Source organism: Xanthomonas sp. 3307, assembly GCF_014199735.1.
In the GTDB taxonomy this organism is placed as follows: domain Bacteria; phylum Pseudomonadota; class Gammaproteobacteria; order Xanthomonadales; family Xanthomonadaceae; genus Xanthomonas_A; species Xanthomonas_A rydalmerensis.
This window is the reverse complement of record NZ_JACHOG010000003.1, coordinates 171,285-228,955: the sequence shown is the minus strand read 5'-3', so window position 1 is coordinate 228,955 and position 57,671 is coordinate 171,285. Positions and strand designations below refer to the sequence as shown.

Sequence of the window (57,671 nt, the reverse complement as noted above, 5' to 3'; positions counted from 1 at the left end):
CGCCATCGCCGCGCACTGGTTGGGCATCGCCGCGCCGGCCCAGGACGGACGCCTGCAGCGGCTGCTGCAACGCACCCGCGAGCACCTGGCGCTGGTCGGGCTGTCGCTGGGCCTGGCCCTGCTGGTGGCGCTGCCGCTGGGTATTCTGGCGGCACGCCGACCACGGCTCGGCCAGGCGGTGCTGGCCCTGACCGGCGTGCTGCAGACGCTGCCGTCGCTGGCGGTGTTCGTGTTCATGATCCCGCTGTTCGGCATCGGCGCCAAACCGGCGATCGCCGCGCTGTTCCTGTACAGCCTGCTGCCGATCGTGCGCAACACCCATGCCGGCATCACCGGTATCGCCCGCGAACTGCGCGAGACCGCCGCCGCGCTCGGCCTGCCGCCGGGCACCCGGCTGTGGCGGATCGAACTGCCGCTGGCGCTGCGCACCATCCTCGCCGGCATCAAGACCGCGGCGGTGATCAACGTCGGTACCGCGACCCTGGGCGCGCTGATCGGCGCCGGTGGCTACGGCCAGCCGATCCTCACCGGCATCCGCCTGGACGATCTCGGCCTGATCCTGGAAGGCGCGGTGCCGGCCGCGCTGCTGGCGCTGCTGGTACAGGGCCTGTTCGAGCTGCTGGAGCGGGTGCTGACCCCGCGCGGGTTGCGCCTGGCGGCGCGGCGGTGAATTACGTGCCACGCCTTTAGAGTCGGATATGCGACCGGCCGTTGGCAGCCGGCATCCGCGCGAACGCATCACCCGGCAATGGGTCGCGGCTGAAGCCATGCAATCGACGTGATCGACGATCCGAACCGTCAGTCGGCAGCCTTCTCCATCGAAGAGCGATCGCACGCAATGCTTTCACCCACGCGCCGCAGCCACCATCTCCTGCGCCAGGCCACGCATCGCCTCCGGCGTCAGCTGCAGGTACGGCGCGATGCGCAGGGCACCATGGCGATGCGTGCAGATGACGTGCGCCTGCTGCAACCAGGGCAGCAGCGCCGGCAGCGCCGACGCCGGTGGACGCAGCGCGTACAGGTGCGGCGCGTGCCCAGGCACGGCCCAGTCGCCCGCGCCCAGCGCCTGCAATTCCGCGTCGAAGGCCCCACCAAGGTCGCCGAGCCGCTGCGCGATGCGCGCCGGCTGCCACTGCTGTACCTGCTGCAGCGCGGCACTGGCCATCGCCAGACGCAGCGGATCGGCGACCCCGCCGGCATCGAAGCGACGCGCGCCGCTGTGGTACGGCGGCGGCGCTTCGGCCGGAAACTGCCAGTCGCCGCCCGGATCGCGCGCCTGCCAGTGCTGCTCGAACGGAACGCCATGCGCGCGCCAGTGCGGCGAGGCCCACAGCCACGCCAGCCCCATCGGTCCGAGCAGCCATTTGTGCCCGACCGAGACCACGAAATCCGGCCGCCAGGCATCCAGCCGCACCGGCAGCACGCCCAGGCTCTGGCTCAGGTCCAGCACCAGCATCGCGCCGGCCGCATGCACACGCGGCGCGATCCGGTCCAGATCCAGCAGGCTGCCGTCGCGCCAGTAGGCGTTGGGCAGGGTCGCCACGCGGACGCGCGGCTGGGCGTCCAGCGTCGCCAGCACCGCTGCGGTCCAGTCCTGCCCAGGCGCGCGCCGCACCACCGCCAGGGATGCGCCGCTCTCGGCGCAGCGTTGCTGCCACGCCAGCAAATTCGATGGGAACTGGCCATCGAGCAGCAGTACCGCGTCGCCGGGCGCCAGCGGCACCTGTCGCGCCGCAATGGCCAGGCCGTACGCGGCCGACGGCACCATCGCCACGCCCTCGCTGTCGCCCGAGAACACCGTGGCCGCGGCCAGCGTGCGCAGGTCTTCGATCTGCGCGCGCCAGGCATCGAAGGACAGCGTCCACGGCGCAATCGAATCAGCCAGCGCCGCCTGCCCCGCGGCCAGCGCCCGGTGCAGCCGCGGTCCCTTGCTGGCGGTGTCCAGGTAGCGCACGCCGGCCGGCAGCGCGAACGCCTCCGCCGCGGCATCGAGGTCGACCAGCTCTTCCGCAGAAGCCGGACTGGCAGCAGGGCGCGAGGCGGTCGTAGACATGTGTCTAGGGTAACGCCGTGGTCCGCGACGCGTGACGGTCCGTTCACGCCGTAGCGCTAAGACTGCATCGATGCAAGCGATCTCTCCGGCGTCACCGCCCTCGTCCATCGCATCCGTCGCGACACTGGCGGACCGCCTGCGTCGCGTGCGTGCGCGCAGCCGTCAGCTCGCCGCGCCGTTGAGCGAAGAAGACGCGATGGTGCAGAGCATGGACGACGCCAGCCCGGCCAAATGGCATCTGGCGCACACCACCTGGTTCTTCGAGCGTTTCGTGCTCGGCGCCGATCCGGCGTACCGCGCGCACGATCCGCAGTGGGACTATCTGTTCAACAGCTACTATCAGAGCATCGGCCCGGCGCATGCGCGGCCGCATCGCGGCCTGCTGTCGCGGCCGTCGCTGGCGCAGGTGCTGGACTATCGCAGCGAGATCGATACCCGCGTGCTGGCGCAGTTGCAGGCCGGCACCCTGGCGCCGCAGACCCTGCAGATCCTGGAACTGGGCCTGCAGCACGAACAGCAACACCAGGAACTGCTGCTCACCGACATCAAGCACGCGTTCTGGCGCAATCCGCTGGGTCCGGCGTATCGCGCGGACCTGGCGACACAGCACGCGCCGGTGTCGCCGCTGCGCTGGCTGCAGCGCGACGAACAGATCAGCGAGATCGGGGCTGCCGCCTGGCCGGCGCAGACGACCTTCGCCTACGACAACGAATCGCCGCGGCATCGCGTGCTGGTGCCGGCACACGCGCTGGCCAGCCGCCCGGTGAGCAATGCCGAATACGCCGAGTTCATCGCCGATGGCGGCTATCGCACGGTCGGACTGTGGCTCAGCGACGGCTGGGCGCAGCGTTGCGCCGAGGACTGGCAGCGCCCGCTGTACTGGCATGCCGATGGCGTGCGCGAATTCACCCTCGGCGGCTGGCGCGAACGCGATCCGCATGCGCCGGTGTGCCATCTCAGCCTGTTCGAGGCCGACGCCTTCGCGCGCTGGGCCGGCGCGCGCCTGCCGACCGAGGCGGAGTGGGAACAGGCCGCCACCGGCGTCGCCATCGCCGGCAACTTCGTCGAGAGCGATGCGCTGCACCCGCAGCCGGCGGCGCCGGCCGATACCGGCCTGCAGCAGTTGTTCGGCGATGTCTGGGAATGGACCGGCAGCGCCTACCTACCCTACCCCGGCTTCCGTCCATGGTCGGGCACGCTGGGCGAATACAACGGCAAGTTCATGAACGCGCAGTGGGTGTTGCGCGGCGGCAGTTGTGCCACGCCGCACGATCACATCCGCGCCAGCTACCGCAACTTTTTCCCCTCCGATGCGCGGTGGCAGTTCGCCGGCGTGCGCCTGGCCAAGGATTCCGCATGAATGCCGCAACCGCCCGTGCCCTGACCGAAGCCGCCCTGACCGACCTGCATCCGCAAGCGGACGACATCACCGCCGATGCGATCGCCGGCCTGTCATGCAGTCCCAAGCAGCTGCCGTCCAAGTATTTCTACGACGCCGAGGGTTCGCGCCTGTTCGAGGCGATCACCCGCCAGCCCGAGTACTACCTGACCCGCACCGAGCTGGATCTGCTGGAAGCGCGGATGCCGTCGATCGCGCAGGCGGTGGGCACCGGCGCGCATGTGGTGGAGCTGGGCAGCGGCAGCGGCCGCAAGACCCAGTTGCTGCTGGACGGCCTGCGCATGCCGGTGGCCTACACGCCCATCGAAATTTCCCGCGACATGCTGATGTCCAGCACCACGCGGCTGGCCGAGCGCTTCCCGCACATCCAGATGCTGCCGGTGTGCGCCGACTTCACCGCGCCGGTGGCGCTGCCGGCGCCGCAGCGCGGGGCGCGCCGTACCCTGGTGTTCTTCCCCGGCTCGACCCTGGGCAACTTCACCCGCGAGAACGGCATCGCCCTGCTGCGCTCGATGCGCCAGACCATGGGCGCGGACGGCTGTGCGCTGATCGGCATCGACCTGGTCAAAGACACCGCATTGCTGGAGGCGGCCTACAACGATGCCGCCGGCGTCACCGCCACGTTCACCCTGAACCTGCTGCGCCGCCTCAACCGCGAGATCGGCAGCGACTTCGACCTGGCGCAGTTCCGCCATCGTGCTGTGTACTCGGAAGCGCGCGAACGTATCGAGACCTTCCTGGTCAGCCAGTGCGCACAGCAGGTGACCGTGGCCGGGCAGCGCTTCGATTTCGCCGAAGGCGAGGCGATGCAGGTCGAGTACAGCCACAAGTACACCGACCAGAGCTTCGCGGCGATGGCCGCCGATGCCGGCCTGCGCGTCAGCCACGGCTGGAATGCGCAGGACGATGCGTTTGGGTTGCGACTGCTGCAGGTGGTCTGAGGGTGGGGATTGGGGAGTCGGGATTGGGAAGTCGCAAAAGCGAGCGCGGCGCGCGCGGCGGCAGCCTCCTGTCAACGACATCCCTCGTAGGAGCGGCTTCAGCCGCGACGCTTTCCAATCGACTGCGTCGCGGCTGAAGCCGCTCCTACACTATCTGCCAGATCGAAAACCGCGTCAGGCCTGATACCCATTGCTGATCGGATAACGCCGCTCGCGTCCGAATGCGCGGCGCGACACCTTCGGCCCCGGCGCGGCCTGGTGCCGCTTCCACTCGCTGATGCGCACCAGCCGCACCACCCGGTCGACCACCTCGGCGGCGTAGCCGGCGGCGACGATCTCGTCGCGCGATTCCTCCTGGTCGACGTAGCGATACAGGATGCCGTCGAGCACGTCGTAGGGCGGAAGCGAATCCTGGTCGGTCTGGTTGGCGCGCAGCTCCGCCGAGGGCGGCCGCGTGATCACCGCCGGCGGGATCACCGGCGTGCCGCCGACCGTGTTGCGCCATTTCGCCAGGCCGAACACCTCGGTCTTGTACAGGTCCTTCAGCGGCGCGTAGCCGCCGCACATGTCGCCATAGATGGTGGCGTAGCCCACCGCGTACTCGCTCTTGTTGCCGGTGGTCAGCAGCAGGCCGCCGAACTTGTTGGCCAGCGCCATCAGGATTACGCCACGGCTGCGCGACTGCAGGTTCTCTTCGGTGACGTCGGGCTCGGTGCCGGCGAACAGCGGGCCGAGCGCGCTCAGCAGGCCCTCGAACGCCGGCTCGATCGCCACCGTCTCCAGCTTCACGCCGAGGACGCGGCACTGATCGGCGGCCAGGTCGTTGGACAGGTCGGCGGTGTAGCGCGACGGCAAGCGCACCGCGGTGACGTTGTCCGCGCCCAGCGCGTCCACCGCCATCGCCAGCACCAGCGCCGAATCGATGCCGCCGGACAGGCCAAGCCACACCTTGGAAAAGCGATTCTTGGCGCAATAGTCCTGCAACCCGCGCACCACCGCGCGCCAGGCCAGCGCATCCATGCTCTCGTCGCCGTCGTCGGTCCAGCGCAGCGGCGCGAAACGGCGCGCGGCGGTGTCGTATTCCACCACCAGCCACTGGTCGGTGAACGCGGCCGCGGCCGGATGCACGGTGCCGTCGCCGTCGGCCACCACCGAGGCGCCGTCGAACACCAGCGCATCCTGGCCGCCGACCACGTTGAGATAGGCCAGTGCCGCACCACTCTCGCGGCTGCGCTCGGCCAGCAAGGCATCGCGCTGCGCGTGCTTGCCGCGCTCGTAGGGCGAGGCATTGGGCACCAGCACCAGTTCCGCGCCCGCCCGCACGGTCGCCGCCAGCGGCTCCGGGAACCACAGGTCCTCGCAGATCACCAAACCAACCGGCGTGCCGTTGACCTCGAACACGCAGTTCTCGCCGTCCGGATCCACATCGAAGTAGCGGCGCTCGTCGAACACCGCGTAGTTGGGCAGTTCGCGCTTGCGGTAGGTGCGTTCGATGCGGCCGCCGCGCAGCACGCTGGCGGCGTTGTAGACCACGCTGCCGGCGCTCTGCGGCCAGCCGAGCACCGCGACGATGCCGCGCACCTGCGCGGCGATGCGCTGCACCGCGCGCTCGCAATCGGCCAGGAAGCCCGGCCGCAGCAGCAGGTCTTCCGGCGGGTAGCCGCTGACCGCCAGCTCCGGGAACAGCACCACGTCGGCACCGTACTCGTCGCGCGCCTCCTCGATCAACGCGATGATCCGGTCGGTGTTCTGGGCGACGGCGCCGACCGGGAAATCGAACTGGGCCATGGCGAGGCGAAGAGAAGAAGACATGGACAACCTTGCAGAAGCGGGAGGGGAAAAGCGCGGCGGTCGCGCCGCGGCCGCTCACAGCATGCTGCCAGCAGCAGCGTCACCGAGATGCGCGCGGCAGCAATGCGCAGTGTAGCGCCGCACCGGGGCCGGCGATTAGCCTGCCCACCTCATGCTGGGCCGGTCACCGGGCAGGTGCACTGTTGGAAGGACCCTCGGTCCCGACTGGCTCCGACGCCGGCCGCTGACAGACGCCGCGTCGCGACTGAAGCCGCTTCCACAAGGCGCAACATGTCGTGTGCTGACTGGGCGCACTGTGGGAGGGACTTCAGTCCCGACTGCATCGATCCCTGAGCGCCGGCCAGCCACGACCATGTGCTTCAGCGTGCGCCAGCGCCAGCGCGCGCGCGGCGCCGCCGGCGCCAACGCCGCACCAGCAACACCAAGCCCGCACACAGCCCGAGCGCGGCGAGGCCCAGCACCGCCATACGCACGCCGACGCCGTGCTGGAACACCACTTCCTTGCCCTCGCCGTCGAGCGTATAGGCGACCACGTAATCGCCCATCGTGCCCATGCCTTCGCGCCCGCCGGCGGCGATCACCACGTACTGCTTGCCGCCCACCGCATAGACCGAGGGCGTGGCCTGGCCACCGGCCGGCAGCTTGGCCTCCCACAGGGTCTTGCCGGTGGCGCTGTCGAGCGCGCGCAGGCGCGCATCGGCGGCCGCGGCGATGAAGGTCAGACCGCTGGCGGTGGTCACCGCGCCGCCGAGCAGCGGCGTGCCCACGTCCAGTGGCAGCCACGGCAGCCTTTCTTCCAGCGTGCCGAGCGGGCGTTCCCAGGCGATCTTGCGCGTACGCAGGTCCACCGCCACCAGCCGTCCCCACGGCGGCTTGACGCAGGGAACGCCGCGTGACGAGCCCAACATGCCGCGGCGCATGTAGTACGGCGTGCCTTCCATGTCGTTGAACTGCTGGTCCGGATGGCGCGCGCGCTCGGCCTCGCTGAACTGCTCGCGCGGGATCAGCGCCACCTGCATCGGCAGGTCCGACACCGGCATGATCGCCAGCTGCCGCTGCGGATCCACCGCGATGCCGCCCCAGTTCACGCCGCCGGCCCAGCCGGGCAGCGCGATCGTGCCGCGCACGCTGGGCGGGGTGAACAGGCCTTCCGAACGCAGCCCGGCGATCAGCGCTGCGCATTCGCGGCGCGCGCCCGGCGTCGCCCCCCAGGCATCGGCGGCGGTCAGCGGCGCATGCCGTGCCAGGCGCAGACCCGGTTCGGGCATCGGCTGGGTCGGCGAGGCACGTTCGCCCGGCACGTCGGAGGCCGGCACCGGCACCTCGCTGATCGGGAACAGCGGCGTGCCGTCGCGGCGGTCGAAGGCGAACAGGAAGCCTGTCTTGGTCGCCTGCAGCACCGCCGCGCGCGGCCCCTGCGCGGTCTGCACCGTGGTCAGCACCGGCTGCGAGGCCTGGTCGTAGTCCCACAGGTCGTGATGCACCAACTGCTGCGCCCATACCCGACGGCCGCTGTGCAAATCCAGCGCCACCAGCGAATCGGCATCGCGGTTGTCGCCGAGACGCTCGCCACCGTAGTAGTCGGGACTGGCCGAGCCGGTCGGCACGTAGACCAGGCCCAGCGCCGGGTCCACCGACAGCGGCGCCCAGGCATTGCCGCCGCCGACCGTGGCCGCCTGCTCCGGCTGCCAGCCGGCCGCGGCGGCCTTGCCCGGATCGCGCGGCACCGGATCCCAGCGCCACAGCTCACGGCCGCTGCGCGCGTCGTAGCCGCGCACCACGCCCTGCTCCAGCGCATGCCCGCGGTTGTCGCCGATCGAGCTACCGACCACCAGCACATCGCCGGCCACCACCGGCGGCGAGGTCACCGCATAGTTGGACCAGGCATCGCTGGCCGTATCGTGCACATCCACCCCGGCATGCAGGTCGATCGTGCCGTCCTTGCCGAACCCGGCGCAGGGCTTGCCGTCGGCGGCGTCCAGCGCGATCAGCCGCGCATCCAGGGTGCCGTATACGATGCGCTCGCGGCACGCACCTGCAGTGGCCTGGGTGTCGCGCCAGAAACTCACCCCGCGCGAGGCCGGGTCGCTGTAGTGCTTGTCGCGCGCGACCTTGGCGTCGAACGACCACAGTTCGCGGCCGCTGGTCGCATCCAGGGCGAAGGCGATGCCGGTGCCGGTGGTGAGGTACATGCGCCCGCCCAGCACCAGCGGATTGGCTTCGAAGCGCCGCCGTTCCGGATCGGGCAGGCCCGCGCCGAGTTCGCCGGTGCGGAACGACCAGGCGATGCGCAGCCGGCCGATGTTGTCCGGGGTGATCTGGGTCAGCGGCGAGTACTGCCCGCCGCCGGGCGCGCCGGCATAACTGGCCCAGTCGCCAGGCGCCGCCGCGCAGATGCCACCGATGCCCATCGCCATGCCCGCCCCGCATACCGCTGCCCGCCATCGCCTGATCACGCATCCACCCCTGTTGCTGCCGAGAAAGTGGGCCAGTGTCGGCCCTGCGCCGGGCCGCGTCTGCAGCGCAGGGATGGCCTGGACAGGCTCTGTGACCAATGGCGGGGCCGCAGGGACGAATGGCGAGCGTGGGGATGGCGCAAACGCTTGATTGCGCAGGGGCTGGCCTGCGTCGGCGCGCGCAGCCGTCCCACCCGCCCCGGTACAGCAGGGACGCCGCCGCGGTGGCGCGCAGCGGATCCTCGAAACGAAAAAGGCCTCGCTCGCGCGAGGCCCTTCCGGACAGCGGCGGCGACAACGACGCACCCGAAGGCGGATCGCTGCCGCGGCGCTGACGGCTTACTTCATCAGCGAAGCGATCGCCGCACCCAGGTCGCCCGGCGAACGCACGGTCTTGACCCCGGCCGCTTCCATCGCCGCGAACTTGCCTTCGGCCGTGCCCTTGCCGCCCGAGGCGATCGCACCGGCGTGGCCCATGCGCTTGCCGGCCGGCGCCGACGCACCGGCGATGAAGCCGACCACCGGCTTCTTGACGTGCTTGGCGATGTACTCGGCACCGGCTTCCTCGGCGTCGCCGCCGATTTCGCCGACCATGATGATGCCTTCGGTCTGCGGATCCTCGTTGAACAGCTTGAGGCAGTCGACGAAGTTCAGGCCGTTGATCGGGTCGCCGCCGATGCCGATGCAGGTGGACTGGCCCAGGCCGACTTCCGTGGTCTGCTTGACCGCTTCATAGGTCAGCGTGCCCGAACGCGAGACGATGCCGATCTTGCCCGGCTTGTGGATGTGGCCCGGCATGATGCCGATCTTGCACTCGCCCGGGGTGATCACGCCGGGGCAGTTCGGCCCGATCAGCACGGTCTCCGGGAAGGAGCGGGTCAGCACGTTCTTGACGCGCAGCATGTCCAGCACCGGGATGCCTTCGGTGATGCAGACGATGACCTTGATGCCGGCGGCGGCCGCTTCCAGGATCGCGTCGGCCGCGAACGGCGGCGGCACGTAGATCACCGAGGCGTCGGCGCCGGTGCTCTGCACGGCATCGGCCACGGTGTTGAACACCGGCAGGTCGATGTGGGTGGTGCCGCCCTTGCCCGGCGTGACACCGCCGACGACCTGGGTGCCGTACTCGATCATCTGGGTGGCGTGGAAGGTGCCCTGCTGGCCGGTGAAGCCCTGCACGATCACCTTGGTGTTCTTGTTAATCAAAACAGACATTGGAGTTCCTTGGTGTCGTGGATCAGGCGGCGTTCTTGACAGCTTCAACGACCTTCTTGGCGCCGTCGTTGATGTTGTCAGCCGGAATGATGGCCATGCCGCTGTCGCGCAGCAGCTGCTTGCCCTCTTCCACGTTGGTGCCTTCCAGGCGCACCACGACCGGAACCTTGACGCCCACTTCCTTGACTGCCGCGATGATGCCCTCGGCGATCATGTCGCAGCGGACGATGCCGCCGAAGATGTTGACGAAGATGCCTTCGACCTTGTCCGAGGACAGGATCAGCTTGAACGCCTCGATCACGCGCTGCTTGTTGGCACCGCCGCCCACGTCGAGGAAGTTCGCCGGCTCGCCGCCGTTGAGCTTGATCACGTCCATGGTGGCCATGGCCAGACCGGCGCCGTTGACCATGCAGCCGATGTTGCCGTCCATGGTGACGTAGTTGATGTCCAGCTCCGAAGCGGTCACTTCGGTCTCGTCTTCCTGGGACTTGTCGCGCATGGCGACCAGTTCCTTGTGGCGGAAGTTGGCGTTGTCGTCGCTGTTGAACTTGCCGTCCAGCGCGTAGAGGTTGCCGTCGTCCAGGATGGCCAGCGGATTGATCTCCACCAGCGCCAGGTCCTTCTCGTTGAAGATGCGGTACAGGTTGACCATGATGTTGGCGAACTGGCCGGCCTGCTTGGCGGTCAGGCCCATCTTGAAGCCGATGTCGCGGCCGTGGTAACCCTGCACGCCCTCGACGAAGTCGACGTTGAGCGTGTGGATTTTGTCCGGGGTCTCGGCGGCGACCTGTTCGATCTCCATGCCGCCCTCGGAGGAGGCGATGTAGCTGATGGTGCGGGTGCCGCGGTCGACCAGCACCGACAGGTACAGCTCTTTGACGATCTCGCCGGCGGTGGTCACCAGCACCAGGTTGATCGGCAGCTCGACGCCGGCGGTCTGGTAGGTGGCCATCTTGGTGCCGAGCAACTTCTCGGCAACGGCCTTCACATCGTCGGTGGTCTTGCAGAACTTGACGCCGCCGGCCTTGCCGCGGCCACCTGCGTGGATCTGCGCCTTGACCATCCAAGGGCCAGCGCCAAGCGACTTGGCGGCTTCAACCGCTTCTTCCGCAGTAGCCGCGACCTTGCCGGCCGGGACCGGGATGCCGTACTCGGCAAGCAGTTGTTTTGCCTGATATTCGTGGAAATTCATGCGTCACCGTGGGAAAAGGAACGGCCGTCCCGCAGCGATCCGGGCCCTGAGTGGCGGCCGGGAGCGGTACGGACGGGACGCCTATTGTCGCCGACCCAGGGCGGCGGCGCAAAAGCACCGGCGGTCTGGCCCGGCTGCGGCCTCCGGGAAGGTCCGCGGTGGCGTCGCCGGGTGGGTGGCGCCGGGCCGCGCGCGCCCTGCCGCGCTCATCCCACCGCCTTCCCCTGCCTGTCCAGACAGGCCGCCGGACCGCCGACGGCGGCCATCGCGGTTGCGCCGTCGTGACCGCGGTAACCGGCCCCAGGCTGGCCGCCGCCGGCCCGAGCGGCCATCCGCGTGGACGGCGCCACCCCTATACTCGCGCCGTCCGCTGTCCGCCCGGAGTCCGGCTTGCCCACCAGCGCCTCGCTCATCGATCGCATCGAGTCCATTCCGCGCCGCGAGCTGTACTTCTTCGCGTTGTACCGGGTGCTGGTGGCCGGGCTGATCGCCGCCCTGGTGTTCAGCCCGCTCAGCGTGCTGGTCGGCGAGCCGCGCTACCCGCAACTGGCCAGCACCCTGGCCACCGCCTACCTGGCAGTGGCGCTGGCGCTGCTGATGTGGGGGCGCAACGAGGCTCACCTGGCACCGATCGTCGGCTTCAGCGCCGTCGCCGACATCGTCGCCGCGACACTCGCCGCACATGCCCTGCCCGCGGCCAGCGCCGGCATCGCGATGATGCTGCTGTTCAACGTCGCCGCCGCGGCGATGCTGCTGCGCCTGCGCGGCGGCCTCGCCATTGCCCTGATCGCCTCGGCGGCGACGCTGGCCGAGTACGTGTGGAGCGTGCTGGATGGCGCCGACAACACCCGCAGCCTGGCCGAACTGGCGATGTTCGCCACCAGTTATCTGGCGGTGGCCTACATCTGCAACGGCCTGGGCCAGCGCGCGCGCACCAGCCAGCGCCTGGCCGAACGCCGCGGCGCCGAGGTCGCCAATCTCTACGAAATCAACGAACTGATCATCCGCCGCATGCGCACCGGCGTGCTGGTGGTGGACGCGCAGAACCGGGTGACCCTGGCCAACGAGGCCGCGTCGGCGCTGCTCGGCGACACCGACGGCAACAGCGGCAGCGGCCGGCTCGACCTGCTCAGCGCCGCGCCGGAACTGGCCCGGCGCCTGCAGCGCTGGCGCAACGGCTGGAACCAGGACGAAAGCCCGCTGCAGCTATCGCCGGACCAGCCGGAGGTACAGCCGCGCTTCGCCCGGTTGCTGGCCGAGGGCGACCTGACCCTGGTGTTTCTCGACGACGCCACGGTGGTCTCACGACGCGCCGAGTCGCTCACCCTGTCCGCGCTGGGCCGCTTCTCGGCCAGCCTGGCCCACGAGATCCGCAACCCGCTGGCCGCGATCAACTACGCCTCGCAGTTGCTGGAGGAATCGCCGGCGATCGGCGATGCCGACCGCCGGCTGCTGCAGATCATCCACCAGCAGTGCCAGCGCACCAACGGCATCGTCGAGAGCGTGCTCGGCCTGGCCCGGCGCGAACGTTCCAACCCGGAGAACCTGGACCTGGGCGCGTTCGTGCGGCGCTTCGTCCTGGAGTATCGGCAGACCCTGTCGATCGAGACCGACAGCCTCGAGGCGATCCTCGCCCCGCAGCCGGTGCACGCGCTGGTCGACCCCAAGCACCTGCACCAGATCCTCAGCGCGCTGGTGCACAACGCGCTCAAGTACGGGCGGGTGATGGAGGAGCCGGCGCGGGTGCGCCTGCGCGTGGCGATGCAGGAGCGCAACGCCGTCGTCGACGTGATGGACCGTGGCCCCGGCATCCCCGAGGTGGTGGCGGCGCAGTTGTTCCGGCCGTTCTTCACCACCTCCGAGCACGGCACCGGACTGGGCCTGTACATCGCCCGCGAGCTGTGCCGGGCCAACCAGGCGCGACTGGAATACGTGTCGGTGCCGGCCGGCGGCGCCTGCTTCCGGGTCGCCCTGCCCGGGCCGCACACCATGCTCAGCGGCGACAGGTGAGAATCGCTCCGCCAGCGCGCGGCCGGCGCCGGTAAATTGGCACATGCCCCGGTTCCTACGCTATCTTCTTTGCACATGAACGAAACCCGAAGCGCCCTGGTCGTCGACGACGAGCGCGACATCCGCGAGTTGCTGGTCCTGACCCTGGGCCGGATGGGGCTGCGCATCAGCACCGCCGCCAACCTCGCCGAAGCGCGCGAACTGCTGGCGAGCAATCCCTACGACCTGTGCATCACCGACATGCGCCTGCCCGACGGCAACGGCATCGAGCTGGTCAGCGAAATCGCCAAGCACTACCCGCGCACGCCGGTGGCGATGATCACCGCCTTCGGCAGCATGGACCTGGCGGTGGAAGCACTGAAGGCCGGCGCCTTCGACTTCGTCAGCAAGCCGGTGGACATCCACGTGCTGCGCGGCCTGGTCAAGCATGCGCTGGAACTCAACAACGAAAGCCGCGCCGCGCCGCCGCAGCCGGCCCCGGAACAGGCTAGCCGCCTGCTCGGCGCCTCGGCGGCGATGGACGCGCTGCGCAGCACCATCGCCAAGGTCGCGCGCAACCAGGCGCCGGTCTACATCCTCGGCGAATCCGGCGTGGGCAAGGAACTGGTCGCACGCACCATCCACGAACAGGGCGCCCGCGCGGCCGGCCCCTTCGTGCCGGTGAACTGCGGCGCGATCCCGGCCGAACTGATGGAAAGCGAATTCTTCGGCCACAAGAAGGGCAGCTTCACCGGCGCCCACGCCGACCAGGCCGGCCTGTTCCAGGCCGCGCACGGCGGCACCCTGTTCCTCGACGAGGTCGCCGAACTGCCGCTGCCGATGCAGGTCAAGCTGCTGCGCGCGATCCAGGAGAAATCGGTGCGTCCGGTGGGCGCCGCCACCGAAGTGCCGGTCGACGTGCGCATCCTCTCGGCCACGCACAAGGACCTGGCCGACCTGGTCGCCGAGGGCCGCTTCCGCCACGACCTGTACTACCGCATCAACGTCATCGAACTGCGCGTGCCGCCGCTGCGCGAGCGCGGCGGCGACCTGCCGCAACTGGCCGCGGCGATCCTGGCGCGGCTGGCCAAGAGCCACGGCCGGCCCACCCCGCTGCTGTCGCCCTCCGCGCTGGATGCCCTGAGCAGCTATGCCTTCCCCGGCAACGTGCGCGAACTGGAGAACATCCTCGAACGCGCCCTGGCGATGGCCGAGGACGACCAGATCAGCGCCGCCGACCTGCGCCTGCCGCAGCCCGGCAACCATGCCCGCAGCGCTGCCGAGGCCGCCCCGGCGCTACCGCGCGGCGTGGTCGACATCGACCCGACCTCCTCCGCGCTGCCGTCCTACATCGAACAGCTCGAACGCGCCGCCATCCAGAAGGCGCTGGAAGAGAACCGCTGGAACAAGACCCGCACCGCCGCGCAGCTGGGCATCACCTTTCGCGCGTTGCGCTACAAGCTGAAGAAGCTGGGGATGGAGTAGAAGGGCCGGGAATGGGGAGTCGGGATTGGGGAATGGGAAGAGCCGCTCTCCTGGCTGCTCTTGGTCCTTCGCCCGATTGAGTGGGGTGATTCCGTTGGGCGCAACCGGCATTGCCCGCCTGCGCTAAGCCCCGAGAATCCTGGGAACAAGGCTTGGACTACCGGAAGACCGACAGGGACGGACAGTCGCTTTTCCCATTCCCCACTCCCGATTCCCCAATCCCAGCTTCTCAGTCCTTCGTCACCCGATTGATCTCGGCCAGGCTGGTGACGCCGTTGCGGGCCTTGAGCAGGGCCGACTGGCGCAGGTCCTTGACCCCGATCTTCTGCGCGGCACTGGCGATGTCCATGGCGTTGCCGCCCTGCAGCACGATCGCGGCGATCTCGTCGTTCATCGGCATCACCTGATAGATGCCGGTGCGGCCCTTGTAGCCCTCGGTGCACTCGTCGCAGCCGACCGCCTCGTACAGCTGGACGCCGGCGGCGATCTCCGCCTCGGTGAAGCCCTCGGCCAATAGCGCCTTCTCCGGCAACTGGACCGGGCGCTTGCAGTTGTTGCACAGGCGGCGCGCCAGGCGCTGGGCGATGACCAGGGTCACGGAACTGGTGATGTTGTAGGGCGCGATGCCCATGTTCATCAGGCGCGCGATGGTCTGCGGCGCGTCGTTAGTGTGCAGGGTGGACAGCACCATGTGACCGGTCTGCGCAGCCTTGATCGCGATCTCGGCGGTCTCCAGGTCGCGGATTTCGCCGACCATGATGATGTCCGGATCCTGGCGCAGGAACGAGCGCAGCGCCGCGGCGAAAGTCATGCCGCGCTTGTTGTTCTGCTGCACCTGGTTGACCCCGGGCAGGCGGATTTCGACCGGGTCCTCGGCGGTGGAGATGTTGCGGGTGTCGTCGTTGAGGATGCCCAGCGCGGTGTACAGCGACACCGTCTTGCCCGAGCCGGTGGGGCCGGTGACCAGGACCATGCCGTACGGCTTGTGGATCGCATCCAGGAACAGCTTCTGCTGCTCCGGCTCGTAGCCGAGCTTGTCGATGCCCAGCTTTGCGGCGCTGCCGTCGAGGATACGCAGCACGATCTTCTCGCCGAAGAGCGTCGGCAGGGTGCTGACGCGGAAATCGATCTGCTTGTTCTTGGACAGGTTGAGCTTGATGCGACCGTCCTGCGGGACCCGCTTCTCGGCGATGTCCAGCTGCGCCATCACCTTCAGGCGCGCGGCGATGCGCTGGTTGAGCTTGACCGGCGCCTTGGCCACGCTCTTGAGCAGGCCATCGATGCGCAGGCGCACCCGGTAGTCGTCCTCGTAGGGCTCGAAGTGGATGTCGGACGCGCCGCGGCGGATCGCATCGACCAGCACCTTGTTCACGAACTTGACGACCGGGGTGTCCTCGCCCTTGGCGTCGATGCCGGTATCGCCACCGCTGCCCATGTCCTCGTCGCCGCCGCCGACATCGAGGTTGTCCATGCCCTCGTCGTCGCCCAAGGCGCTGCCGAGCGAGTCGTTGCTGGCCTGCCACTGCTCCAGGGTCCGGCGGATCTGGTCCTCGTCGACCAGGATCGGCTCCACCGTCAGATTGGTGTGGAACTTGATATCGTCCAGCGCCCGGGTCTGGGTCGGGTTGCTGATGCCGACGAACAGGCGGCTGCCGCGCTTGAACAGCGGCAGCACCTGGTACTTCTGCAGCAGTTCCTCGCTGACCAGCTTCATCGCATTCTGGCTGGCGTCGAAAACCGAGACATCCATCAACGGCATGCCGAACTCCACCGCATTGGCAGCGGCCAGCTGCGCGGCGGTGACCAGCTTCTTCTCGGAGAACCACTGCGGCAGCGGGACCTTAGCCTCGGCCGCCTGGGCCATCGCGGTCCGCGCCGCGGCTTCGTCCAGCGCGCCGTCTTGCACGAGGCGGCGGGCGATGCCGGTGATACCGACCAGATTTGCTGCAACTAAGGTATTCATCTCACCACCATCAATGGTACGGCGATTGCGCAGTCAATCGCACTCACTTGGTTTGTACCTAGCGTCGAACGCAGATGCATCACATCGCCAGATGCCAGCAACCGAGCGTTGTAGAGAGAGTGTCCTCCCATCAACAGAGCTACCGCCAATAACTCGGCAGCTGAGGGTGGAGCGCCCGTCGGGAGCAAGCGAAACGTTGATGAGCGCACAACGCTCAGTAGATACAGGCAAGCCAATATAGCCGACATCGACGAGTGAAGGATCCACCGCATCTGCAAATGCGGATTCAATCATGGAGCGCCCTGGTTCAATCTGCGCAAGTGCAGCGCTCAGTTGCGCCTTTGCAACAAAATTTCTGTAGATCGGGAGGGAAATCGCTGCCAGTAAAGCAACGACCACCAACACCGTCATCATCTCAATCAAGCTGAAACCCTTTGCGCGCACCCGCCCCCCTCTCACAAGAGCATGTGATCTCCCAGATCAAAAAAGCCCCGCATATGCGGGGCTTTTTGCCAACCTTACTTGCTAGCCACTTAGTTCTGGCAAGTAGAAGGAGCCCACTTCGGCTTGTCAGTCACAGTGGTGCTGCAGGTCCACTTACCGGTGGCGTCGCGCGTCCACTTCACAGCAGCGTCAGCGATCTTCGGGCTACCAATGAGCTTGGTGCACTCGATAGAGCCAGTCTGACCAGCGGTAATGGTCCAGCTGGTGCAACGAGTGGTCGGAGCTGCGGGAAGACCAAGGTTGTCGCTGGTGTAGTTAGCAGCGGGCGCACCATCATTCACCATCACCTCAAACTGGGTCTTGGCCGGAGTGATTTCTGCAAGAGCCGCGGTGACCTGAGACTTGGCGACGTAGTTCTGGTAGGCAGGCAGCGCAATAGCGGCCAGGATGGCGATGATCGCGATCACGATCATCAGTTCGATCAGGGTAAAGCCCTGCTGCTTCTTCATAACAAACCCCTAGAGATGGAATGTAAGTGGTGGGCACTCGCCCGCGGATCCTACTCCCCGAGCGCCGCGGCTGGGTGCCACGTGTGTGTAAGGAAGCAGACTGCGTGCCAACTTTCCGCACATGTCCAATCCCTTACTGAGGCGCATAATGCCTCAGCGATCGCGCCAAGGCGCAGGCAAAGCGGGAATTTGCGACAGAATGAACCATCCGCCCATGCGGGGCAGGAAGTGACACTCTGCGTCACCGCATGAAGCGCGACCTGGCTGAACGATGGCCGCTACGGATGCCAGACGTCCAGGAAACCGATACCATGCTTGATATGTCCGCCCGGGGATGGCCGGACGGGGGAGACGACCTGATGTCCGCAACGCGCAGCGCAGTCAAGAAAGAGCCAGTCGCACGCAGTACCAGCCAACAGGTGCCCTTCGTCTGGGAGGGTACGGACAAGCGCGGCATCAAGATGAAGGGCGAGCAGATCGCCAAGAATGCCAATCTGTTGCGCGCTGAGCTGCGCCGCCAGGGCATCACACCCTCTGTGGTCAAACCCAAGCCCAAGCCGCTATTCGGGGCGGCAGGCAGCAAGATCAGCACAAAGGACATCGCCTTCTTCAGCCGCCAAATGGCTACCATGATGAAATCGGGCGTCCCCATCGTGGGCTCGCTGGAAATCATCGCCAGCGGGCACAAGAACCCGCGCATGAAGAAGATGGTCGACCAGATCCGCACCGACATCGAGGGTGGCTCGTCACTGTATGAAGCGATCAGCAAGCATCCGGTGCAGTTCGACGAGCTTTACCGCAACCTGGTGAAGGCTGGCGAAGGCGCCGGCGTGCTTGAAACGGTATTGGAGACGGTTGCCACCTACAAGGAGAACATCGAGGCACTGAAGGGCAAGATCAAGAAGGCCTTGTTCTACCCAGCCATGGTGATGGCCGTCGCCATGATCGTCAGTTCTATTCTACTGGTTTGGGTCGTGCCCCAGTTCGAAGATGTGTTCAAGGGGTTTGGCGCGGAACTTCCCGCCTTCACTCAGATGATTGTCGCTGCCTCCCGCTTCATGGTGGCCTATTGGTGGTTGCTGCTGCTTGGGCTGATCGGCACCATCGGCGGCTTCATCTTCGCCTACAAGCGGTCGCCATCCATGCAGCACGGCATGGACCGATTGATCCTGAAGGTACCGATCATCGGCCAGATCATGCACAACAGTTCGGTGGCGCGTTTCGCGCGCACCCTGGCGGTGACCTTCCGCGCCGGCGTACCGCTGGTGGAGGCGCTGGATATCGTCGCCGGCGCCACCGGCAACAGCGTCTACGAAAAATCGGTGTTGCGCATGCGCGACGACGTGTCGGTCGGCTACCCGGTCAACATGGCGATGAAGCAGACCAATCTGTTCCCGCACATGGTGATCCAGATGACCGCGATTGGCGAGGAGGCAGGCGCGCTGGACGCGATGTTGTTCAAGGTGGCCGAGTATTTCGAGCAGGAAGTGAACAACGCGGTCGATGCACTGAGCAGCCTGCTGGAACCATTGATCATGGTGTTCATCGGCACCATCGTCGGTGGCATGGTCATCGGCATGTACCTGCCGATCTTCAAGCTGGCCTCCGTCGTTGGATAAGCATTAATGGCATTTCTCGATCAACACCCCGGCCTCGGCTTCCCGGCCGCGGCCGGCCTCGGCCTGCTGGTGGGCAGCTTCCTCAATGTGGTCATCCTGCGCATGCCCAAGCGCATGGAATGGCAGTGGAAGCGCGATTCGCGCGAGATCCTGGAGCTGCCGGACATCTATGATCCGCCGCCACCCGGCATCGTGGTGGAGCCGTCACACTGCCCGCACTGCAAGCACAAGTTGGCCTGGTTCGAGAACATCCCGCTGTTCAGCTGGCTGGCGCTGCGCGGCAAGTGCCGCTACTGCCATGCGCCGATTTCGCCACAGTATCCGCTGGTGGAATTGCTCACCAGCCTGCTGGTGGTCGCCAGTGTGTGGCGCTTCGGCTTCGGCTGGCAGGGCTTCGGCGCGATCGTGTTCAGCTGTTTCCTGGTGGCGCTGTCCGGCATCGACCTGCGCACGCGCCTGTTGCCGGACCAGTTGACCCTGCCGCTGATGTGGCTCGGCCTGATCGGCAGCATGGACAACCTGTACATGCCGGCCAAACCTGCCCTGCTCGGTGCCGCGGTCGGCTATTTTTCGCTGTGGTCGGTGTGGTGGCTGTTCAAGCAGATCACCGGCAAGGAAGGCATGGGCCATGGCGACTTCAAGCTGCTGGCCGCGATCGGCGCCTGGTGCGGTTTGAAGGGCATCCTGCCGACCATCCTGATCTCCTCCCTGGTCGGTGCGATCCTGGGTTCGCTGTGGCTGGCTGCTAAGGGCCGCGACCGCGCCACGCCGATCCCGTTCGGCCCCTATCTGGCCATCGCCGGCTGGATCACCTTCTTCTGGGGCACGGAGATCGTGGAGACCTACATGCGCTGGTCTGGACTGCGCTAACGGAGTCCCCGGCTTGACTGATTTCGTCGTCGGCCTGACCGGAGGTGTGGCCTCCGGCAAGAGCGAACTGAGTCGCCGCTTCGAGGCCAAGGGCATCGTCGTCGCCGATGCCGACCTCGCCGCACGCGCGGTCGTTGCGCCCGGCCATCCGGCCCTGGCGCAGATCGTGGCCCGCTTCGGACCGCAGATCCTGCAAGACGATGGACAGCTCGACCGCGCCGCCTTGCGCCAGCGCATCTTCGAGGACGTGACGGCACGCCGCGACCTCGAAGCGATCACCCACCCCGCCATCCGCCAGTTGCTGCAGAAACGCTGCCGTGAGGCCGCAGGACCCTATGCGATCGCGGCCATTCCGCTGTTGACCGAGGTCGGCGCACGCGCCGCCTATCCCTGGCTCGACCGGATCCTGGTGATCGACGCCCCCGAGGCGCTGCAACACGCACGCCTGATGCAGCGCGACGGCATCACCGCCGACCTGGCGCAGCGCATGCTGGCGGCGCAGGCCACCCGCGCCGCGCGCCTGGCCATTGCCGACGATGTGGTGGTCAACGACGGCGCCGCAGCAGAGCTCCAGGAAGCCGTGGAAACGCTGGATCGGCAGTACCGCGCGCTGGCGGCGGCCAAGCGTCTCCTTTAGGAGCGCGCTCAAGCGCGGTCCGTTGCGAAGATGTCGTGGCTGAAGCCGCTCCCACAAAAGCCGGGGCAGGAGATCGGGAATGTTTAGCGAGTGCAGTGCGGTTGCGACTGCACTGTGGGAGGGACATCAGTCCCGACTGGCTTGCCCGGAAAGCTTGGTCGCGGCTGAAGCCGATCCTACAAGGAAGTTTAGACGCACCGTCCCGCCAGCACCTCAAGCCGGCTTGAACCACAGCGTCGCCACCACGCCCTTGGTGGCACCCGGACGCACATTCACCTGCCAACCATAGAGATCGCAGAGCCGGCTGACGATCGACAGGCCGATGCCGCCGCCCTGCGAATGGCCTGCATGCGTGCCGCGATAGCCGCGCTGGAACAGCTTGGCCGCGTCCTCTTCGCTCAGGCCGGGACCGGAATCGATCACCTGCACCGCGTCGCTCAGCACCCGCACCACCACCTGCCCTTCCTGGGTGTACTTGACCGCATTGCCGATCAGATTGCCCAACGCAACCGACAGCGCCGCCTCCGGCGCATCGATGGTGAGGTTGCGCTCGCCTTCCAGCAGCAACTGCAGCGGCTTGCCGCCCAGTTGCGCGCGATGCGACTCGATCAACTGCTCGGCCACCTTGGCGACATTGCTGTGGCCCTGCCCGCGCTCGTTGCGCGACAGTAACAGCAGCGAGCCGATCAGGTCGCTGCACTGCTGTTCGGCGCGCTGGATGCGTTGCAGGCGCTGCAGCACCTTCTCGTCGAGATTGGGCCGGGTCAGCAGCAGCTCGGTGGCGCCGCGGATCACCGCCAGCGGGGTGCGCAGTTCATGGCTGACGTCGGCATTGAACTCGCGGTCGCGCTGCACCACTTCGGTCAGGCGCGCCGAGTAGTCGTCCAGCGCCTCGGCCAGCTGACCGACCTCGTCGTCGGGAAAATGCGGTGCCAGCGGTTTCGGATCGCTGCTGCCGCGATAGGCGCGCAGGCGCGCGGCCAGGTCCGACACCGGCCGCATCACCCGCGATGCCGACCACCAGCCGATCACCAGGGACAACGCGCTGAACACCAGCACCGACAAGATCAACGTGCGATTGAGCTGCACCTCGCCCTGCATGGTCTGGGTCATGTCGTAGGCGAGGAAGAACCAGACGTTCGGGGTCTTGCGCACCGCCACCTTGTAGGAGAACGGCTTGCCGGTTTCGTCGCGACCGGACACGTTGTGGATGCCGTCGGAAAAGTTGTACCACTCCGGCTGCTCGCGCCGCAGCGCCTCGAAACGGTCGCTCTTGACCACCCGGCCGACCATCTGCTGCACCGGCAGATCCGGATTCTTCGACGGATCGGAAAAGAACCGGTGCGAGTACTCGTCGATGTTGCGGTTCAGCACCACTTCGACCAGCTGGTTCTCCACGCGCGCCCGCGCCCAATTGGTGGCGAACGCGAACAGCGCGGTCAGGCCGAAGCCCAACAGCACGAACGAGAGGATGATGCGGCTGCGGAGGCGGCGGCGGTAACGCCCGCGCCGCCGCACGACCCGCGGCAACGCCGGTGCTTCAGGCATCGGGTGCGGCGATGCGGTAGCCGATGCCGTGACGGGTCTGGATCATCGGCACGTCGAACGGCTTGTCCACCACCGCGCGCAGGCCATGGATATGCACGCGCAGGGAGTCGGAATCGGGCAGTTCCTCGCCCCACACACGGGTTTCCAGTTCCTGCCGGGTCACCACCGCTGGCGCGGCTTCCATCAGCGCCTGCAGGATCTTCAGCGCGGTGGGATTGAGCTGCAGCAGCTTGCCCTGGCGACGCACCTCCAGCGTATCCAGGTTGTATTCCAGGTCGCCGGTCTCCAGCACCCGGGTGTGCACGCCCTTGCCGCGGCGCGACAGCGCGTTGAGGCGCACTTCCACTTCCTGCAGCGCGAACGGCTTGATCAGATAGTCGTCGGCACCGGAATCGAAGCCGGCGAGCTTGTTGTCCAGCGAATCGCGCGCGGTGAGCATCAGCACCGGGGTCTGCTTGCGCGCCTCGTTGCGCAGCTTGCGACAGACCTCGATGCCGTCCATGCCCGGCAGGTTGAGGTCGAGCACGATCGCGTCGAATTCATGCACTACCGCCAGGTGCAGGCCGGTGACGCCATCGGCGGCGAAATCGACGGTATGGCCGCGGTCCTCGAGGTAATCGCCCAGATTGGCGGCGATGTCGCTGTTGTCTTCGATCACTAGAATTCGCACCAACATGTACCCCGTCAGTCTTACTACTTGCCAGTGGAGGGCGCCACGTCAATGCCGCGCCTCCTCGTTGTCCACGACGGCAACCGCCATGGTCCTGCAATGCCATCCTGGTGAATGTTCAGCGACGCCTCGCTTGCGACCCACCTGGCAGGTCGCTGCATCAGACAGCGCCTCACCCTGATTAGTTCTTGCAGCAGCACGGCGGTCGCGACCTGCTCCGATCGCGAATGTCACGACCTGCCGTCGATTGCTTACGCCAAACCGTGATCGTCCGCTTTCGGGGACGTTCGTACCGCTCCGAGTGCTGCGAGATTGTACTGAGTTGCCGCGCGAACACTTTCTTCACGTTCATGGGCGCCTCACCTTGGCACATCGCCTCGCATTCCCGGCATCACAACAGCATTGCACTACGTCGCGAATGTAGCTTTCGCCGAAACATTGCCGCAAGCACGCGCACGCATCAGACCCATTCCAGCATCCCCAACAAAAAGACCCAGGCAGCGGGGCTGCCTGGGCCGAAAGGTTTTCTATCCCGATTACCGTTCCTGCTGAGGAGGGCAGAGCTGCGGTCCGATGAAGCTTACGCAGGGCCGAATTAAACCAGCGTTAAGCCAGAACGCACGACCAAAAACGCAGCTAAATCACTGATTTCTTTCGCTTCAGGCAGGCCTCGAGGTGCTCGATGACCTTGCCGGCGATATCCAGCCCACAGACCGTCTCGATGCCTTCCAGGCCCGGCGTGGAGTTGACCTCCAGCACCAGCGGCCCGCGCCGCGAGCGGATCAGGTCGACGCCGGCCACGCCCAGGCCCAGCGCCTTGGCCGAGCGCACCGCCACCTCCTGCTCGCCGCGGCTGGCCACGGTCCGCTCGGCGGTACCGCCGAGATGCAGGTTGGAGCGGAAGTCGCCCTCCGGCGCGGTGCGGCGCATCGCCGCCACCACCTGGTTGCCGACCACGAAGCAGCGCAGGTCGGCGCCCTCGGCCTCGCCGATGAACTCCTGCACCAGGAAATTGGCATACAGCCCGCGCAGCGCCTCGACCACGCCACGCGAGGCGCTGGCCTTCTCGGTCAGGATCACCCCGGTGCCTTGGGTGCCCTCGTTCAACTTCACCACGTGCGGCGGCGGGCCGAGCATGGACAGCAGATCGCCGGTGTCGTCCGGGTTGTCGCCGAACACGGTCATCGGCATGTCGATGCCCTTGGCCGCCAGCAGCTGGTGCGCGCGCAGCTTGTCGCGGGCGCGCAGGATCGCATCGGACGGGTTTGGCGTACACACGCCCATCATCTCCAACTGCCGCAGCACCGCGGTGCCGTAGCGGGTCACCGAATTGCCGATCCGCGGGATCACCGCGTCGTAGCCGGTGATCGGCTTGCCCTTGTAATGCATGGTGAAAGCGCCGGCGGCGATACGCATATAGCAGCGCAGCGGGTCCAGTACCCGCACCGTGTGCCCGCGTTCGCGGCCGGCCTCGACCAGGCGCCGGGTCGAGTACAGCTTGGTATTGCGGGACAGGATGGCGAGCTTCATCGAAGGCAGCGGCGGTGGCAGGCCCGGCATCATACGTCGCGCCGCTGGCGCTGCGATGCCGCGCGTCGCCGCAGGTGCCGACTGCGCCGCAAGGCCAGGATGCGCGGTGATCACCGTCACCCGCGGTCCGCGCTCTGTCCCACAGCCGACACCGGACCGCCCCGAAACGTTCACAAAACCGTTGCATCGTGGCGGGCGGGCCGCGTACCGGCCCGGTGCCGGCTGCCCGCGCCCCGCGCGGCAGGTCCGGAGCCTCTCTCCCTCATGATTGGTGACTTTCGATGACCCCCACTTCCAGATCCTTGCGCCCGCACGCGCTGGTGCTCGCCGTCGCGTCCGCCCTGCCGGCCTTCGCCGCGCTGGCCGAGACCGCGCCGGCCGCCGCCACCGCAACCGCCGATGCGGCGGCCAGCGCGAGCGGCAACGATGCCACGATGCTCGACGCGATCACCGTCGTGTCCAGCGGCACCACCCGCCAGGTGCAGCGCATCACCCGTGAGGACATCGGAATCGCCGCCCCCGGCACCAGCGCGCTGAAGGTGCTGGACAAGCTGCCCGGCGTGCAGTTCCAGTCGGCCGATCCGTTCGGCGCCTACGAATGGTCCACCGCGATCAGCCTGCACGGCTTCGACCAGAGCCGGCTCGGCTTCACCCTGGACGGCGTGCCGCTGGGCAACATGAGCTACGGCGTCACCGACGGCCTGCAGGTGACCCGCGCGATCATTTCCGAGAACGTGGCCTCGGTGGAACTGGCGCAGGGCGCCGGCGGCCTGGGCACGCCGTCGAGCAGCAACCTCGGCGGCACCGTGCGTTACTACTCCGCCGATCCGGATGCCGACGCCGGCATCCGCTTCAGCCAGACCCTCGGCTCCGACAGCACCCGCCGCACCTACCTGCGCGGCGACACCGGCGACATCCACGGCTTCTCGCTGTACACCTCGCTGGTGCACGGCGAAATGGACAAGTGGAAGGGCTACGGCAACAACGAGTACAACCAGGCCAATGCCAAGGCGCTGTACCAGTGGGGCGACGGCAACCGGGTCAGCCTGTACCTGGACAGTTCGCACCGCAAGGAATACGACATCATGGACCTGTCGTTGACCTCGCAGCGGGTCCTCGGCTGGGATTGGGACTACCTGATGCCGGACTGGAACAGCGCGGTGCAGATCGCCAACGCGCTCAACGGCAAGGGCAGCTACCCGGCCAGCCTCAACGGCCTGCCCGCCGACTACGGCAAGGCCGACGTGTCCTACTACTCCGGCGCCGGCCTGCGCCGCGACAACCTGGCCGCGCTCAGCGGCGTGTTCAACCTCGGCGGCAGCGCCACGCTGAACCTGACCGGCTACTACCATGACAACAACGGCGAAGGCCAGTGGACCACGCCGTACGCCGCGTCCTCGGCCAGCGTGCCGCTGTCGATGCGCACCACCGACTATCGCCTCAACCGCCACGGCGTCACCGGCTCGCTGAACTTCACCGTGGCCGGCAACGAGATCGAGATCGGCGGCTGGTACCAGAACGCCAAGACCGTGCAGGAACGCAACTACTTCCTGCTGGACGGCCCGTTCACCGATCTGTACTACTTCAACAAGAACGGCACCCTGTTCGCGCGCGGCTTCGCCCAGCACTACGACACCGACACCACCATGGTCTACGCGCAGGACACGCTGCGCCTGCTCGACGAGCGCCTGACCCTGAACTTCGGCGCCAAGAAGCTGATCGTCGACACCACCGCGCAGTCGCAGGTGCCGTCCGCGTCCAACGCCGCCGGCGAGATCAAGGCCGACTCGGACCTGCTGCCGCAGGTCGGCATCAACTACAAGATCGACGATCACCAGGAGGTCTACGCCTCCTACAACAAGAACATGGCCGGCTTCGGCTTCACCCCGTTCCAGGAATCGCAGGCCGCGTTCAACGCGATCAAGGGCTCGCTGGAGCCGGAGACCGCGCAGACCTACGAACTGGGCTACCGCGTGCGCGGCGGCGGTGTGGAAGCGTCATTGGCGCTGTACCACACCACCTTCGACGACCGCCTGCTGGTGACCTCGCCGTGCAGCGCGATCCAGACCTGCTCGGCCACGCTCAACAACGTCGGTTCGGTACGCAGCCAGGGTGCCGACCTGGCGGTGATCTGGCGTCCGATCGAACAGCTGCGCTGGCTGAACTCGCTGTCGTATGACGACTCGACCTACCAGGACGACTACCTCAATGGCGGCGTGGTGGCCACCTCGGGCAAGCGCGTGGTCGGCATCCCCGAGTGGATGTTCTCGAGCAGCCTGGCCTACGAGAACGCCGGCTGGCACGCTTCGCTGGACGGCAAGTACACCGGCCGCCGCTACATCAGCTACCTCAACGACTCGTCGGTGCCCAGCTACTGGCGCTTCGACCTGAGCGCCGGCTACGACTTCGGCCAGGTCGGCATGTTCCAGAACCTGGGACTAAGCGCGAACGTCACCAACCTGTTCGACAAGCGCTACTTCGCCACCGTCGGCACCAACGGCTACGTCGTCTCCGACCCCAACGGCTACAACCAGACGCTGATGGCCGGTGCGCCGCGCCAGTTCTTCGTCACCTTCAGCGGCAAGTTCTGAGCCGACGCGACACCGTCAGGGAAGACACCACGCGCCGCCGCTGCTCATGCAGCGGCGGCGTTCGCGTTTTGGGAATCTTGCAGACGCGCGGAGTGCCGTAGATGACCCGGCAGCATGAGCGGCGTTTCGGATCGCATGCGTTCGAAGCGGTCGCGGCTGAAGCCGCTCCTACCACAGCCGGATGGCCCGTAGGAGCGGCTTCAGCCGCGACCGGATACAACCAGAAATCGTGCACCCATGCCGGAACGCCGCGATTTCTACGCGTCGACCACGCGCCCGATCGCCGGATCGCTCATGCTCGGCCGGCCGGTCTCGATGTGCCCGGCCAGGCGCCGCCGCCACCGCGGGAACGTCACGCTGTCGATGGCCAGGTCGTACCAGTGGTGCTGCGCCTGCAACGGCAGACGCAGGACGGTGCGAGCTCCGGCAGCAAGCGTGATCGCCTGCTCGCCAGCATCGCCGCGATACCCGTCGCGCACGCGCAGCGCGCAGGGCTGCTCACCGGCATTGCCCAGCGTCAGCAGCAGGCATTGCGCGGCGGCATCGTAGTCGGCCTCGGCCAGCAGTCCGGCATCGCCGATCCCGTCGCCATGGAACTCGCGCAGGAACCCGTTGGGCCCGTGCACGCGCAGCGCATAGCCGGCGTCGGCGGCATCGCCGCGCCAGGCGCGCGCATCCTGCAGTTCGCTGCCGGCGGCCAGTGTGTAGAACCAGGGTCCGGCCACGCCATCGTCGGCATAGGCATTGAGCGCCACGCCGGCGGCGCCGCGGTTGCGCATGCGCAACACCTGCGCATCTCCCTGCACCTGCAGCCGCACGTCGAAGTCGTAGGGCAGCGCGCGCGCCGGACGCTGGCCGGGTTCCTGCACCGGCAGCGCCTGCTGTGCAGGGCGCTGTGGCGGCGGCAGGGTCGCAGTGGCATCGATGCGGGCGATGTAGTCGCGGGTATCCGGCAACGCCACCGGCGCCGGATCGTGGCCGACGAAATCCAGCGTGGAGGTCAGATCGCCGGCGACGGCGCGGCGCCAGGGATTGATGTTCGGCTCCATCACCCCGAAACGGCGCTCCAGGAAGCGCAGCACCGAGGTGTGGTCGAACACCTGCGAGTTCACCCAGCCGCCGCGGCTCCACGGCGACACCACCAGCATCGGTACCCGCGGCCCCAGGCCGACCGGCACGCCATGATAGTCCTCGCCATGCAGGTCCACGTTGCTGGCGCCCAACTCCGGCCGGATCGCCGGCAACGCCGGCGGCACGTGGTCGAAGAAGCCGTCGTTCTCGTCGTAGTTGATCAGGAACACGGTCTTCGACCAGACCTCCGGCGAGGCGGCCAGCACCTCGAGCAGACGCGCGCTCAAGGATTCGCCATAGGCCGGCGTCGCCTCGGGATGCTCGCTGAGCAGGTACGGCGCGACGATCCACGACACCTGCGGCAGCGTGCCGGCGCGCACGTCGCGCGCGAACGCCGCCACCAGATGCTCGCCGCGCGAGGCCTTGGCATTGTCGGCGGTGGAACCCGGCACGATGGCCCGGCCGCGGCGATACAACGGCGAGGCGCGGTCCAGCTTGCGGAAGTTGGCGAAGTACGGATGGCTGTTGTCGCCGTAGTTGTCGAACTCCTGATAGACCTGCCAGCTGATGCCGGCCTGCTGCAGGCGCTCGGAGTAGGTGCTCCAGGTGTAGCCGGAGAAGCGCGGATTGTCGCGCGCCATGTCCGCGGTCCAGTTGCCGTCGTCGCGGTTATTTACCGCCTGCTCGCCGTCATTGCCGACGCTCAGCCCGCTGGTGCCGGTGAACATGTACATGCGGTTGGGGTTGGTGGGGCCGAACAGCGAGGCGTGGTAGCCGTCGCAGAGGGTGAAGGCATCGGCCAACGCGTAATAGAACGGCAGGTCCTCGCGCTGGAAGTGGCCCATGCTCATCGCGCTCTTCTGCGCGATCCAGGCGTCGTGGTGCTTCCAGGTCTCGTGCGAGCCCTTCCAGTCGTGATTGAGATCCTTCATCCACTGCGCGCTGCTGGTCTGGCTGTTGAGCCGGAACGGCAGCACATAGCGATCGCTGCCCTTGCGCTCGGGCTGGTACCAGACCGGCTTGCCGCTGGGCAGCCGCAGCGGCCGCGGATCGCCATAGCCGCGCACCCCGCGCAGGCAACCGAAGTAGTGATCGAAGGAACGGTTCTCCTGCATCAGGATCACCACGTGCTGCACGTCTTGCAGCGTGCCGGTGACCCGCGCCGGCGGCACCGCCAGCGCACTGCGGATGACGCCCGGCAACAGCGGCATGGCCGCGCCGGCCCCCAGGGCCAGAGACGCGCGGGCGAGAAAACGACGACGACTGTGTTCGACCACGGCAAGCAGGACCGGCAACGAGCAGATGCTCAGGCGTCGGCCAGCCTAGCGGCGGCGGATGAAGCGGGTTTGACAGCCGCGTCGACCCGGCCTGCGCTTGCCCCCTAGCTCCACGGATCTTGCGACGCCGCAAGCCGTTCCCGTGCACCGTCCCCAGGCGACATCGCCGCACCGCGAATGTCATCGTTCGATGCAAGAATGCCGTCGGCCTGCGCGCAGCCGCGGCGGACCGGGGGAGCGAACGCGGATGCAGGTGCTGGGTCCGATCTATCTGGGTGCGCATTTCGGCAAATGCCTCATGTGGCATGCCAGCGTCGTGCTGTTCACGTTTTTCCTGACCGAAACCTGCCACCTGCCGCCAGCCACTGCCGGCGCGTTGCTGGCTTCCACGCTCGCCCTGAACGGAGTGTTGGACCTGCTGCTGGGCCGCTGGCAGCGCACACGCATCGCGTCGGCAACGGATGCCGCGCGTTTCCAGGCGATCGGCGCCGCGATCGCCGCCCTGTTCTTCTTGCTGTTCTGCGCGTCCTCGCTGGTAGCCGAGTGGGCACGGCCGGCCTGGGCATTGGCGACCCTGATCGGCTTTCGCTGCGTCTATCCGCTGGTGGACGTCGCCCAGAATGCCTTGATCGTGCTGGGGTCGGCGACGCTGCACGAGCGCCAGCACGTCACCGTGCGACGGACGTTCTTCTCTGCGTTGGCGCACCTGGCGGTATGCCTGTGCGTTGCACCGCTGCTGCTGCGCTTGTCGGCGCGCAGCGGCATCGAATTCGCCGGCGCCGGCGCGGCGATCGCGCTGATCACGGTGAGCTGCGCAGTGCCGCTGGCATGGTGCAGGAACACGATTGGCGAACCGCCAGCCGGCATGCATGCGGGTTGGCGCGCCGCACCGCCATTGCGGCTTTCGTCGATCATCTTACTGACCGTGCTCGTCGGCTTCCTGGTGTCCGGCTTTCGCAAGCTGGAGCCGTATGTCTCCGCCTATGCGCACGCGCCGGGGAAAGAATCGAACCTGTCGCTGGCGGTCGCGCTGGGCGTGCTGTTGGTGCAGCCGCTGTGGCGGTGCATGTTGGGCCAATGCAGCCACCGCGGGATCTTCCTGGTCTCGAGCGCGGCGCTGCTCGGCGCCGGCACGCTGCTGCACCAGGTCGGCGAGCGCGGGGCCTACGCCACCTACGCCGCCGGGCTCCTGTCGGGGATCGGCTTCAGCGGCATCGGCACGGCCTTGTGGCTGTGCGTGGCGGCCACGGCCAGCCAACGCACCGCCACCCGCGACTACGGCATGCTCACGTGCGCGTCGAAGATCGCCCAGGCGGCAGGTACCTTCGCCATCGCCCTGATGCTGCAGCAGTCCGATTACCGCACCGCGCTCGCCGTTGCAGGCTCGCCTGCGTCGCTGCTGGTGCAGGCGATTCCACTGACGGTCGGAATATTGAGCGCGGTGGCGGCGCTGATGCCCCGGCTAAGCGGACAAAAGATCGCCGAACAGCAACGCGGCCGCGCCGACCGGCGCGGTCGTCTCCGGCGGCAGCTGGGCAACGCATAGGCGCGGCGCGGGCAGCGGGCGCAGGCGGCGTGGCGCGACGGTCTGCTCGTGCCAGTGCACCGCGGCGATGACGCGCTCGGCCAATGCCGCCGGCAGCAGCCCCCCGAGCACGATCGCATCCACATCCAGCGTGTAGCGCAACGCCGAGAACAGGAACTGGAAACTGCGGGTATGCGCCTGCAGCCACGCGTCCACACCCTGCCACTGCGGATCGAACGCCTCCAGCATGTCCTTCAGCGATGCGAAGGCATGGCCATCATGCAGGTTCACCGCGTGCAGCAGTCCTGCCAGATGCGGCACCGGCAGGTCGGCCGCGTTGAGCGTGCCTGCCAGTTCGCCGGCATTGCCGAAGCGGCCACGCATGAGCCGGCCGTCGATGACGATGCCGCCGCCGAAACCCATCGCGAAATTGAGGTAGCAGAAGCTGGCGTGCGTCGCCCCCGTGCCGAGCAGGTATTCGCCCATGGCCGCGGCGTTGGCGACATTCTCGATCTTGACCGGCACGCCGAAGCGTTGCGCGATCTCCGGACCGAAGTCGACCAGCGCCCAGTCCTCCAGCTCCGGACTGGGGTTGACCGTGCCGTCATCGACGAAGTAACCAGCGATGGCCACGCCAACGCCGATCAGCCGCGGCGCCATTGCGGCGCGCCCGCCCAACGCCTCCACGGCGAGGGCGTGGCAGCGCGCCAAGACGTCTGCACGTCTCAATCCCAGCGTGGCGACGTCGGCGCGCGCGCGGATCCGGCCTGACAGATCCACCAGCACCGCCTCGGCGCGATCCGCCATCACCGACAGTCCCAGGCTGAACGCGGCATCGGGCTGCAGATGGATCGTGGCGCTGGGCTGGCCACGGCCTTCGGCGATCGTCTCGCCGACCCGGATCAATCCCGCCTTCTCCAGCTCGTCGGTGCTACGGAACACCGCCGTCCCTGAGAGTCCGGTATCGCGGATCAGCGCGGAGCGTGAGACAGCACCGTGTCGCCGGACCAGACCCAGCACCAGCCTCGCCCGGGGCGTGAGCGTCTTCTTGATCATCCTGCAGCGCCTCGCCATGCCTCGTTCCGGAGCGGCGGCATGCTCCGCTACCCGGCTGGTCTTGTCAAATTAATTTCATACTGTTCGTAATATATTTAGCCACCATCCATCTTTGATCACGGTCATGCCTCAACGCCACGCCGCGTTTCACCTTCGCCTCAGCCGCCTCGCCTCCGCCCTGCTCCCCGCGCTCGCCGCGGCGAGCCAGGGCCATGCCGCGCCGCTCCCACCTGTCGCCACCACGGCAGACGCCGCTGCCGCTCAAACGGGTGCGCCCGCGACCGTCGATCTGGACCAGATTCAGGTCACCGGCTTTCGCGCTGCCGCCACCGCCGCGGTCGACGCCAAACGCGAGAGCCAGGTGGTGCTGGACGCCGTGAGCGACGACGACATCGGCAGCCTCCCCGACCTGAGCATCGTCGAATCGGCGCGGCGCATCGTCGGCCTGTCCACCGTCGCCGGCATGGACCCGACCCGCAACCGCGACCTGTACGAACGGGTGACCATTCGTGGCCTGGACCCGAAGTACAACCTCATCACCATCGACGGCGTGCCGATGGCCAGCAGCGAGATCGACGTGCGCGGCGCGCGCCTGGACCAGTTGCCCTCGCCGATGGTCTCGCGCATCGAGGCGATCAAAACCCTGACCCCGCAGTACGACCCGCACGGCCTCGGCGGCCAGGTGAACCTGGTCACCCGCAGCGCCTTCGACAAACCCGACGGCTTCGTCGTGGTCAATGCGGGGCTGGGCCACAGCTCCAGCGCCGGTGCCTTTGTGCAGGACGATCGTCCGCTGCAGAAGGCCAACGCCACCGCGTCGAAGGTGTTCGGCGAACGCGGCCAGTGGGGCGTGGTGGTCTCGCTGGACTGGCAGAAGCTCTGGTCGACCTCGCACAGCCAGTTGCCGGGCGACAGCGCCGGTGCCGGCTGGGTGTACTACACCCCCTCGGGGACGGCGACGCCGTTCGCCAACCTGTCGCGCGACGGCGTGCTGTACCCGGTGCGCCCGCAGGGCTACTGGTTCGACGATGCGCGCAGCCGCAAGGGCATCAATGCCAAGCTGGAGTACCTGTTCGCCAATGGCGGGGAGATCTCGCTGTTCGGCGGCCATTACCAGGCCGTCGATGCGGAACTGCGCGCAGAGCAACTGGCCATCCCCAGCACCCCGCCGCGCTACGTGGATGCGCAGCACGGCAGCTACGGGGCCGCGCAGTTCCAGCAAGGCATCGTCTGGCAGCCGCAGACCCGCGACACCGACATCGTCACCCTCAAGGGCGCCTTCCGCCCCACCGAAGACGTGAGTTGGGACGCCACCGCGTCGTGGTCGCGCGCCACTAGCGCACTGCAGCGGGACATGTACAAGTGGGCGTCGGACGTGCGCCCCGGTTCCACCACGACGCTGAACGCCACCGACTACCGGTTCGACTACGCCCTCGACGGCGGCAAGGTGCTGGCCACCTTCCCCGACCCGCGCCGCGCCACCGACCCGTCGTCCTACGATCTGCTGTACCTGCGCAACATCACCCGGGATTCGGCATCGACCGTCCGCTACGTCGCCGCCAACGTGGCGCTCAACGCCGACCCCGAAGACCAGGGCTTCGGCGCGCGCGCCGGCGCCTCGTACACCGACAGCAAGGTCGGCAACGACCAGTCCTACCAGGAATGGTTCGCCACGAACGCCGCGGCGCAGACCGCGATCGGCGGCCTTCCCGGCTACACCTATCCCACCACCTGGCCCAGCGACTTCATCGGTGGCGTGCCGTTCTACGTCGTCGACCCGGCCAAGGGCACGGCGCTGATCGCCAACCACCCCGAGTGGCTGGCCCAATCCAATCGGGTCGCGGACAACTACACCAGCGACTTCGACGACAAGGAAGCGGTGACCGGCGTGTATGCCGAAAGCGTATTCCGCTCGGAGCGCTTCTACGCCCTCGCCGGCGTGCGCTACGACGACACCAGGGTGGACGTCACCACCTGGCAGATCCCCAACCCGGCGGCGCCTTCCGCGTATGCGCCGGCGCTGCGCAAGGGCGGCTATGCGTACCTGCTGCCTTCGGCACTGGCGACCTGGAAGATCGACGACGACGCGCGCCTGACTGCCGCCGTCAGCAAGACCATCGGCCGTCCCGACTACGCCCAGTACGCGGCCACCACCTCGTTCGCCGTCACCAGCAGCGGCGGCCTGGCGATCAGCCGCGGCAATCCCGCGCTCGAGCCGCGCCAGTCCGTCAACCTGGATCTGTCCTACGAGTGGTTCATGGACGATGGCGGACTGTTCTCGGCGGCGGTGTTCCAGAAGCGGATCCGCAACGAGATCTTCACCGCGGTGCGCAGCCTGGGCCCGACGGCCTACAACGGCGTGGTGTACGACGATGTCAGCGAGAGCACGCCGCTGAATTCCGGTCGCGGCAAGGTGCGCGGTCTCGAACTGAACTACGTCTCCGGCGAACTCGCCTTTCTGCCGGACGCGCTGCGCGGACTGGGCGTGAGCAGCAACCTGACCCTGCTCGACGGCAGCTTCGACATTCCCGCCAGTTCGGCAGCAGTCGCGGCCGGCGCTCCCGCCAGCCGACGCAGCAGCGGACTGGTGCAGCAACCGGACTACATCGCCAACGCCACCGTGTTCTACCGACGCGGCGGCTTCGAGGCGCGCGCCTCCTGGAACCGCATCGGCGAAGCCTTGCAACTGGTCAGCAGCGACACGCCGGAGCGCGATCTCTACGCCCAGCCGCGCAGCCAGCTCGACCTGCAGCTCAGCTACGCGATCAACCCGGCCTGGGACGTGATGCTGCAGGCGCAGAACATCACCCGCGCGCCCTTTGTCGTGCGCCAGGGACCGGGGCAGGCGCTGGTCAACAACTACTTCCCGGTCGGCTCGACGCTCTGGCTGAGCTTCAGCTGGCATCCCAATGGAGGCAGCAAGTGATGCGACCGATGCAGTTGCAGGGCCATCGCCGCGACAGTCGGCCGCAACACCTCTGGCGTCGCCCGCTCATCGCCGCAGTGTGCGCCGGACTGGCGCTGGGGTCCGCGCACGCAGCGAACGCGGACGATGTCGCCGTCGTACTGAAGCTGGTCAAGGCCGACGGGCATGCATCTGCAAAGATCGCCTTCGACGCAACGTCATGCCGTCCCTGCACGCCGATCCACATCGACGGCTACAACGCCGACAACGCCAAGGAAACGGTGGTCGCCCTCCGGGTTCCGCGCATGCGCACGCTGGAACTGACGTTCTCCGGCGACCCCGACGCGATCGAACGTGTGCGGGTGGAGGACGGCGACGTGCCGTTCCATTACGCGCAAGGCCGCTGGGTGGTGCAACTGGCACCTCTGGACCGCGACGCGATCACCGCGGCCGAATACTCGATGCACATCGTCGAGCCGGGCATGGTGCTGCGACTCGAACATGCCGACCCCGCACGCCGCGCCGGAGCCTACCGCAGCGGCGCCTTCCCTGTTCGCCAGCGCCGCGCCGCGGACACTCTGGAGTTCGCGCAACGTGAGGTGGTGCGGCGCCTGGGGTTGGGCGAGCAAGCCGTGCGAGAAGGCCTCGGCACGATCCAGATCATGGGCTTCGACACCAACGATCCGCACGGGCATCGGGACGACCCGCCGCATATCCACATGCACCTGCGCTGGCCACAGGACACCGGCACCCAGATCGGCCATCTCTACCTGGACGACCGTGGCCTGCTGGTCAACAACCGCATGGGCATCAAGGGCATCGAACGCCCGCCGCGCGATTACGGCAAAGGCGAAACCGCCACCACCATCGCACCGGATGGACGGCCGCTGTATGCGCACACCATCACCGCCGAGGGCTGGTTGCAACTGGGTCGCCCGGGCCAGGCGCCGTGCCTGATCCAACCGCTCGGCGATGGTGGCTTCGACACCGGTGCGCGCATCGCCTGCCCGGGTCTGGCCGCGATCCCGCTCACCGTGCGCGACGATCTGACCACCGGCACGGTCACCGTGCATACCGGCGACATCGAGGAGATCTACCGCTACGACACCGACACCGGCGCACTGACCTCGCCGCAGGACGTCCCGCTTCCGGCGCCGTCGGTGGACACCACGCGACGCGCAACGGCGCGCTGAGTCGGAGGTGCGCACAGGCGTGCGCGCGCCGGACGCCGCGCATGCCCTGAAACGGATCCGGACGCGAACGACGCCGTTCGACCAACGGACGGCCTTGCCGTTGATGAAGGAGCGTCGAATTTCCTGGAAAAGGAACGGCTCTGCCGCATCGGGATCGCCACGTGCTGCACGTCCTGCAGGGCGTGGGGATCCGAGTGTCGGCGGCACCGCCATCGCACTGCGGATGACGCACGGCAACACTGGCAGTGCCGTGCCAGCCGCAAGGCCCAACGATGCATGGGTGAGGAAGCGGCACGGCGGTATTCGACTGCGATGGAAAGATCGGCAACGAGCAAGCGCTCAGGCATCGGCCAACCCCAATTTGGTCGATGACGTGGGAGTTGCCGGAGATCTGCGGCAACCGCGCCGCGGAGTGTCGTGACATGCATGCAACCGGGCCACATGCATCGGCGAAACCACGCCATCTCACCGCTCAGCGTTGGTTAGACAAGACAATGAGAGAAAGGCGTCATGACCACCCTGATCCTCGCCCGCCATGGGCACGTCGACTGGATTGCGCCCGAGCGGTTCCGCGGGCGTGCGGAACTGTCGCTATCGAAGCTCGGCGAACTGCAGGCCGCGGCGCTGGCGGCACGCGTCGCGCAAAGCTGGGCACCGGACGCGATCTACACCAGCCCACTGTCGCGGTGCATCCGAACCGGCGATGCGATCGCGCAGGCAACCGGTGTGCCGGCCAAAATCCTGCACGACCTGTCCGACATCGACTACGGCCAATGGCAGGGGCTGACGCACGAAGAGGTGGCTGTGCGCTGGCCCGATCTCGCACGGACCTGGTTTGCGACGCCGGATCTCGCCGTGATTCCAGGAGGCGAAACGCTGGCGGACGTGCTGGTTCGCGCAATGAAGGTGCTGCACACGATCCTGCACGATCACAGCGGCCAGACCGTCGTCCTGGTTGGCCACGACAGCATCAATCGGGTCATCCTCCTGCAATGCCTCGGGCTGCCGCTGGCGCGCTACTGGCGCATCAAGCAGGAGCCGTGCTGCGTAAATGAAATCGCGATCGAAGCAGACGACTTCACCCTGCATCGCCTCAACGAGACCCATCACACGCTCGGGCTTCGCGTTTAGCGTTGTCGAGTGCAGCGCGCGCGACGCTGTCGAAAGAAGCAGGGGCAGAACTGCAGGCAATGCGCAAAGGCCGATACAGTCGGCGACAGCCGCCAAGCTCAGTCGCGGTTTGGGCACAAGCCGGGCACGACGAACGAGATTTATGTGTGTAAGCGCAAGGGCGCGAAGACCACCCTCAGCGCTGATTGCGGAACTGTCCGGAGATTGCGGAGCGCGCAAATTAGCGAAGACGCGTGCAGGACATGGAGCGGGCGATGGGAATCGAACCCACGTCAGTAGCTTGGGAAGCTACAGCTCTACCATTGAGCTACGCCCGCGTTGCCGGTGCAGTCTATGCGCTGGGCCGGGGGTTGCGCAAGAAATCGGCGCGATGCGGGCTGCAGTGCGCGGACGAAAGCGACACGGCCCGGCAGGTGCCGTGGAAATGCAGAAGGGCTTCAGTCCCGACGGCTCGGACTCCGAGGCGTCGGGGCTGAAGCCCCTCCCACAACAGGCACTGCTGCCTTTGTACATCCCTCGCCCTACCCTGCCCGGCACGCAGCCTGGCAAGGCGGGCAAACCCGGGCGGTGCTTAGAAGCTGCCGCCGAAGTTCACGAACAGCGAGGTGTCGTGCGCGCGCGACTGGCCCGTGGTGGTGGCGATGCCGACGTTGCTCTCGAAGCCCCACAGCTTGGTCCGTGCGCCCAGCACCACCGACGCGTAGTTGCGGTCGAAGTCGATGCCCGGCACCGCGTACTCGCCCAGGTCGGACATGGTCTGCAGCCACGCGGTGGCTTCCTGGTTCTTCTTGAACTCGTGGTCGTAGGTGGCCTGCAGGTACGGCTTCACCGTGCCGGCATCGATGCTGGCCTTCCAGCCGATGCGGCCGACCATCGACTCGACGTCGCGGTCGCTGTAGCCCAGCGCGCTGGAGTTCGGGTTGCTCTCGGTGTAGCCGTCGAGCTTGACCTTCTGCCAGATCGCCGCGGCCACCGGGCCGTGCTTGAAGCTGCCTTCGCCGAACTCGTAGCCGCCCTGCAGCGCCGCGGTCAGGTTGCTGCCGTCCGGCGAGCCCTTGTGCTCGATGGTGGCCGGGCCGAGGTTGACCTTGCGGGTGACGTCGTAGCTCAGCCAGGTGTAGCTGACCTGGGCGTTGACCCAGGCATGCTCGCCGTACCAGCCGGCGAAGCCGCCGAGGGTGCTGTCGTCCTGGGTGTAGTCGCCGCCGCGGTTGCCGAAGTCGGCATCGGTGCGACCGAAGCCGCCGAAGCCGCCGAACACCCACTCGCCGCGCGACCAGTCCACGCCGAACAGGCCGGCCGGGGCCATGCCGTCGTACAGGTCGCCGTGCTGGTAGCGCTGCATGTCGCCGCGCAGGTTGCCCCACCAGCGCACGCCGTCCGATTCCGGGCGGCCATCGACGTGCCAGGCGACCTGATCGGCGCGCGAGCGGCCGACCATCTGCGCCGAGTGCGTCAGGATCTGCTGGGTGCGCGGGCCTTCCAGGATCGACAGCGCGTACTGCGCCAGCAGTTCGTGGGTGCGGCCGGTCGGGTGCACGCCGTCGGCAAACACATAGGTGTCGGCGGCATCGGCGCTGACGTAGCTGGTCGGGTTGCAGGTCAGCGACTGCGCGGTGACCTGCGGCTGGCAGGCGGTGCCGGTGACGTTGGTGAAGCCGTAGGTGCCCGGGTTGGCCACCACTTCCTGCAGCAGGTGGAAGGTATCGACCGGGATCACCCGCAGCCCGGCGCTCTTGAGGCCGGAGAACAGCGCGTTGTTGTAGGCGGTGGCCAGCGCGGTGCCCTGCGCCATCGCCACGGCGCCGCCGGCGCGGAAGCGCGGGGTGATGCCGACGTCGGGCAGGTTGTTGACCATGACATAGCGCGCGCCGGCGTTCTGCAGGCTGGCGACGATGCCCACTTCGGCGGTCACCGCATTGCCGATGGTGGTCTGCACCGGCGCGCCGCCGGCGATGGCGAACAGGTCGTTGGCGCCGCCCCACACCGAGTACAGCGCATTCGGGTCGGCCTTGCCGCCGTTGGCGGCCAGGTAGTTGCTGGCCTGGGTGGCCAGCGACGGCGCCACGCCCAGCGCGCTCGGGTTGGCCACGCCGACGCGGGCGTTGCCGGCGGCATAGTCGTCGCCGATCTGGCCGTTGCCGTTGGCGGCGGCGTTGGTACCGTAGTACTCGGCCACGTACTGCGCCCAGACGAAGTCCGGGTTGGTGGTGAACTGGCCGGTCACCGCACGTACCGAGGCCGGCAGCAGCGGCCGGTAGTAGCCGGCGTCGGTCAGGCTGTCGCCGAAGAACACGGTGCGGCTGTAGGTGGACTGCGCGAACGCAGGCGCGGCGGCGAGCACGATCGCGGCGGCGAGCAGCGAACGGAGCGGACGGATGGACGAAGTCATGGAAGCCCTCCCGGGCAGAAATGGAACACGAGAAATGCAACGAAACGGGGGAGCGGCCGCGCCATACGTTGCCGCATGGCCGACATGATTTCACCTCTGCCGACACGCTCACGTTGCACTGCCGCAAGATCGCGACTCGCGCGCCTAGGGCGCGCATTGCACAATGATGGCATGAACATCGAATTGAACGGCAGACAATGCACGCTGGCGCCGGCCACCACCGTGGCCGCGCTGCTGCAGGCCGAAGGACTGGGGCAGCGGCGGGTGGCGGTCGAGGTCAACGGCGAGATCGTGCCGCGCGGCGCGCACGCCGCGCACGAACTGCACGCCGGCGACCGGGTCGAGATCGTGCACGCGCTGGGCGGCGGCTGAATCGCGCCGCCGCGCGTCCCGGTGCGGACTCGGCAGGGCCGGTGCGATGGGCGATAATCCGCCGATGAACGCTCCCGCCCCCCACGATGCGCTGGTGATCGCCGGCAAACCCTACCGTTCGCGCCTGCTCACCGGCACCGGCAAGTTCGCCGATCTCGAACAGACCCGCCTGGCCACCGAGGCCGCCGCCGCGCAGATCGTCACCGTGGCGATCCGCCGCAGCAACATCGGCCAGAACCCGGGCGAGCCCAACCTGCTCGACGTGCTGCCGCCTGAGCAGTACACCATCCTGCCCAACACCGCCGGCTGCTACACCGCCGAGGATGCGGTGCGCACCTGCCGGCTGGCGCGCGAACTGCTCGACGGCCACAACCTGACCAAGCTGGAAGTGCTGGGCGACCAGCGCACCCTGTTCCCGGACGTGGTGCAGACCCTCAAGGCCGCCGAAATCCTGGTCGCCGACGGCTTCGAGGTGATGGTCTATACCAGCGACGACCCGATCCTGGCCAAGCGCCTGGAAGAGATCGGCTGCGTGGCGGTGATGCCGCTGGCCGCGCCGATCGGCTCCGGGCTGGGCATCCAGAACCGCTACAACCTGCTGGAGATCATCGACAACGCCAAGGTGCCGATCATCGTCGATGCCGGCGTCGGCACCGCCTCGGACGCGGCGATCGCGATGGAACTGGGCTGCGACGGCGTGCTGATGAACACCGCCATCGCCGGTGCGCGCAATCCGGTGCTGATGGCCAGCGCCATGCGCAAGGCGGTGGAAGCCGGCCGCGAGGCGTTCCTGGCCGGGCGCATCCCGCGCAAGCGCTACGCCAGCGCCTCCTCGCCGGTCGACGGACTGATCGGGTGAGGCCGCAGGCATGACCGATCCGTTCTCCAGCGCCGGCGCCAAGACCCCGCCGAAACCCTTCACCGTCGAGGAAGGGCACCGCCAGGTGCGCAGCTTCGTGCTGCGCCAGGGCCGCTTCACCCCGGCCCAACAGCGCGCGTTCGATGCGCTGTGGCCGCGCTTCGGCCTGGACTACAGCGGCCAGCCGCGCGATCTGGACGCCACCTTCGGCCGCAACGCGCCCAAGGTGCTGGAGATCGGCTTCGGCAACGGCGCCGCGTTGCGCCATGCCGCGCAGCACGATCCGAGCCGCGACTATATCGGCATCGAAGTGCACGCGCCCGGCGTGGGCCGCCTGCTCAACGCGCTGGCCGAGGACGGTGCCGACCACGTGCGCCTGTACCACCACGATGCGGTGGAGGTGCTGCAGCACGAGATCGCCGACGGCAGCCTGGACGAGGTGCGCATCTACTTCCCCGATCCCTGGCACAAGAAGCGCCACAACAAGCGGCGCCTGCTGCAGCCGGCGTTCGCCGCGCTGCTGGTGCGCAAGCTGCGCGACGGCGGCCGCCTGCACTGCGCCACCGACTGGGCCGACTACGCCGAGCAGATGTGGGACGTGCTCGACGCCACCCCCGGCCTGGTCAACCGCGCCGGCCCGCGCGGCCACGTACCGCGTCCGGACTGGCGCCCGCAGACCCACTTCGAGACCCGCGGCCAGAATCTGGGCCATGGGGTGTGGGATTTGCTGTACGACAAGCCGGGATTGGGGAGTCGGGATTAGGGATGAGGAGCGAATCCGCCACCTTCCGGACACAATGCCTCTGCGGCACGCCATTAGCGCGGCCGGCCCCGATTCGCGCTGTCAGCTAATCCCGAATCCCCAATCCCCAATCCCGGCCCCCAATGGACACCGCGCTGACGCTGACCACCGATATGAAGCTCGTGCTCGGGCTGGTCGGCTTCACCATGGCGATGTTCGTGTTCGAGCGGATCCGCGCCGACGTGGTGGCGCTGGTGGTGCTGGTGGTGCTCGGGGTGACCGGGTTGATCGCGCCGGAGGAGCTGTTCAGCGGCTTCTCCGGTAATGCGGTGATGAGCATCATCGCCACCACCATCCTCGGCGCCGGGCTGGAGCGCACCGGCGCGCTGAACCGGCTGGCGTCGTGGCTGCTGCGCCGCGCGCGCGGGGTCGAGGAACGGCTGATGCTGCTGACCACCGCCATCGCCGGGCTCAATTCCTCGTTCATGCAGAACCCCTCGGTGATGGCGCTGTACCTGCCGGTGGCCTCGCGCCTGGTCGGACGCACCGGCCTGACCCTGCAGCGGCTGCTGCTGCCGATCGCCGCGGCCATCGTGATGGGCGGCGCGCTGACCATGGTCGGCAACTCGCCGCTGATCCTGCTCAACGACCTGCTGCAGTCGGCCAACAACAACCTGCCCTCGGGCATGGCCACCATCGAGCCGCTGCGCATGTTCGCGCCGCTGCCGATCGGCATGGCGCTGCTGCTGGCCTCGCTGATCTACTTCCGCGTGCGCGGCGACAAGGCATTGGCCGAAGAAGAGCGGCTGATCAACGACGGCGTCACCCCGGCGCGCACCGAGAGCTATTTCGCCCGCACCTACGGCATCGAGGGCGATGTGTTCGAACTGATCGTCAGCGCCGACAGCCCGCTGGTCGGCATGACCCTGGGCGAGGCCGAGACCGTGCACAACGCGCCGCTGCTGCTGGCCCTGAAGACCGGCAACGACACCCGCCTGGCGCCGCCGGCGGACATGCGCATCTGGGTCGGCAGCGTGCTCGGGGTGATGGGCGCGCGCCAGCAGGTGGCCGATTTCGCGCAGAACCAGTTCCTGCGCCTGTCCTCGCGCCTGCGCAACCTCGGCGACCTGTTCAACCCCAGCCGCGCCGGCATCTCCGAGGCGGTGATCCCGCCGACCTCGCGCTTCATCGGCAAGAGCGCGGCCGAACTGCGCCTGCGCAAGCAGGCCGGGATCAGCCTGCTGGCGATCAACCGCGACAAGCAGGTGATCCGCGAGGACGTGCGCAAGGTGCCGCTGCGCGCCGGCGACATGCTGGTGTTCCACAGCATCTGGCAGGACCTGGCGCAGGCCTCGGAAAGCCGCGACTTCGTGGTGGTCACCGACTACCCCAAGGGCGAGCACCGTCCGCACAAGTTCAAGATCGCAATGACGATCTTCGCCCTGACCATCCTGATCGCGCTCACCTCCAAGCTGCCGGTGGCGCTGACCCTGATGACCGGCGTGGCCGGCATGCTGCTGACCGGTGTGCTGCGCATGGACGAGGCTTACGCCTCGATCAACTGGAAGACCGTGTTCCTGATGGCCGGGCTGATCCCGCTGGGCTGGGCGATGGACAGCAGCGGCGCGGCGGCCTGGGTCGCCGGCCACACCATCGCGCGCTTGCCCGAGGGCATTCCGGTGTGGGCGCTGGAGATCGCACTGGGCCTGCTGACCACCGCGTTCTCGCTGGTGATCAGCCATGTGGGCGCGACCATCGTGATGGTGCCGATCGCGGTCAACCTGGCGCTGGCGGCCGGCGGCAACCCCACCGCGTTCGCGCTGATCGTGGCGCTGTCGGCGTCCAACAACCTGATGACCGCGTCCAATCCGGTGATCTCGATGATCACCGGCCCGGCCAACTACCAGCCGCGCGAACTGTGGCGCGTCGGCGGCCCGCTGTCGCTGGTCTATACCCTGGTGGTGGTGCTGATGGTCAACCTGATGTCGATGGGCTGGTGGCACGCGCTGTAGCGCGCCACACCGCAAGCGCGCTTGCTGCGCGCTAGACCAGCACCACCTGCCCGGCCCGCACGTCCACCGGCACCGCGTGCAGGCTCTGGCCGCGGCACGGGCCGGACACGCACAGGCCGTCCTGCAGCTCGAACGCGGCGCCATGCGCGGCGCACACCACATGACCCTCGCGGCTCTTCAGGAACTGTCCCGGCGCCCAGTCCAGGCGGCGCCCGGCGTGCGGGCACACGTTCAACCACGCACGCACGCTGTCGCCCTCGCGGTACAGCAGCAGCGACTCGGACTCGCCGCCGAGCAGCGCCTCGGCCTCGGCCAGTTCGCCGGGGACGAGGTCGTGCAGCGACGCCAGCACGGCGGAAGACTCGGTCATGACGGACGAACAGGCAGCGATGGGGCCGCAATTTTGGCACGGACCTGCCTTGCCCGCCCCTGCGTGATGCTTCACTCCGCGAGGACATGCAAGCGGTTGAACGCAAAGTGTTAATTTTTCGCTTAACGAAGTTTTCACTCCGTCACATAAAACAGCGTCGATACTGCACCCCATCGGTTCAAACTGAAACAGAGTTCTGCCATGCGTGCTTCCGTCTTCAATTTCGACCAATTCCGGCATGTCTTCGCGCCGCGCAAGCCGCGCCATCCGCTGGTCAAGCTGGCAGTGGGCCTGCTCGGCCTGGCGATCCTGGCCGGGCTGGTGTTCGTCAGCGTGTTCGTGGGCGCGGCGATGATCCTGGGCGGCATCGCCATGAAGCTGCTGAGCCAGCGCGGCAAGCGCCCGGCCACCGCACGCCGCCATGTCGTCGATGGCGAGTACCGGGTGGTGCGCAAACCGGCCTTGCCGCTGTAAAGCCGGGAATGGGGAATCGGGATTGGGGATTCGCAAGAGCGGACTCCGCACTCCTGTTGGAATTGGGTTGAACCCGACGCGTTAAACTGCGGCATCCCCTCTCGTTGGATGCACGCCCATGAAAGACCTGTTCGCCGCTGCCGAGGCTCCGCGCGTTCCCGTGCGCGGCCAGGGCCTGTTCCCGGTGCATCGCATCTACTGCGTGGGCCGCAACTTTGCCGACCACGCGCGCGAGATGGGCGCCAGTGCGCCCGCCTCGAAGGCCGAGCGCGGCCAGCCGACCTTCTTCATGAAACCGGCCGATGCGCTGGTGATCGGCGACGAGGCCATTCCCTACCCGTCCGCGACCCAGGACCTGCACCACGAGGTGGAACTGGTGGTGGCGCTGGGCCAGGACGCGCCCGCGGGCGTGCTGCCGGTGGAAGGCGCCGAGGCACTGATCCTGGCCTATGGCGTGGGCCTGGACCTGACCCGTCGCGACCTGCAGGCCGCGGCCAAGGCCAAGGGCCTGCCGTGGGACATCGCCAAGGGCTTCGATGCCTCGGCGCCGATCAGCGAGCTGGTCCCGGCTGGCGAGGTCGGTGCGCTGGAGGCGTTGAACCTGTCGCTGGAAGTCAACGGCGAGGTGCGCCAGCAGTCGCTGCTGGAGCAGATGATCTGGAACGTGCCGGAGATCCTGCACGAACTGTCCAAGCTGTTCGCGCTGCGCGCCGGCGACCTGGTGTTCATGGGCACGCCGGCCGGCGTGGCCGCGCTGCGCCCGGGCGACCGCTTCAGCGCGCGCCTGGAGAACGTGGCCGAGCGTCACGGTCGCATCGTCGGCTGAGCGGGCGCGCCGCTCGCGCGGCATGCGCACGGCTGTGATCCGACCACCACAGCGACTGCGCTAGGCTAGCGCCGCGGCGACAGGCCCGCACTGACAAGAAGAGGAGTTCCGATGAGCATGATCCGCGAATTCAAGGAATTCGCCATGCGCGGCAACGTGCTGGACCTGGCGGTCGGCGTGGTGCTCGGCGCCGCGTTCGGCAAGATCGTCACCGCGCTGGTGGAGAAGATCATCATGCCGCCGATCGGAATGCTCGCGGGCGGCGTGGACTTCTCGCGCTGGGCATGGACGCTGAAGGCGGCCACGGTGGACGCGGCGGGCAAGCCGGTACCGGCCGTGGTGATCGGCATCGGCGATTTCCTCAACACCATCATCCAGTTCGTGATCGTGGCCTTCGCCATCTTCATGCTGGTCAAGGCGATCAACCGCATCGCACGCAAGGAACCGCCGGCGCCGAAGGCACCGACCGAGGAAGTGCTGCTGCTGCGCGAGATCCGCGATTCGCTCAAGCACGACGCGCGTCCCGAATAAGCGCAGCGTCGCGCGGCCTGCACCCTGCAGGCCGCGCGGTGCATCGTGGTGAGGCACTGCTAAGCTGGCCGTTCCTGTGTTCGCGGAATCCGCCATGCGCCGTCTCGCCCTCGTCATCGCTGCCGTCCTCGGCCTGTCCTCCACTGCCGCCATGGCCGCCGACGCCACGCGTATTCCGGAGGCGGCGCTGCGCGACGCGGCGACCTTGCGCGAGCAGGCACTGGCCGACGATACCGGCTGGAAGGTCGTGGAATCGCTGACCACCGAAATCGGCCCGCGCATGGCCGGCAGCGAAGCCGATGCGCGTGCGGTGGCCTGGGCCACCGCCAAGTTCAAGGCGCTGGGCTTCGACAAGGTCTGGACCGAGCCGGTGACGTTTCCGAAATGGGAACGCCGCAGCGAACACGCGCAGGTGCTCGGCGCGCACGCGCAACCGCTGACCATCACCGCGCTGGGCGGCAGCCCGGGCGGCACGGTCGAAGCCGAGGTGGTGCGTTTCGCCGACCTGGCCGCATTGCAGGCGGCGCCGGCCGACGCACTGCGCGGCAAGATCGCCTTCGTCGATTACCAGATGCTGCGCACCCGCGACGGCAAGGACTACGGCAACGGCGGCGCGGTACGCAGCAAGGGGCCGTCGGAAGCGATCCGCAAGGGCGCCATCGGCTTCGTGATGCGCTCGGCCGGCACCGATTCGCACCGCGTGCCGCATACCGGCATCACCCGCTTCGATGAGGGGCTGACGCCGGTGCCGGCGGCAGCGCTCTCTGTGCCCGACGCCAACCAGCTGACGCGCCTGCTCGCGCGCGGCCCGGTGCGCCTGCGCCTGGCGCTGGACTGCGGCTGGGATGGCACCGCCACCTCCTACAACGTGATCGGGCAGATCACCGGGCGCACGCTGCCCGACGAGGTGGTGCTGATCGGCGGGCACATGGATTCGTGGGACCTGGGCACCGGCGCGATCGACGATGGTGCCGGCGTGGCCATCAGCATGGCCGCCGGGCATCTGATCGGCCAGCTCAAGCAGGCACCCAAGCGCAGCATCCGCGTGATCGCCTTCGCCAACGAGGAGCAGGGCCTGTACGGCGGCAAGGCCTACGCGCAGGCGCATGCGCAGGACGTGGCGCGGCACCAGATCGCCGCCGAGAGCGACTTCGGCGCCGGCCGCATCTACGCCTTCAATACCGGCTCGGGCGACGACGCCGGCTCGCGTGAGGCGACCCGGCAGATCGCCGAGGCGCTGGCGCCGCTCGGCATCGCCTATGCGCCGGAGGCCGGCGGCCCGGGCCCGGATGTCGGTCCGCTCGCGGCCAAGGGCGGCGCCTGGGCCTGGCTGGCGCAGGACGGCAGCGACTACTTCGATCTGCATCACACCGCCGACGACACCCTGGACAAGATCGACCCGAAGGCGCTGGCGCAGAACGTCGCTGCATACGCGGTGTTCGCGTATCTGGCCGCGCAGGCCGACGGTGGTTTCGGCAGCCAGGCCAAGACAGTGGAACCGCCCAGGGAGTAAAGTGCGTTGGCCCTGCGCAGGATGCGCGCGCGGGCGTTCCCTTCGCAGCAGCGCCAGGACCTTTGATGGGCATACGGCAACGTCGCGCGGGCTCAGCGGTGACGTTGCTGGATGTGGCCCGCCATGCGGGCGTGTCGCCGATGACTGCTTCGCGCGTGATCAACCGCCACCCGCGCGTGAGCGCGACCATGCGCGAGCGCGTCGAAGCGTCGATCCAGGCGCTGGGCTACCGCCCCAACCTCGCCGGCCGTTCGCTGCGCACCGCAGGACTGGCACGCATCGGCGTGCTGTACAGCAATCCCAGCGCGGCCTACCTCAACCAGTTCATGCTCGGCGTGCTCGAGCAAAGCAGCCTGGAAGGCTGCCAGGTGCTGGTGGAAAAGAGCGACGACAGCGACAGCCAACGCGCCGCCACCGAACGCCTGCTCGATGCCGGTGCCGATGGCCTGATCCTGCCGCCGCCGCTGTGCGATGCGCGGCACACCATCGCCGAACTCGACGCGCGCGGCATCCCGTTGGTGGCGGTGGCCACCGGCGCACCGATGCCCGGGGTCAGCTCGGTGCGCATCGACGACTACCAGGCCGCGTGCGCGCTCACCCAGCACCTGCTCGACCTGGGCCACCGCGACATCGGCTTCGTCAGCGGCGATCCCGGCCACACGCCCAGCGCGCTGCGCAGCCGCGCGTTCTTCGACACCATGGCCCGGGCCGGGCTGACGGTGGCACCCGAGCGCGTGGCCGAAGGCATGTTCACCTACCGCTCCGGCCTGCTCGCGGCCACCGCGCTGCTGCAGGTCACCCCGCGCCCCAGCGCGATCCTGTGCAGCAACGACGACATGGCGGCGGCGGCGCTGGCGATCGCGCACGGGCTGCGCCTGCGCGTACCCGAGGATCTGTCGATCGCCGGGTTCGACGACACGCCGGTGGCGACCACGATCTGGCCGGAGCTGACCACCATCCACCAGCCGGTCGCGGCGATGGGCGGGGCGGCGGTGGCGCTGCTGCTCGGCGAGATCCGCCAGCGCCGCGACGGCCTGGCCAGCCGCGGCACCCACCAGATACTCGACTACACCCTGGTCACGCGCGGCTCCACCGCGTCGCCCGCACCGCGCTGATCGTCGTCACGGCGCGACAGGCAATGCCTCACGCGCGCGCATGCCGGACCACCTCGACCTGGGCCACGCCGAGCAGGCCGGTCAACGGCACCGCGGCGCACCGCTGCTGCGGGTCCGCGACCAGGTCCTGCCCGCGCAGCAGATCCAGCAGCCGCTCCGCCAGTGGCATGACCATGTGTCGTCCCCAGCAACGCTCGGCCGCGTGCCCGAACGGCAGATAGCCCGGCAGCGCATCCGGGTCCAGGCCATCCCAGCGTTTGGGGCGGAACACGTCCGGCTCCTCCCACAATGCCGGATCGCGATGACTGAGCAAGGGCAGCACCAGCACGTCGTCGGCAGCGCCGATGCGCGGGTCCAGCGCGCCGTATTCCGGCGAGGCATTGCGCAGGATGTTCCAGGACGGCGGCAGCAGGCGCAGGGTTTCGTAGAGGATGTTGCGGTTGGACGCGTTGGCGTCGAACGGCGACCCCAGCCACAGCGCGTTGGCGACCAGAGTAGAAATGGTGAAGCACACCGGCGCGGCGGTGCGCCGGTACAGGCCCATGGCGTCGCGGCGCTCGCGGTAGCTGCCGGCCGCGGACAACAGGGTTGCCAGGGTCGAGGCATCGTCGCCTGGGGCCAGCGGTGCGAGCGCGCCGGCGGCGATCGCCGCCCAGGTCAGCCGCGGGGTCAGTTCCAGCGTGCGGTCCATCAGCAGGCGCAGCCGCCATGGATCGCCGCCGAGCAGCAGATCGCGCAGATAGACGTGGCCGACGTGCGGCCACGGGCCGGACAGGTCGAGCGTCGCGGGCACCGGACGCTTCAGCGCCTCGCGCACGTCGCGGCCGATCGCTTGCATCAACTTTGCCGCTTCGCTGCGCGCGATCGAACGGCCGTGCAGCGGCTTGAAGGTCGGCCGTTCGTGTTCGGTGGCCGGCCGCGCCGCGAGCAGGCGGTCGCTCAGCGCGGCGCCGGCGACGCCGATGGTGTCCGCGTCCAGGCGGAACGCGTCCTGCCCCAGATGCGTGCGCAGCAATGCCTGCAGACGCGGCGCGAACACGGTGGCGCGCGCATCGCGGTCGACCATGATGGCGGACATCCCGACTCTCCCGAAGCATCGGCGCCCGGCGAAGCGCATCCGCCGGACACCGGCCGCACGGCTCGCCGTGCGGCAAGACACGCAGCGCTCAGTACCAGATGTACCAGGCGTACGACTTCAGCGGCTTCTTCGACGACAGCAGGTGCTTGATGGAGAACAGCAGTTTCATGAGCGACATCTCCGCAGGAGTGACGATGACCCTTTCGGGGGAACTGCACGGTCGTGCTGATGCGCATCGCACGAGGCGCGGCCTCATGGATGCGCCTGCGCGACGCTACGCCGCCGACGCGCGCCCCGCAAACCCGAAACCGGCCGCCGCGCACACTATCGCGTAGCCAAATGCAGCGCGCGCTCAGGGCGTGACGCCGTGCTCAGCGCGTCACGTGGTCGTGCGGATGCCGGCTGCGCCAGGTCCCCAGCAACACCGCCGTGGCAGCGGCGACGTTGAGGCTTTCCACCGCGCCGCTGCCCGGGATGGACAGACGCAGGTCGCAGGCCTGCGCGAAGTCGCGGTCCATGCCGTCGCTCTCGGCGCCCATCACGTAGACCAGGCGTTGCGGCAAGGCGGTGGCGAACAGATCGTCGCCGCCAGCCACCAGCGTCGCCGCCAGGGCGAAGCCCGCGCCACGCAACTGCGCCTGGGCCTGCGCCGTGGGCGGCAGCCGTACCAGCGGCACCGCCTCGGCACCGCCCTCGGCCACGCGCGCGGCGGCACCGGACAGCGCCAGTGCGGCCTGCTCCGGCAACAGGATCGCGCCCACGCCGAAATGCGCCGCCGAGCGCAGGATCGCGCCGAAGTTGTGCGGATTGCCGACGCCATCCAGCCACAGCGCCATCGCCGGCCCCGGCGCCAATGTCTGCAGCCAGTCGGCCAAGGCCAGCGGCGCGACACGCAGCACGTCGGCGACCACGCCTTCGTGGTGGCTGCTGGCGGCGAGCTTGTGCAGATCGGCCTCGTCCACCACGCGGTAGCCGACGCGGTTGGCCACGCACCACTTCAACAGCGGCTGCAGCGCCGGGATCCGTGCCTCGCTCAGGTACAGCTTGCGGATCGCTTCCGGCCGCCGCGCGTACACCGCACGCACGGCGTTGAGGCCGTAGAGGCGCAGTTCGTTACGGGGCGCTGCGGCTGCCGTACCCTCACCCCCGGCCCCTCTCCCGGGGGGAGAGGGGGGATGCCCCCCGCGCGGGCGGTTGCCCCAGGGCGAGGTCATCGGCGCACGCCCGCGGCGCAAGCGCGCCAGGCCGGGGCGGCGCAGCGGGAACGAAGGGCATGACGCATGGGAATCTCCTGGAAAACGCGGGGGCGCTCGCCACGACGGCGCGCTGTGGGGATTTTCGCTCATCCGCGCGCCGTCGGCTGCCCCGACGTGCCAATCGCGGTGCCGGCACTTGTCTACGCTACGCCACGCAAAGCGCTACCCGTATTCCGGCAGGCACCGTGAAGCAGTTCGCCCTCGCCCGGCATCATGCAGGATTCGCGGCGACACATGCGCAAATCCGACAAGCGCGGCACGCGTATCGGGTCCATGGTCGCGGCTCCTTCCGCGACCACGCAGGCCTCCTCGACCACAGATTCCCGCGCCACTCGCTTCGCAGACGGGATGCCTGCGATCACCTGCGCCTGCCATGCGCGCGCAGCTCCGCGGCCTCCCGAGAACGCACTCCGCATTCTCACGACAAGGCGACTCCCATGCACTCCGACATCCGTCCGTTTTCCTCGTCCGCGCGCCGCCTGGGTGGCGCACTGCTGCTGTTGCTGCCCCTGCTCGGCCTGAGCGCCAGCGCACTGGCACAGACCGCCGCGCCCGACGCCCGGCTTGCGCGGGTCGGCGCCCTGCCCGCCACGCACAAGCCCGCCGACGTACCCGACGACTACGTGCAGACGCCCTTCGGTTACTTCGCACCGGCCTGCGTGCGCCAGGTCCAGCGCAGCGAGCGCGTGCTCGCCGACGGCCGCCTGCAGCATGCCGATGGCGTGCGCGAACAAGCCCAGGCCTGCGCCCAGGACAACTTCATGCCCAATGGCATCCGCGTCCATCCCGACGGACGCGGCCTGGATGGCAGGCAACTGCGCGGCAACGCCGCGCTGCGGGCATCGAGCGCACACGGCGCGGTGCCGCCGCCGATCACCCACGACTGGGTGCAATCGGCCATCGAGGTGACCGGCAACAAGATGGGCCGCATCGTCGCGCGCTGGACCGTGCCGCAGAACCCGACCAACGTGGCGCAGCAGACGGTGTACTTCTTCCCGGGGCTGCAGAGCGACGATCCGACGATCCTGCAACCGGTCCTAGGCTACCGCGGCTACAACAACAGCTGGGACCTGAGCAGTTGGAACTGCTGCCAGGACGGCATGGTGTGGCACAGCGACTTCATTGCGGCCAAGGCCGGCGACCAGATCGTCGGCGACACCTACGCGACCTGCAACAACGGCCTGCCCTGCTCGAACTGGAACGTGGACACGCGCAACGTCACCACCGGCCAGAGCGTGCGGCTCAGCACCACCTACAACATCAATTCGGCCAGGCACCTGGTGGTGGGCGGCGCGCTGGAGGTCTATGCAGTAGACAGCTGCGACCAGTATCCGCCGGACGGCAGCATCACCTTCGACGCGATCGGCGTGTACGACTACCGCATGCAGCAGGTGACGTCGCCGGCCTGGGCGTCGTACAGCGACAGTTCGGGCCTGGACGTGCAATGCAACTACGCGGTGGATACCACCGCGACCTCCGCAACCATTTCCTACTGAGGCCCAGAGCGGGCAACAAAACGGCTGCGAAGCCACCAGGCACGCGCGGACGGCGCTCGGAACTCGTGTACCACTTGCATACTGCGGTTCCTCCGCGCCATCGGCACCCACCAGGCGGCTGCTCGCGACATTTTGTCAGCCAGGCTTGGGCCTGCAGCGCGTCGCTCACCGCGAGCGACGCGCCGCTCAGGCCGCCGGCCAGGTCCGCGCGAACAGCCGCAGGTCGCGCGGCTGTCCGTCACGCAACGACAACTCGCGACGCGTGCCGATCTCGGCGAAGCCGCTCTTCTGCAGCACGCGCGCCGAAGCGGCGTTGTCCGGCAGCACCAGCGCTTCGATCCGCTGCAGGCGCAGCGCCGGCACCGCCCAGTCCAGGTAGGCGGCGACGATGCGGGTCATCCGGCCATGGCCCCAGTGCGCGCGGCCGAGCCAGTAACCAAGCTCGGCCTGGTCCGGCGCCGGCTGCGCCGCTGGGTGCAAGCCGATGCCGCCACAGGCCTCGCCGCCGATCTCGATCGCCAGCACCGGATCGTTCAGGTCGATCACCTGCCCGCCCAGGAAGGCCTCGCCATCGGCACGCGTGTAGGGATGCGGAAAGCGCCGACTGAGCCCGCGCGCCACCTCGCTGTCGTCGGCATGCCGGACCAGTGCGTCCAGGTCGCTGGGGCGCCAGCGCCGCAGCACGATGCCGTCCAGGTGCAGTTGCAGATCGCGCCAGGGGGCGGCAGCGGCGGTCTCGGACATCGGCGGCTCCTGCGGCAAGGGGCCCCGCAGCATAGCCGCCGGCCGCGGTCGCCGCGGCGTCGCAATCGTCTACGACTGAGGGTTTTACCCGACAGACCAGCGAAAGCCAGGCCCGGTAGACTCCCGCGCCGCACATCGCCCTTCCGTCACCGAGCCGTTCCCCGATGCCTTCCGACACCGCCGCCACGGCCCGCATTCCGATTTTCATGTACCACAACGTGGCCGAGGCGCCGCGCCACCTGCAGGTGTACCGCAGCCTGTACGTGAGCCCCGGCCGTTTCGCCCGGCAGATGCGCCTGCTGCAGCGGCTGGGCTACCGCGGCGTGTCCATGTCCGACGCCATGCCCTACCTGCGCGGCGAACGCGAGGGGAAGATCGCGGTGGTCACCCTGGACGACGGCTACCTGGACAACCTGCAGGCGGCGTTGCCGGTGCTGCAGCGGCTGGGCTTCACCGCCACGGTGTACATGGTCAGCGGCTGCATCGGCCGCCACAACGTGTGGGATGCGCAGAAGCTCGGCATCGAGAAGCCGCTGATGAACCTCGCCGAGCTGCGTCAGTGGCGCGCCGGCGGCATGGAAATCGGCGCGCACACCCGCTCGCACCCGCACCTGACCGGCTGCAGCGATGCGGCCCTGCGCGAGGAGATCGGCGGCTGCAAGCGCGAGCTGGAGGACCTGCTCGGCGAGGCGGTGCCGCAGTTCTGCTACCCCTACGGCGATGTCGACGACCGCGTCGCCGACGTGGTGCGGGAGGCCGGCTACACCGCCGCCACCAGCACCCGCCGCGGCCGCGCGCTGGCCGGCTCGGACCCGATGCGTTACCCGCGCATCCAGGTCGCGCGCCATCACCTGCTGCCGCAGTTCGCGCTGCGCGCGTTCACCGCCTACGAGGACCGCCGCGGATGAAATTCCTGTTCGTCGGCACCAATCCCGAAAACACCGGCGCGGCCACGCATTTCGTCGCGCTGGCGCAGGCGCTGGCCGGCGTCGGCCACCAGGTGGAGGTCATCGCCTGCGAGGGCGGCCTGATCGCCGACGAGTTGCGCCGCAGCGGCATCACCGTGCACGTCGGGCACTTCCGCAACGTGCTCGATCCCGAGGGCTACGGACCGCTGCTGCGGGTGGCGCGGCGCAGCCGGCCGGACTGGCTGGTCGGCAACTTCGGCAAGGAGTACTGGCCGCTGCTGCTGGCCGGGCGCGCGCTGGGTATCCCCGTCGCGCTGTTCCGCCACCGCACGCCGGCGATGAGCGCGCTGTCCGGCTACGCGATCCCGCGCCTGGCGGCGCGCTTCTTCGCGGTGTCGCACTATGCGCGGCAGGCCTACCTGGAATGCGGCGTGCCCGAGGCGCTGGTGCAGGTGCTGTACAACCCGGTGACCATGGAACGGCTGCGCCCGGATCCGGAACGCGGCCGCGCCATCCGCGCCGCGCAGCGGTTGCCCGAGGACGCGATCGTGCTCGGCTACAGCGGGCGCATGCACGCCGGCAAGGGCATCTTCCCGTTGCTGGAGGCCGCTTCGGCGGCGATGGCGCAGGAGCCGCGGCTGCACTGCCTGTGGCTGGGCGACGGCCCGGACGCGGCGCAGCTGCAGGCGCAGGCCGCGGCGCAGCCGCACGGCGAGCGCCACCGCTTCGTCGGCTGGGTCAACGACACCACCCCGTACTACAACGCGATGTCGATGCTGGCGTTCCCGTCGCTGGCGCCGGAAACCTTCGGCCGGGTCTCGGTGGAGGCGCAGGCCAGTGGCGTGCCGGTGCTGGCCAGCCACGTCGGCGGCACCGCAGAGACGCTGGACCCCGGGGTCAGCGGCGAATTGCTCACGCCCGGCGACGTGGACGGCTGGCGCGATGCGATCCTGCGCCTGTGCGACAGCGAACGCCGCCAGCGCATGGGCCAGGCCGGGCGCGACTTCGTGCAGCGCCATTTCGGCGGCGCGGTGATCGCCGCGCAGTTCGTGCACCTGCTGCAGCAGCCGCGCTGCGCGCCGCGACCGCTGGCGCCGTCGCGCACCGATCCGGCCTGAGCGAATGCACCGAACGAGCTGGCCTGCGCGATTTCGCTCAGGGGCGGCTGCCGATCGACAGCGTCTGCGCTTCCAGTGGCTGCAGACGCTGCTGCACCGCATCCGGCGAGCGGGTGTACGGCGCCAGCAGCGCACGCGTGGCGCGGCCTGCGCCGCGCACGCTCGGCGTGCTTAGCGCGGCGCGCCGGCGATGTGCTGCCGCTCGCGCAGCGCACTGCACAGGCGAATGGTTTCGGCGGTCTGCGCCAGGCCGCGGTCGGCGCCGCTGAGCGTTTTCAGGCGCGGCGTGAAGAACGCCTCCAGTCGATCCGCTTCGGCGGCGTCGCAGCCACCGGCGGCGGCCAGCGCCGGCAAGCGGCCGCCGTCGAAGGAACCGGAGCGCGTCACGATGCGATCGAAGTGGGCCGTGTACCAGGGCCACATCGAGGCATGCGTCGCCGGCTCGGCATGCCCGCCCATCAACAGGCTGGCCATCTCGCCGACCTTGATCGCATCGGTCAGGGCGAAATCGCGCACCTTCTGCAACTGCTGCGGCTCGCGCACGGCACCGAGCGCGGCGATCATCGCGTTGCGCTGGGCCGGCTCGCCATGACCACGCAAGGCCGCGATCAACGCGTCCACCGCCGGCGCACCGCGCTCCTGCACCGCCACGGTCAGTGCTGCGCCGAGCAGATCCGGGTTGGCGGCGGCGAACTCCAACGTGCTCCCCTTGCCGGCCAGCACCGCATCGCCCTGGGCCAGCAGCGCCTGCCGCACCGCCGGCACGCCCATGGTCACGCCGAGCAACTCGGCCAGGTTGGAGCGCAGCGCCACATCCTCGTCGCTATCGCCGGCGCGGCGCTGATAGCCAAGCGCCTGCAGGCGTGCACCGAACGCGGCTTCGGTCGCCAAGCGCAGCGCATCCCGTTGCGCCTCGTCGCGCGCCAGCACCCGCCAGATCCACGCGATGCGATCGTTCATCGCGGTGGCCACCGCCGTGGCCTTGGCCGGCGCCAGTTGCCGCATCGCCGCGATCACGTCGGCGGTGTCGGCGTCGCCGGTGCGGAAGGCGCTGTCGATGGCATCGGCGTAGGCCAGCTTCTCGGCGTCGTCGAGCGCATCGAGATGGTGGCCGAGCGCGGCCAGTTGCGGCTTGGGCAGGGCGAAGCGGTAGTAGCCGGTGCCGCCGGCGTTCGGCATCACCCAGCTGTCGGCATCGGCGCCGGCGAGCACGAGACGGCCGTCGCTGGCCGACAGCATCTGGCAGGCGCGGCGCACGCCCTGGCGCGTGCCGTACTTGACGCACATCGGCACGCCCCAGGTCTGCGCGGCGCTGCCGCGCGAGCCCAGCGGCAGGAAGCGCTGCTGGTGCAGTTGCAGCACCGCACCGCCCGACGCTGGCTGCAGCCGCGCCTGCAGGTAGGGCACGCCCGGCTGATCGAGGAAGCTGCGGAACGCGGCCTTGAAATCCTCGCCCTTGCCGGCGGCGGCGGCGATGGCGTCGACCAGATCGTCGGCAGTGGCGTTGCCGAAGCGGTGCGCGCGGATGTAGCTGCGCATGCCGCTGCGGAAGGTGTCCTCACCGACGAACTGCTCGAACATGCCCAGTACCGCGGCGCCCTTGCGGTAGGTGATGCTGTCGAAGGCGGTCTCGATGTCGCCGTTACCGGTGATCGGCTGGCGGATCTTGCGTGCGCTGACCAGGCTGTCGTTGTTCATCGCGTCCTGCGCGGCACTGATGCGGTCCAGGTCGGCGCGGTACTGCGGACGCAGGCGCATGGTGATCTTCTGCTGCATCCAGGTGGCGAAGGCCTCGTTGAGCCACAGGTCGTTCCACCAGGCCATGGTCACCGTGTCGCCGGTCCACTGGTGCGCCAGTTCGTGCGCGGTGACGTTGAACGAGCCCTCGACGTTGTGCCGCGGCGAATCGTCGTCCAGCAGCAGTAGCCAGTCGCGGAAGGTGACGAAGCCGGGGTTCTCCATCGCGCCGGCGGAGAAGTCCGGCGCGGCCACCAGGTCCAGCTTGTCGAACGGATAGCCGAAGTCGTAGTAGTCCTCCAGCGCGGCGATGATGTCCGGTGTCTGCTGCAGCGCGCGCTGGATGCGAGGCCCCTGCCCGTGCGCGGCCACGCCGCGCAGCGGAATCGACTGCGGGCGCTGCGGCGTGGCCGGCAGCACCGGTCCGTCGACCACGTCCCACGGCCCGACCGCGTAGGCCACCAGGTAGGTCGGCAGCGGCACGGTCTCGGCGAAGCGCACCGTCTTCCAGCCCTTGCCGGCCGGCTCGGTGGACTCGGCGCGGGTATTGGCCAGCGCCTGCTCGCCGTCGGGCACGGTCAGGCGCAGCGCGAACGGCGTCTTCAGCGCCGGCTCGTCGAAGCCGGGAAAGGCGTAGCGCGCGCTGATCGGTTCCATCTGCGTCAAGGCGTAGGCATGCCCCTGCGCCTTGACCTGATACAGGCCCTGTAACTGCTGGTTGAACGGCGCGCTGTAGACGATGGTGAGGGTCAGCTCCTGCGGCTGCAGGGTGCGCCCGAAGGCGATGCGGGCCACACCGGCCTGTGCATCGGCCTGCGCGTAACGCACCGGGAACGAGGCGCCGTCGGCGGTGCGCAGCGTGGCCTTGCGCACCCGCAGTTCCTTGCCGTGCAGCCACAGGTGGTCGGAAGCGCGCTCCAGGCGCACGCGCAAGGTGGCGGTGCCGTCGAAGTCGGTGCGCTCCGGATCGATCTTCAGGTCCAGCGCATAGTGCTCGGGCACCGCCCAATCCGGCAGGCGCCCGCTCGGCACCGCATCGGGCGCCTG

45 protein-coding genes, 1 tRNA gene, 1 other RNA gene and 1 pseudogene (2 of these 48 cut by a window edge) are annotated in these 57,671 nt (G+C 68.4%); 26 read left to right on the top strand and 22 right to left on the bottom strand.

From position 1 onward, the window contains the following. Positions 1–670, top strand: partial view of a glycine betaine ABC transporter substrate-binding protein gene (locus GGR64_RS09645; RefSeq protein WP_184645881.1) — the end only. The gene continues 797 nt to the left of window position 1, outside the view; the window shows 670 of its 1,467 coding nt (coding positions 798–1,467); its start codon lies off the left edge, out of view; it ends in the stop codon at positions 668–670. Positions 671–844: 174 nt separating this feature from the next. Here GGR64_RS09645 and GGR64_RS09640 read toward each other — a convergent pair whose 3' ends face one another. Then, a complete protein-coding gene (locus GGR64_RS09640; RefSeq protein WP_184645476.1) occupies positions 845–2,053 on the bottom strand; it encodes an aminotransferase class V-fold PLP-dependent enzyme in 1,209 nt (402 codons plus the stop codon). Between the two features lie 70 nt (positions 2,054–2,123). Between GGR64_RS09640 and egtB the strand changes: the two genes are divergently transcribed. Next, positions 2,124–3,413, top strand: coding sequence for an ergothioneine biosynthesis protein EgtB (gene egtB, locus GGR64_RS09635; RefSeq protein ID WP_184645475.1), 1,290 nt, complete (start codon positions 2,124–2,126; stop codon positions 3,411–3,413). Next, the gene (gene egtD, locus GGR64_RS09630) at positions 3,410–4,393 is read left to right on the top strand and encodes an L-histidine N(alpha)-methyltransferase (protein WP_184645473.1); all 984 of its coding nucleotides are present in this window, start codon (positions 3,410–3,412) and stop codon (positions 4,391–4,393) included. Before egtB ends, egtD begins: the two co-directional genes overlap by 4 nt. A 174-nt stretch (positions 4,394–4,567) precedes the next feature. On the opposite strand, the gene GGR64_RS09625 is transcribed toward egtD, so the two are convergent. The 4 genes from GGR64_RS09625 to sucC all read right to left on the bottom strand — a co-directional run bounded on the left by GGR64_RS09625 (position 4,568) and on the right by sucC (position 11,068). Continuing rightward, positions 4,568–6,205, bottom strand: a complete 1,638-nt coding sequence (locus GGR64_RS09625; RefSeq protein ID WP_160967717.1) for an NAD+ synthase — start codon at positions 6,203–6,205, stop codon at positions 4,568–4,570. A gap of 359 nt (positions 6,206–6,564) precedes the next feature. Beyond that, positions 6,565–8,622: a pyrroloquinoline quinone-dependent dehydrogenase gene (locus GGR64_RS09620; protein ID WP_184645471.1), complete on the bottom strand. Its 2,058-nt coding sequence runs from the start codon at positions 8,620–8,622 to the stop codon at positions 6,565–6,567. Positions 8,623–9,000: 378 nt separating this feature from the next. Next, on the bottom strand, positions 9,001–9,876 hold the full coding sequence (gene sucD / locus GGR64_RS09615; protein WP_160967711.1) for a succinate--CoA ligase subunit alpha: 876 nt from the start codon (positions 9,874–9,876) through the stop codon (positions 9,001–9,003). A 22-nt stretch (positions 9,877–9,898) separates the two neighbouring features. Beyond that, the gene (sucC, locus tag GGR64_RS09610) at positions 9,899–11,068 is read right to left on the bottom strand and encodes an ADP-forming succinate--CoA ligase subunit beta (RefSeq protein WP_160967709.1); all 1,170 of its coding nucleotides are present in this window, start codon (positions 11,066–11,068) and stop codon (positions 9,899–9,901) included. Between the two features lie 390 nt (positions 11,069–11,458). Here sucC and GGR64_RS09605 point away from each other — a divergent pair, with 390 nt between their 5' ends. Further along, positions 11,459–13,078: an ATP-binding protein gene (locus tag GGR64_RS09605; RefSeq protein ID WP_184645469.1), complete on the top strand. Its 1,620-nt coding sequence runs from the start codon at positions 11,459–11,461 to the stop codon at positions 13,076–13,078. A gap of 75 nt (positions 13,079–13,153) precedes the next feature. After that, positions 13,154–14,542, top strand: coding sequence for a sigma-54 dependent transcriptional regulator (locus GGR64_RS09600; protein WP_160967705.1), 1,389 nt, complete (start codon positions 13,154–13,156; stop codon positions 14,540–14,542). A 229-nt stretch (positions 14,543–14,771) separates the two neighbouring features. Here GGR64_RS09600 and pilB read toward each other — a convergent pair whose 3' ends face one another. The 3 genes from pilB to GGR64_RS09585 form a co-directional block, all read right to left on the bottom strand. Beyond that, entirely contained in the window at positions 14,772–16,505 is a 1,734-nt protein-coding gene (pilB, locus tag GGR64_RS09595) for a type IV-A pilus assembly ATPase PilB (protein WP_184645467.1), read from the bottom strand. A 33-nt stretch (positions 16,506–16,538) separates the two neighbouring features. After that, a complete protein-coding gene (locus GGR64_RS09590) occupies positions 16,539–16,949 on the bottom strand; it encodes a pilin (RefSeq protein WP_326520325.1) in 411 nt (136 codons plus the stop codon). An 89-nt stretch (positions 16,950–17,038) separates the two neighbouring features. Further along, positions 17,039–17,458, bottom strand: coding sequence for a pilin (locus GGR64_RS09585; protein WP_184645465.1), 420 nt, complete (start codon positions 17,456–17,458; stop codon positions 17,039–17,041). 359 nt (positions 17,459–17,817) lie between these two features. On the opposite strand from GGR64_RS09585, the gene GGR64_RS09580 reads away from it, so the two are divergent. The 3 genes from GGR64_RS09580 to coaE are packed head-to-tail and all read left to right on the top strand — an operon-like array spanning position 17,818 to position 20,584. Continuing rightward, positions 17,818–19,077, top strand: coding sequence for a type II secretion system F family protein (locus GGR64_RS09580; protein ID WP_184645877.1), 1,260 nt, complete (start codon positions 17,818–17,820; stop codon positions 19,075–19,077). Between the two features lie 6 nt (positions 19,078–19,083). After that, a complete protein-coding gene (locus tag GGR64_RS09575; RefSeq protein WP_010342233.1) occupies positions 19,084–19,947 on the top strand; it encodes an A24 family peptidase in 864 nt (287 codons plus the stop codon). 13 nt (positions 19,948–19,960) lie between these two features. Beyond that, a complete protein-coding gene (coaE, locus tag GGR64_RS09570; RefSeq protein WP_184645463.1) occupies positions 19,961–20,584 on the top strand; it encodes a dephospho-CoA kinase in 624 nt (207 codons plus the stop codon). Positions 20,585–20,797: 213 nt separating this feature from the next. Here the strand turns inward: coaE and GGR64_RS09565 are convergent, their stop codons facing one another. The 3 genes from GGR64_RS09565 to rimK all read right to left on the bottom strand — a co-directional run bounded on the left by GGR64_RS09565 (position 20,798) and on the right by rimK (position 24,332). After that, the gene (locus GGR64_RS09565) at positions 20,798–22,132 is read right to left on the bottom strand and encodes a HAMP domain-containing sensor histidine kinase (protein ID WP_184645461.1); all 1,335 of its coding nucleotides are present in this window, start codon (positions 22,130–22,132) and stop codon (positions 20,798–20,800) included. Continuing rightward, complete coding sequence (locus GGR64_RS09560; RefSeq protein WP_010340533.1) at positions 22,125–22,802, bottom strand: response regulator transcription factor; 678 nt, start codon at positions 22,800–22,802, stop codon at positions 22,125–22,127. Before GGR64_RS09560 ends, GGR64_RS09565 begins: the two co-directional genes overlap by 8 nt. A gap of 636 nt (positions 22,803–23,438) precedes the next feature. After that, complete coding sequence (gene rimK, locus GGR64_RS09555) at positions 23,439–24,332, bottom strand: 30S ribosomal protein S6--L-glutamate ligase (RefSeq protein WP_184645459.1); 894 nt, start codon at positions 24,330–24,332, stop codon at positions 23,439–23,441. Between the two features lie 281 nt (positions 24,333–24,613). Here rimK and GGR64_RS09550 point away from each other — a divergent pair, with 281 nt between their 5' ends. Beyond that, on the top strand, positions 24,614–26,923 hold the full coding sequence (locus tag GGR64_RS09550) for a TonB-dependent receptor (protein WP_184645457.1): 2,310 nt from the start codon (positions 24,614–24,616) through the stop codon (positions 26,921–26,923). 257 nt (positions 26,924–27,180) lie between these two features. Here GGR64_RS09550 and GGR64_RS09545 read toward each other — a convergent pair whose 3' ends face one another. Then, positions 27,181–29,205: a phospholipase C, phosphocholine-specific gene (locus GGR64_RS09545; RefSeq protein ID WP_260302976.1), complete on the bottom strand. Its 2,025-nt coding sequence runs from the start codon at positions 29,203–29,205 to the stop codon at positions 27,181–27,183. A 313-nt stretch (positions 29,206–29,518) separates the two neighbouring features. Between GGR64_RS09545 and GGR64_RS09540 the strand changes: the two genes are divergently transcribed. Further along, entirely contained in the window at positions 29,519–30,817 is a 1,299-nt protein-coding gene (locus GGR64_RS09540; protein WP_184645455.1) for an MFS transporter, read from the top strand. Here the strand turns inward: GGR64_RS09540 and GGR64_RS09535 are convergent. After that, positions 30,734–31,852, bottom strand: coding sequence for an ROK family transcriptional regulator (locus GGR64_RS09535; protein ID WP_184645453.1), 1,119 nt, complete (start codon positions 31,850–31,852; stop codon positions 30,734–30,736). The genes GGR64_RS09540 and GGR64_RS09535 overlap by 84 nt on opposite strands. Before the next feature lie 124 nt (positions 31,853–31,976). Between GGR64_RS09535 and GGR64_RS09530 the strand changes: the two genes are divergently transcribed. The 3 genes from GGR64_RS09530 to GGR64_RS09520 all read left to right on the top strand — a co-directional run bounded on the left by GGR64_RS09530 (position 31,977) and on the right by GGR64_RS09520 (position 37,081). Then, on the top strand, positions 31,977–34,778 hold the full coding sequence (locus GGR64_RS09530) for a TonB-dependent receptor (protein ID WP_184645451.1): 2,802 nt from the start codon (positions 31,977–31,979) through the stop codon (positions 34,776–34,778). Beyond that, a complete protein-coding gene (locus GGR64_RS09525) occupies positions 34,775–35,950 on the top strand; it encodes a hypothetical protein (protein WP_184645449.1) in 1,176 nt (391 codons plus the stop codon). The genes GGR64_RS09530 and GGR64_RS09525 overlap by 4 nt, the downstream gene beginning before the upstream one ends. A 510-nt stretch (positions 35,951–36,460) precedes the next feature. After that, positions 36,461–37,081 carry a histidine phosphatase family protein gene (locus GGR64_RS09520; RefSeq protein ID WP_184645447.1) on the top strand — a complete coding sequence of 207 codons (621 nt, stop codon included), beginning with the start codon at positions 36,461–36,463 and terminating at the stop codon, positions 37,079–37,081. 243 nt (positions 37,082–37,324) lie between these two features. Here GGR64_RS09520 and GGR64_RS09515 read toward each other — a convergent pair. Both GGR64_RS09515 and GGR64_RS09510 read right to left on the bottom strand, forming a co-directional pair. Beyond that, positions 37,325–37,398 (bottom strand) — tRNA-Gly (locus GGR64_RS09515). A gap of 254 nt (positions 37,399–37,652) precedes the next feature. Then, complete coding sequence (locus GGR64_RS09510; RefSeq protein ID WP_184645445.1) at positions 37,653–39,473, bottom strand: autotransporter domain-containing protein; 1,821 nt, start codon at positions 39,471–39,473, stop codon at positions 37,653–37,655. Between the two features lie 171 nt (positions 39,474–39,644). Between GGR64_RS09510 and thiS the strand changes: the two genes are divergently transcribed. The 4 genes from thiS to GGR64_RS09490 all read left to right on the top strand — a co-directional run bounded on the left by thiS (position 39,645) and on the right by GGR64_RS09490 (position 43,458). Continuing rightward, on the top strand, positions 39,645–39,845 hold the full coding sequence (thiS, locus tag GGR64_RS09505) for a sulfur carrier protein ThiS (RefSeq protein WP_160947570.1): 201 nt from the start codon (positions 39,645–39,647) through the stop codon (positions 39,843–39,845). 64 nt (positions 39,846–39,909) lie between these two features. Next, positions 39,910–40,704, top strand: coding sequence for a thiazole synthase (locus tag GGR64_RS09500; RefSeq protein ID WP_017910410.1), 795 nt, complete (start codon positions 39,910–39,912; stop codon positions 40,702–40,704). 10 nt (positions 40,705–40,714) lie between these two features. Then, positions 40,715–41,467, top strand: coding sequence for a tRNA (guanosine(46)-N7)-methyltransferase TrmB (trmB, locus tag GGR64_RS09495; protein WP_160967657.1), 753 nt, complete (start codon positions 40,715–40,717; stop codon positions 41,465–41,467). A gap of 122 nt (positions 41,468–41,589) precedes the next feature. Next, positions 41,590–43,458, top strand: coding sequence for an SLC13 family permease (locus tag GGR64_RS09490; RefSeq protein ID WP_184447014.1), 1,869 nt, complete (start codon positions 41,590–41,592; stop codon positions 43,456–43,458). 31 nt (positions 43,459–43,489) lie between these two features. Here GGR64_RS09490 and GGR64_RS09485 read toward each other — a convergent pair whose 3' ends face one another. Beyond that, the gene (locus GGR64_RS09485; protein WP_160967653.1) at positions 43,490–43,828 is read right to left on the bottom strand and encodes a Rieske (2Fe-2S) protein; all 339 of its coding nucleotides are present in this window, start codon (positions 43,826–43,828) and stop codon (positions 43,490–43,492) included. Positions 43,829–44,029: 201 nt separating this feature from the next. On the opposite strand from GGR64_RS09485, the gene GGR64_RS09480 reads away from it, so the two are divergent. The 5 genes from GGR64_RS09480 (at position 44,030) to GGR64_RS09460 (ending at position 48,287) form a co-directional block, all read left to right on the top strand. Continuing rightward, complete coding sequence (locus GGR64_RS09480; protein WP_160967651.1) at positions 44,030–44,302, top strand: hypothetical protein; 273 nt, start codon at positions 44,030–44,032, stop codon at positions 44,300–44,302. Positions 44,303–44,420: 118 nt separating this feature from the next. Continuing rightward, entirely contained in the window at positions 44,421–45,128 is a 708-nt protein-coding gene (locus tag GGR64_RS09475) for a fumarylacetoacetate hydrolase family protein (RefSeq protein ID WP_184645443.1), read from the top strand. Positions 45,129–45,239: 111 nt separating this feature from the next. Continuing rightward, positions 45,240–45,659 carry a large-conductance mechanosensitive channel protein MscL gene (gene mscL / locus GGR64_RS09470; protein WP_160967647.1) on the top strand — a complete coding sequence of 140 codons (420 nt, stop codon included), beginning with the start codon at positions 45,240–45,242 and terminating at the stop codon, positions 45,657–45,659. A gap of 94 nt (positions 45,660–45,753) precedes the next feature. Then, a complete protein-coding gene (locus GGR64_RS09465) occupies positions 45,754–47,172 on the top strand; it encodes a M28 family peptidase (protein ID WP_184645441.1) in 1,419 nt (472 codons plus the stop codon). A 62-nt stretch (positions 47,173–47,234) separates the two neighbouring features. Next, positions 47,235–48,287 (top strand): LacI family DNA-binding transcriptional regulator, encoded by a 1,053-nt coding sequence (locus GGR64_RS09460; protein ID WP_184645439.1) that lies wholly within the window; start codon positions 47,235–47,237, stop codon positions 48,285–48,287. A 232-nt stretch (positions 48,288–48,519) separates the two neighbouring features. On the opposite strand, the pseudogene GGR64_RS21025 reads toward GGR64_RS09460, so the two are convergent. The 3 genes and pseudogenes from GGR64_RS21025 to GGR64_RS09450 all read right to left on the bottom strand — a co-directional run. Further along, a pseudogene (locus tag GGR64_RS21025) lies at positions 48,520–48,831 on the bottom strand (cytochrome P450); the annotation flags it as partial. A 622-nt stretch (positions 48,832–49,453) separates the two neighbouring features. Beyond that, complete coding sequence (locus GGR64_RS20705) at positions 49,454–49,543, bottom strand: tryptorubin family RiPP precursor (RefSeq protein WP_017911958.1); 90 nt, start codon at positions 49,541–49,543, stop codon at positions 49,454–49,456. Between the two features lie 193 nt (positions 49,544–49,736). After that, positions 49,737–50,579, bottom strand: coding sequence for a TrmH family RNA methyltransferase (locus GGR64_RS09450; protein WP_184447020.1), 843 nt, complete (start codon positions 50,577–50,579; stop codon positions 49,737–49,739). A 479-nt stretch (positions 50,580–51,058) separates the two neighbouring features. Between GGR64_RS09450 and GGR64_RS09445 the strand changes: the two genes are divergently transcribed. Both GGR64_RS09445 and GGR64_RS09440 read left to right on the top strand, forming a co-directional pair. Then, positions 51,059–52,117, top strand: a complete 1,059-nt coding sequence (locus GGR64_RS09445; protein WP_160967637.1) for a hypothetical protein — start codon at positions 51,059–51,061, stop codon at positions 52,115–52,117. Between the two features lie 65 nt (positions 52,118–52,182). Next, a non-coding RNA gene (locus GGR64_RS09440) (sX9 sRNA) lies at positions 52,183–52,258 on the top strand. Between the two features lie 45 nt (positions 52,259–52,303). Here GGR64_RS09440 and GGR64_RS09435 read toward each other — a convergent pair. Beyond that, a complete protein-coding gene (locus GGR64_RS09435; protein WP_160967635.1) occupies positions 52,304–52,861 on the bottom strand; it encodes a GNAT family protein in 558 nt (185 codons plus the stop codon). A gap of 164 nt (positions 52,862–53,025) precedes the next feature. Between GGR64_RS09435 and GGR64_RS09430 the strand changes: the two genes are divergently transcribed. Both GGR64_RS09430 and GGR64_RS09425 read left to right on the top strand, forming a co-directional pair. After that, complete coding sequence (locus GGR64_RS09430; RefSeq protein ID WP_160967633.1) at positions 53,026–53,769, top strand: polysaccharide deacetylase family protein; 744 nt, start codon at positions 53,026–53,028, stop codon at positions 53,767–53,769. After that, entirely contained in the window at positions 53,766–54,887 is a 1,122-nt protein-coding gene (locus GGR64_RS09425; RefSeq protein ID WP_184645435.1) for a glycosyltransferase family 4 protein, read from the top strand. Before GGR64_RS09430 ends, GGR64_RS09425 begins: the two co-directional genes overlap by 4 nt. Before the next feature lie 37 nt (positions 54,888–54,924). Here GGR64_RS09425 and GGR64_RS20835 read toward each other — a convergent pair whose 3' ends face one another. Both GGR64_RS20835 and GGR64_RS09420 read right to left on the bottom strand, forming a co-directional pair. Continuing rightward, complete coding sequence (locus GGR64_RS20835; RefSeq protein ID WP_260302975.1) at positions 54,925–55,047, bottom strand: hypothetical protein; 123 nt, start codon at positions 55,045–55,047, stop codon at positions 54,925–54,927. An 11-nt stretch (positions 55,048–55,058) separates the two neighbouring features. Next, positions 55,059–57,671, bottom strand: partial view of a M1 family metallopeptidase gene (locus GGR64_RS09420; protein WP_184645433.1) — the 3' portion only. Its footprint extends 66 nt past the window's final position; only the last 2,613 of its 2,679 coding nucleotides appear in the window; the start codon falls outside the window, past its right edge; it ends in the stop codon at positions 55,059–55,061.

Coding starts and splice junctions, on each gene's coding strand:
- GGR64_RS09640 (WP_184645476.1), bottom strand. CDS start 2,053: ATGTCTACGACCGCCTCGCGCCCTGCTGCCAGTCCGGCTTCTGCGGAA.
- egtB (WP_184645475.1), top strand. CDS start 2,124: ATGCAAGCGATCTCTCCGGCGTCACCGCCCTCGTCCATCGCATCCGTC.
- egtD (WP_184645473.1), top strand. CDS start 3,410: ATGAATGCCGCAACCGCCCGTGCCCTGACCGAAGCCGCCCTGACCGAC.
- GGR64_RS09625 (WP_160967717.1), bottom strand. CDS start 6,205: ATGTCTTCTTCTCTTCGCCTCGCCATGGCCCAGTTCGATTTCCCGGTC.
- GGR64_RS09620 (WP_184645471.1), bottom strand. CDS start 8,622: ATGGCGATGGGCATCGGTGGCATCTGCGCGGCGGCGCCTGGCGACTGG.
- sucD (WP_160967711.1), bottom strand. CDS start 9,876: ATGTCTGTTTTGATTAACAAGAACACCAAGGTGATCGTGCAGGGCTTC.
- sucC (WP_160967709.1), bottom strand. CDS start 11,068: ATGAATTTCCACGAATATCAGGCAAAACAACTGCTTGCCGAGTACGGC.
- GGR64_RS09600 (WP_160967705.1), top strand. CDS start 13,154: ATGAACGAAACCCGAAGCGCCCTGGTCGTCGACGACGAGCGCGACATC.
- pilB (WP_184645467.1), bottom strand. CDS start 16,505: ATGAATACCTTAGTTGCAGCAAATCTGGTCGGTATCACCGGCATCGCC.
- GGR64_RS09585 (WP_184645465.1), bottom strand. CDS start 17,458: ATGAAGAAGCAGCAGGGCTTTACCCTGATCGAACTGATGATCGTGATC.
- GGR64_RS09580 (WP_184645877.1), top strand. CDS start 17,818: ATGTCCGCAACGCGCAGCGCAGTCAAGAAAGAGCCAGTCGCACGCAGT.
- GGR64_RS09575 (WP_010342233.1), top strand. CDS start 19,084: ATGGCATTTCTCGATCAACACCCCGGCCTCGGCTTCCCGGCCGCGGCC.
- GGR64_RS09565 (WP_184645461.1), bottom strand. CDS start 22,132: ATGCCTGAAGCACCGGCGTTGCCGCGGGTCGTGCGGCGGCGCGGGCGT.
- rimK (WP_184645459.1), bottom strand. CDS start 24,332: ATGAAGCTCGCCATCCTGTCCCGCAATACCAAGCTGTACTCGACCCGG.
- GGR64_RS09550 (WP_184645457.1), top strand. CDS start 24,614: ATGACCCCCACTTCCAGATCCTTGCGCCCGCACGCGCTGGTGCTCGCC.
- GGR64_RS09545 (WP_260302976.1), bottom strand. CDS start 29,205: ATGCCGCTGTTGCCGGGCGTCATCCGCAGTGCGCTGGCGGTGCCGCCG.
- GGR64_RS09540 (WP_184645455.1), top strand. CDS start 29,519: ATGCAGGTGCTGGGTCCGATCTATCTGGGTGCGCATTTCGGCAAATGC.
- GGR64_RS09535 (WP_184645453.1), bottom strand. CDS start 31,852: ATGATCAAGAAGACGCTCACGCCCCGGGCGAGGCTGGTGCTGGGTCTG.
- GGR64_RS09530 (WP_184645451.1), top strand. CDS start 31,977: ATGCCTCAACGCCACGCCGCGTTTCACCTTCGCCTCAGCCGCCTCGCC.
- GGR64_RS09520 (WP_184645447.1), top strand. CDS start 36,461: ATGACCACCCTGATCCTCGCCCGCCATGGGCACGTCGACTGGATTGCG.
- GGR64_RS09510 (WP_184645445.1), bottom strand. CDS start 39,473: ATGACTTCGTCCATCCGTCCGCTCCGTTCGCTGCTCGCCGCCGCGATC.
- thiS (WP_160947570.1), top strand. CDS start 39,645: ATGAACATCGAATTGAACGGCAGACAATGCACGCTGGCGCCGGCCACC.
- GGR64_RS09500 (WP_017910410.1), top strand. CDS start 39,910: ATGAACGCTCCCGCCCCCCACGATGCGCTGGTGATCGCCGGCAAACCC.
- trmB (WP_160967657.1), top strand. CDS start 40,715: ATGACCGATCCGTTCTCCAGCGCCGGCGCCAAGACCCCGCCGAAACCC.
- GGR64_RS09490 (WP_184447014.1), top strand. CDS start 41,590: ATGGACACCGCGCTGACGCTGACCACCGATATGAAGCTCGTGCTCGGG.
- GGR64_RS09485 (WP_160967653.1), bottom strand. CDS start 43,828: ATGACCGAGTCTTCCGCCGTGCTGGCGTCGCTGCACGACCTCGTCCCC.
- GGR64_RS09480 (WP_160967651.1), top strand. CDS start 44,030: ATGCGTGCTTCCGTCTTCAATTTCGACCAATTCCGGCATGTCTTCGCG.
- GGR64_RS09475 (WP_184645443.1), top strand. CDS start 44,421: ATGAAAGACCTGTTCGCCGCTGCCGAGGCTCCGCGCGTTCCCGTGCGC.
- mscL (WP_160967647.1), top strand. CDS start 45,240: ATGAGCATGATCCGCGAATTCAAGGAATTCGCCATGCGCGGCAACGTG.
- GGR64_RS09465 (WP_184645441.1), top strand. CDS start 45,754: ATGCGCCGTCTCGCCCTCGTCATCGCTGCCGTCCTCGGCCTGTCCTCC.
- GGR64_RS20705 (WP_017911958.1), bottom strand. CDS start 49,543: ATGTCGCTCATGAAACTGCTGTTCTCCATCAAGCACCTGCTGTCGTCG.
- GGR64_RS09450 (WP_184447020.1), bottom strand. CDS start 50,579: ATGACCTCGCCCTGGGGCAACCGCCCGCGCGGGGGGCATCCCCCCTCT.
- GGR64_RS09445 (WP_160967637.1), top strand. CDS start 51,059: ATGCACTCCGACATCCGTCCGTTTTCCTCGTCCGCGCGCCGCCTGGGT.
- GGR64_RS09435 (WP_160967635.1), bottom strand. CDS start 52,861: ATGTCCGAGACCGCCGCTGCCGCCCCCTGGCGCGATCTGCAACTGCAC.
- GGR64_RS09430 (WP_160967633.1), top strand. CDS start 53,026: ATGCCTTCCGACACCGCCGCCACGGCCCGCATTCCGATTTTCATGTAC.
- GGR64_RS09425 (WP_184645435.1), top strand. CDS start 53,766: ATGAAATTCCTGTTCGTCGGCACCAATCCCGAAAACACCGGCGCGGCC.